At 51.1% G+C, this 57,671-nt stretch carries 46 protein-coding genes and 1 pseudogene (2 of these 47 cut by a window edge); 32 read left to right on the top strand and 15 right to left on the bottom strand.

Annotated elements, in window-relative coordinates; all coding sequences use genetic code 11:
• The 5 genes from NA624_RS19895 to lysC all read right to left on the bottom strand — a co-directional run.
• Positions 1-527, bottom strand: partial view of a DeoR/GlpR family DNA-binding transcription regulator gene (locus NA624_RS19895; RefSeq protein WP_439040284.1) — the 5' portion only. It extends 232 nt beyond the left edge of the window; only the first 527 of its 759 coding nucleotides appear in the window; the start codon lies at positions 525-527; the stop codon falls past the left edge of the window.
• Entirely contained in the window at positions 514-1,377 is an 864-nt protein-coding gene (locus tag NA624_RS19890) for a Cof-type HAD-IIB family hydrolase (protein ID WP_000924646.1), read from the bottom strand. The genes NA624_RS19895 and NA624_RS19890 overlap by 14 nt, the downstream gene beginning before the upstream one ends.
• Before the next feature lie 16 nt (positions 1,378-1,393).
• Positions 1,394-2,233, bottom strand: coding sequence for a hypothetical protein (locus NA624_RS19885; protein WP_000472332.1), 840 nt, complete (start codon positions 2,231-2,233; stop codon positions 1,394-1,396).
• 23 nt (positions 2,234-2,256) lie between these two features.
• Complete coding sequence (locus tag NA624_RS19880; RefSeq protein WP_000716847.1) at positions 2,257-3,846, bottom strand: PTS sugar transporter; 1,590 nt, start codon at positions 3,844-3,846, stop codon at positions 2,257-2,259.
• 378 nt (positions 3,847-4,224) lie between these two features.
• Positions 4,225-5,574 carry a lysine-sensitive aspartokinase 3 gene (gene lysC / locus NA624_RS19875; protein ID WP_000136392.1) on the bottom strand — a complete coding sequence of 450 codons (1,350 nt, stop codon included), beginning with the start codon at positions 5,572-5,574 and terminating at the stop codon, positions 4,225-4,227.
• Positions 5,575-5,961: 387 nt separating this feature from the next.
• Here lysC and pgi point away from each other — a divergent pair, with 387 nt between their 5' ends.
• The 6 genes from pgi (at position 5,962) to psiE (ending at position 12,391) form a co-directional block, all read left to right on the top strand.
• Positions 5,962-7,611 (top strand): glucose-6-phosphate isomerase, encoded by a 1,650-nt coding sequence (gene pgi / locus NA624_RS19870; RefSeq protein ID WP_000790034.1) that lies wholly within the window; start codon positions 5,962-5,964, stop codon positions 7,609-7,611.
• Between the two features lie 443 nt (positions 7,612-8,054).
• The gene (yjbE, locus tag NA624_RS19865) at positions 8,055-8,306 is read left to right on the top strand and encodes an exopolysaccharide production protein YjbE (protein WP_001555912.1); all 252 of its coding nucleotides are present in this window, start codon (positions 8,055-8,057) and stop codon (positions 8,304-8,306) included.
• Positions 8,307-8,369: 63 nt separating this feature from the next.
• Positions 8,370-9,008, top strand: coding sequence for a YjbF family lipoprotein (locus NA624_RS19860; protein ID WP_000824809.1), 639 nt, complete (start codon positions 8,370-8,372; stop codon positions 9,006-9,008).
• Entirely contained in the window at positions 9,005-9,742 is a 738-nt protein-coding gene (locus tag NA624_RS19855) for a capsule biosynthesis GfcC family protein (protein ID WP_000977972.1), read from the top strand. Before NA624_RS19860 ends, NA624_RS19855 begins: the two co-directional genes overlap by 4 nt.
• Complete coding sequence (locus tag NA624_RS19850) at positions 9,742-11,838, top strand: YjbH domain-containing protein (RefSeq protein WP_000750787.1); 2,097 nt, start codon at positions 9,742-9,744, stop codon at positions 11,836-11,838. The genes NA624_RS19855 and NA624_RS19850 overlap by 1 nt, the downstream gene beginning before the upstream one ends.
• A 142-nt stretch (positions 11,839-11,980) precedes the next feature.
• A complete protein-coding gene (psiE, locus tag NA624_RS19845) occupies positions 11,981-12,391 on the top strand; it encodes a phosphate-starvation-inducible protein PsiE (RefSeq protein WP_000982752.1) in 411 nt (136 codons plus the stop codon).
• Positions 12,392-12,436: 45 nt separating this feature from the next.
• On the opposite strand, the gene xylE is transcribed toward psiE, so the two are convergent.
• The 3 genes from xylE to malF form a co-directional block, all read right to left on the bottom strand.
• Entirely contained in the window at positions 12,437-13,912 is a 1,476-nt protein-coding gene (gene xylE, locus NA624_RS19840) for a D-xylose transporter XylE (protein WP_001091898.1), read from the bottom strand.
• A gap of 319 nt (positions 13,913-14,231) precedes the next feature.
• On the bottom strand, positions 14,232-15,122 hold the full coding sequence (malG, locus tag NA624_RS19835; RefSeq protein ID WP_001252081.1) for a maltose ABC transporter permease MalG: 891 nt from the start codon (positions 15,120-15,122) through the stop codon (positions 14,232-14,234).
• Between the two features lie 14 nt (positions 15,123-15,136).
• Positions 15,137-16,681, bottom strand: coding sequence for a maltose ABC transporter permease MalF (gene malF, locus NA624_RS19830; protein WP_000382578.1), 1,545 nt, complete (start codon positions 16,679-16,681; stop codon positions 15,137-15,139).
• A 42-nt stretch (positions 16,682-16,723) separates the two neighbouring features.
• Here malF and NA624_RS19825 point away from each other — a divergent pair.
• Positions 16,724-16,864, top strand: a pseudogene (locus NA624_RS19825) (hypothetical protein); the annotation flags it as partial.
• Here the strand turns inward: NA624_RS19825 and malE are convergent.
• Positions 16,813-18,003, bottom strand: a complete 1,191-nt coding sequence (gene malE, locus NA624_RS19820) for a maltose/maltodextrin ABC transporter substrate-binding protein MalE (RefSeq protein ID WP_000695415.1) — start codon at positions 18,001-18,003, stop codon at positions 16,813-16,815. The pseudogene NA624_RS19825 and the gene malE overlap by 52 nt on opposite strands.
• A gap of 361 nt (positions 18,004-18,364) precedes the next feature.
• Here malE and malK point away from each other — a divergent pair, with 361 nt between their 5' ends.
• The 5 genes from malK to ubiA all read left to right on the top strand — a co-directional run bounded on the left by malK (position 18,365) and on the right by ubiA (position 23,566).
• Positions 18,365-19,474 (top strand): maltose/maltodextrin ABC transporter ATP-binding protein MalK, encoded by a 1,110-nt coding sequence (gene malK / locus NA624_RS19815; protein ID WP_000179176.1) that lies wholly within the window; start codon positions 18,365-18,367, stop codon positions 19,472-19,474.
• 88 nt (positions 19,475-19,562) lie between these two features.
• A complete protein-coding gene (locus NA624_RS19810) occupies positions 19,563-20,921 on the top strand; it encodes a maltoporin (protein ID WP_000973678.1) in 1,359 nt (452 codons plus the stop codon).
• 163 nt (positions 20,922-21,084) lie between these two features.
• Positions 21,085-22,002 carry a maltose operon protein MalM gene (malM, locus tag NA624_RS19805; protein ID WP_000782493.1) on the top strand — a complete coding sequence of 306 codons (918 nt, stop codon included), beginning with the start codon at positions 21,085-21,087 and terminating at the stop codon, positions 22,000-22,002.
• A gap of 180 nt (positions 22,003-22,182) precedes the next feature.
• On the top strand, positions 22,183-22,680 hold the full coding sequence (gene ubiC / locus NA624_RS19800; protein ID WP_000019219.1) for a chorismate lyase: 498 nt from the start codon (positions 22,183-22,185) through the stop codon (positions 22,678-22,680).
• Positions 22,681-22,693: 13 nt separating this feature from the next.
• Positions 22,694-23,566 (top strand): 4-hydroxybenzoate octaprenyltransferase, encoded by an 873-nt coding sequence (gene ubiA / locus NA624_RS19795; RefSeq protein WP_000455249.1) that lies wholly within the window; start codon positions 22,694-22,696, stop codon positions 23,564-23,566.
• Between the two features lie 98 nt (positions 23,567-23,664).
• Here ubiA and plsB read toward each other — a convergent pair whose 3' ends face one another.
• Entirely contained in the window at positions 23,665-26,085 is a 2,421-nt protein-coding gene (plsB, locus tag NA624_RS19790; RefSeq protein ID WP_000017367.1) for a glycerol-3-phosphate 1-O-acyltransferase PlsB, read from the bottom strand.
• Positions 26,086-26,255: 170 nt separating this feature from the next.
• Between plsB and NA624_RS19785 the strand changes: the two genes are divergently transcribed.
• The 5 genes from NA624_RS19785 (at position 26,256) to NA624_RS19765 (ending at position 29,186) form a co-directional block, all read left to right on the top strand.
• On the top strand, positions 26,256-26,624 hold the full coding sequence (locus NA624_RS19785; RefSeq protein ID WP_000002900.1) for a diacylglycerol kinase: 369 nt from the start codon (positions 26,256-26,258) through the stop codon (positions 26,622-26,624).
• Positions 26,625-26,732: 108 nt separating this feature from the next.
• On the top strand, positions 26,733-27,341 hold the full coding sequence (gene lexA, locus NA624_RS19780) for a transcriptional repressor LexA (protein WP_000646079.1): 609 nt from the start codon (positions 26,733-26,735) through the stop codon (positions 27,339-27,341).
• A gap of 178 nt (positions 27,342-27,519) precedes the next feature.
• Complete coding sequence (dinF, locus tag NA624_RS19775; RefSeq protein WP_001128113.1) at positions 27,520-28,845, top strand: MATE family efflux transporter DinF; 1,326 nt, start codon at positions 27,520-27,522, stop codon at positions 28,843-28,845.
• Positions 28,842-28,955, top strand: a complete 114-nt coding sequence (locus NA624_RS19770; RefSeq protein WP_001575282.1) for a hypothetical protein — start codon at positions 28,842-28,844, stop codon at positions 28,953-28,955. The genes dinF and NA624_RS19770 overlap by 4 nt, the downstream gene beginning before the upstream one ends.
• A gap of 21 nt (positions 28,956-28,976) precedes the next feature.
• Positions 28,977-29,186, top strand: coding sequence for a CsbD family protein (locus NA624_RS19765; protein ID WP_001030592.1), 210 nt, complete (start codon positions 28,977-28,979; stop codon positions 29,184-29,186).
• A gap of 99 nt (positions 29,187-29,285) precedes the next feature.
• On the opposite strand, the gene zur is transcribed toward NA624_RS19765, so the two are convergent.
• On the bottom strand, positions 29,286-29,801 hold the full coding sequence (gene zur / locus NA624_RS19760; RefSeq protein ID WP_000416271.1) for a zinc uptake transcriptional repressor Zur: 516 nt from the start codon (positions 29,799-29,801) through the stop codon (positions 29,286-29,288).
• 246 nt (positions 29,802-30,047) lie between these two features.
• Here zur and NA624_RS19755 point away from each other — a divergent pair, with 246 nt between their 5' ends.
• The 3 genes from NA624_RS19755 to pspG all read left to right on the top strand — a co-directional run bounded on the left by NA624_RS19755 (position 30,048) and on the right by pspG (position 32,854).
• Entirely contained in the window at positions 30,048-31,358 is a 1,311-nt protein-coding gene (locus NA624_RS19755) for a conjugal transfer protein TraF (protein WP_001039337.1), read from the top strand.
• 87 nt (positions 31,359-31,445) lie between these two features.
• Complete coding sequence (dusA, locus tag NA624_RS19750) at positions 31,446-32,444, top strand: tRNA dihydrouridine(20/20a) synthase DusA (RefSeq protein WP_001182233.1); 999 nt, start codon at positions 31,446-31,448, stop codon at positions 32,442-32,444.
• Positions 32,445-32,611: 167 nt separating this feature from the next.
• Positions 32,612-32,854, top strand: a complete 243-nt coding sequence (pspG, locus tag NA624_RS19745) for an envelope stress response protein PspG (RefSeq protein WP_000891414.1) — start codon at positions 32,612-32,614, stop codon at positions 32,852-32,854.
• Positions 32,855-33,028: 174 nt separating this feature from the next.
• Here the strand turns inward: pspG and NA624_RS19740 are convergent, their stop codons facing one another.
• On the bottom strand, positions 33,029-34,012 hold the full coding sequence (locus tag NA624_RS19740) for a quinone oxidoreductase (protein WP_000235555.1): 984 nt from the start codon (positions 34,010-34,012) through the stop codon (positions 33,029-33,031).
• Between the two features lie 64 nt (positions 34,013-34,076).
• Here NA624_RS19740 and dnaB point away from each other — a divergent pair, with 64 nt between their 5' ends.
• From dnaB to NA624_RS19710, 6 genes are all read left to right on the top strand, one after another.
• The gene (gene dnaB / locus NA624_RS19735; RefSeq protein WP_000918353.1) at positions 34,077-35,492 is read left to right on the top strand and encodes a replicative DNA helicase; all 1,416 of its coding nucleotides are present in this window, start codon (positions 34,077-34,079) and stop codon (positions 35,490-35,492) included.
• Positions 35,493-35,523: 31 nt separating this feature from the next.
• Positions 35,524-36,603 (top strand): alanine racemase, encoded by a 1,080-nt coding sequence (gene alr / locus NA624_RS19730; RefSeq protein WP_001147297.1) that lies wholly within the window; start codon positions 35,524-35,526, stop codon positions 36,601-36,603.
• Positions 36,604-36,788: 185 nt separating this feature from the next.
• The gene (tyrB, locus tag NA624_RS19725; protein WP_000486920.1) at positions 36,789-37,982 is read left to right on the top strand and encodes an aromatic amino acid transaminase; all 1,194 of its coding nucleotides are present in this window, start codon (positions 36,789-36,791) and stop codon (positions 37,980-37,982) included.
• 186 nt (positions 37,983-38,168) lie between these two features.
• A complete protein-coding gene (aphA, locus tag NA624_RS19720) occupies positions 38,169-38,882 on the top strand; it encodes an acid phosphatase AphA (protein ID WP_000724436.1) in 714 nt (237 codons plus the stop codon).
• Between the two features lie 128 nt (positions 38,883-39,010).
• Positions 39,011-39,427: a secondary thiamine-phosphate synthase enzyme YjbQ gene (locus NA624_RS19715; protein WP_000270392.1), complete on the top strand. Its 417-nt coding sequence runs from the start codon at positions 39,011-39,013 to the stop codon at positions 39,425-39,427.
• A 2-nt stretch (positions 39,428-39,429) separates the two neighbouring features.
• Complete coding sequence (locus NA624_RS19710; RefSeq protein WP_000155665.1) at positions 39,430-39,786, top strand: MmcQ/YjbR family DNA-binding protein; 357 nt, start codon at positions 39,430-39,432, stop codon at positions 39,784-39,786.
• Here NA624_RS19710 and NA624_RS19705 read toward each other — a convergent pair whose 3' ends face one another.
• The 3 genes from NA624_RS19705 to uvrA all read right to left on the bottom strand — a co-directional run bounded on the left by NA624_RS19705 (position 39,787) and on the right by uvrA (position 43,524).
• Entirely contained in the window at positions 39,787-40,125 is a 339-nt protein-coding gene (locus NA624_RS19705) for a hypothetical protein (protein WP_000146586.1), read from the bottom strand.
• Positions 40,112-40,567 carry a hypothetical protein gene (locus NA624_RS19700; RefSeq protein ID WP_000432213.1) on the bottom strand — a complete coding sequence of 152 codons (456 nt, stop codon included), beginning with the start codon at positions 40,565-40,567 and terminating at the stop codon, positions 40,112-40,114. Before NA624_RS19700 ends, NA624_RS19705 begins: the two co-directional genes overlap by 14 nt.
• A gap of 131 nt (positions 40,568-40,698) precedes the next feature.
• The gene (gene uvrA, locus NA624_RS19695) at positions 40,699-43,524 is read right to left on the bottom strand and encodes an excinuclease ABC subunit UvrA (RefSeq protein ID WP_000357722.1); all 2,826 of its coding nucleotides are present in this window, start codon (positions 43,522-43,524) and stop codon (positions 40,699-40,701) included.
• A gap of 247 nt (positions 43,525-43,771) precedes the next feature.
• On the opposite strand from uvrA, the gene ssb1 reads away from it, so the two are divergent.
• The 6 genes from ssb1 to siiE form a co-directional block, all read left to right on the top strand.
• Positions 43,772-44,302 (top strand): single-stranded DNA-binding protein SSB1, encoded by a 531-nt coding sequence (gene ssb1 / locus NA624_RS19690; RefSeq protein ID WP_000168323.1) that lies wholly within the window; start codon positions 43,772-43,774, stop codon positions 44,300-44,302.
• Between the two features lie 1,039 nt (positions 44,303-45,341).
• A complete protein-coding gene (siiA, locus tag NA624_RS19685; RefSeq protein ID WP_000389240.1) occupies positions 45,342-45,974 on the top strand; it encodes an SPI-4 type I secretion system auxiliary protein SiiA in 633 nt (210 codons plus the stop codon).
• Entirely contained in the window at positions 45,971-47,359 is a 1,389-nt protein-coding gene (locus tag NA624_RS19680; protein WP_000875198.1) for a MotA/TolQ/ExbB proton channel family protein, read from the top strand. The genes siiA and NA624_RS19680 overlap by 4 nt, the downstream gene beginning before the upstream one ends.
• Positions 47,349-48,668: an SPI-4 type I secretion system protein SiiC gene (siiC, locus tag NA624_RS19675; RefSeq protein ID WP_001670706.1), complete on the top strand. Its 1,320-nt coding sequence runs from the start codon at positions 47,349-47,351 to the stop codon at positions 48,666-48,668. The genes NA624_RS19680 and siiC overlap by 11 nt, the downstream gene beginning before the upstream one ends.
• Positions 48,665-49,942, top strand: a complete 1,278-nt coding sequence (siiD, locus tag NA624_RS19670) for an SPI-4 type I secretion system protein SiiD (RefSeq protein ID WP_001081935.1) — start codon at positions 48,665-48,667, stop codon at positions 49,940-49,942. Before siiC ends, siiD begins: the two co-directional genes overlap by 4 nt.
• 16 nt (positions 49,943-49,958) lie before the next feature.
• Positions 49,959-57,671 carry the 5' portion of a non-fimbrial adhesin SiiE gene (gene siiE / locus NA624_RS19665; RefSeq protein WP_439040283.1) on the top strand. 8,973 nt of this gene lie beyond the right edge of the window, so the window shows 7,713 of its 16,686 coding nt (coding positions 1-7,713); it begins with the start codon at positions 49,959-49,961; the stop codon falls past the right edge of the window.

Below are 57,671 nucleotides of genomic sequence, written 5' to 3'. Positions count from 1 at the left end.
GAAATGCCGCCAGCGCCAATAAAACAGATATCCGCGTGAATCGCGTTAATCTGCTGACAAACCGAGACGCCGAGGTTGGCGCGAAAATGGTAATCATATTCGCCGCCTAATACATACACGCGGGCCTGCAGGTTATGCTCTTTAATTTTATCGGCAATCAGGGCTGAATTGGTAATCACGGAAAAAGCGAGAGGCGGTAATTGCTCGGCCAGAATAAGGTTAGTTGTACAGGAATCAATAAACAATGTATCCCGTTCACTGACCATTTCGGCGGCAAATTTGCCAATCGCTATTTTCTCTTCGCGATGCGCCTCTATTCTTGCGCTAAACGCATCCTCCTGGACAACTTGCTTTTTGACTGCGCCCCCATGAATCTTAGTGATTTTGCCTTCAGACTCCAGTAAGGAGAGATCGCGACGAATGGTTTCCGAGGTGACGTTGAGCATTTCCGATAATTTAATAACGGTGACTTCACCGAATTTGTTTAATTCATCAAGAATATGTTTTCGTCTTTTAATTGGATTCATTATCTTTCGCCGCCGTCAACCTTTGGCGCATGGTAACTGGATGCGTCAGGCAACGCAACCACTCCAATGCATGGACGATACCCTCCTCATCATTCGTGGCAGTCACATAGCCGGCCTGCCGCTTTACTGCATCCGGCGCGTTGCCCATTGCGATGCTGATTCCGGCGGCGGCAAACATGCTGACATCATTCTGCTGATCGCCAATCGCGACCACCTTGTCAGAAGATATATTTAAATAATGAATTAATTGTTCTATTATGCACCCTTTATTTACATCGGATCTTTGAATATCAATATAATTTTCTCCCGTGACAACCGCATAATATCCACAAGGCAGGTGATTATTCACTTCTGTACACAGAGTATCTATCTCCGAAGATGCGGCAACAAGTGTAATTTTATATATATTGCGACGATTAAAGATATTTTCTGCAGTTTCAGTTATAAGCGGTAACCCAAATAAGCGAGCCTCATATGTTGTCCAGGGCGCAATTAGTCTATCGTCACGATGGTGAATTGCTTCGGCGCTAAAAAAGTGGTGGTGATAGCGGGAAAGAGAAATATGTTGGTCAATATTCCATAGATCTGTGGCGGTCAGCGGGGCAGCATGAATAATGCGCGGCCCCGCCATCTCCAGCAGGCGTCCGCAGTTAAAACCGGCGCACCAGCTAAACAACGTATCAACCTGTTGCTGGCGTAGCAGGCGTACCATTGAGGAGACCGGTCTGGCGGAACATGCCGCCAGCAGACCACCGTCCTGGCGGAACGCAATCAGCGCCTGACGCGTGCGCGGGCTGATCGTTTTCTGCGAGGTGAGTAATGTTCCATCCAGATCGGTGATCAACAACATCTCTCGTTCCCTGATATCAATGAACAATAAACGGCGTAACGGCTTCTTTGGCGGCGTTGCACACCATGTTGTCGATAGCAGTACCGACCACCAGAATATTGACCCCGGTATCTTTAAACGCTTTCGCGTTGGCGAGGTTAATCCCGCCTTCCGCCAGCGTCGGAACATCCACCGCGCCGACCAACGCCCGCAGGCGATCTTTAATCATCTGCGGGATATCGCCTGCCGCTACGCCTTCATAGCTCATGCCTGTCATCAGACCAATCATATCCACGCCGATATCCTGCATTCGCTTCGCCACGCTGGCGACCTCTTCCGGCGTGCGTGCAGGAATACCGAAAGTATGCAGATCGTCAGGATGGCCAATGTAGGCATCGACAGTCAGACCATACTGATGGGCGAGATTAACGATGTCCTGCAGATCGTCCCAGTCGGATTTATGCGTATGTAAACCGTCGGCCCCAGCGCGGGCAATCTCCAGAATTTCCGTTTCGCTGAGCGGCACCGGTAAGGTTTCGGTAAAACCGCCGGCGATACCAACGGTGATAAAAATATCGTCCGGGACCACATTACGCACACCGTGTACGGCCTCAGCCATCTGGCTATTGGTGATTTCGTGACGAATCTGCTCCGCCGCGTGCATGTTGCTCACGCCTTTGTGTCCACGCGCCAGCGCCAACGCAGGGTGGTTCGGCTCCAGTAGCTTAACGCCAGCCTCACACACGGCTTTCGCCAGGCGCGCATCGTCGCCGGTTATTCCTGTGCTGAGGATGGTTTGCCCGCCGTGAAGTGTGATGGCTTCTTTCACTTTCTGTAACGCTTTGGCGCGTTTTTTATTCATATCGCCTTTAAACATGGTGTACCTCTGGTGTTGGTGCATTAATTAACGGCTGTCGTTGTTGATTCGCTCTGTACGACAGGTTTGAAACGGTTAGCAATAATGGTGGTAAGGCAGGTCATCGCCATTGTGGCAATCATTACGATGGCCATCTGGAGCGCATTGCTGGATAAGAACGGTGAGGCGAAAGCCGGAACATAGGCCACGCCTTTGACGTTAAAAAAGCCCAGCATCATGCCGCCCATTCCGGCCCAAAAAATGGCGGAGCCAAAAACAATTTTGTTGGCGAACATGAAGGGATAGGCGGATTCAACAAAGGTGCCAAAGCCCAGGTTAATGAGCAGGCCCGGCGTAGCAACGGCAGCTTCGCTTTTTTCACGCGGGGCGATCACATTGGCAAGGTTAATACCTGCGGCCACCATCACCAGACCGACCATATCGACCGCGCCGAGGAAGCTGACGCCGGATTTTTCCATCTCCAGCAGCACCAACGGCAGGATCACCGCGTGATAGACGCCGCCGAGAATGGCAGGCCAGATAACCAGACCAGCCAGCAGCCCGGCAAGAATTGGGCTGAATGCCAGCGTGCTTTCGATAGCCAGTTTGATGTAATTACCCGCAGATAGCGCCAGCGGACTCAGCAGATAGTGCATGATTAACCCAGCGGCAAGGCCCGATATCCCACCGGCGACGATGTTGACGGTAGTCATTGGGAAGCGCCAGTTCAGGCACAGCTCGAACAGCCAACGGACGAAAATCCCCGCCATTACACCGCCGATAATGCCGCCGATAAGACCGCCCTCTACGGAAAGCACGCCAGCGACGACTCCGGCCACAATTGAAACTTCATCCAGTTCGGAAATCTGTTTTGCCGCCAGTACCGCGACTAACACCGGCAGACCTTTTAGTAATATTTCAAAGATATCGTTAAGTTTTTCCAGTCCTGGTATGTGGCTCAGGGCGAGTACAATCGCCATGGCGATAAAGCCTGGTAGCGCAGGGATCATGATGCTACGAATGTTAAAACGTTTGAGCAGGCTTTTTCCGGAACCGCTCTGCGAGGGCGAAGCGCTACCCAACTGTGGTTTGTACTTGATACCCCAATGTTTACACAGTGACGCCACGAAGGAGACGGCGCGGGTACGGCTGGTGGTGCCGGTTGTTCCGGAGGTCGCGACCACATTCGCCCCCTTTGCCGCCACCAGCGCCATGGAGGTTCCCCCGGTGCCGACAATCGGTGTTTTCATCTCAACGGCGGCGGCAAAAACGGCCTGGTTCGCCTTTACCGGATCGGCGCTCATTACCACGATCCCATCGATCTCACCGCAGCGGATCATCTCAGCGATTTGGCGATCGCTTTCTACTACCGAGGTGTTTACCTCCGAAAGTTTGCCCTGAAATATGCGCTGTGGTTTTTGTTGGTTTTCTGTGGTTAATGCATAAACCGATGCCGGGGTATCCGGTTTGGCGACGTCCATCGAGGCTTCTGCCGCGATAAACTGTACGGCGGCCACATTCACGCCCGCAGCCTCACACTGCTGATAAATCTCCTGGAGTAACTTCTCTGGCTCGGCGCCACCCAGGTTGTAGAGGTTGCCTCCACTGCTTCCAATAATCGCAATTTTTTTCATAGCGGCCTCAAATAGGGTAAGGGGGTTATCTGTGTTGTAGTGCAATCATAATTCCAACTAAAACAAAATAAAGCAACAATGAAAAAGTGGCCTTATACCAAACGATCTCAATTTTTAAAGGTAACGCATTAAAATATAATGATTAATTTATGTTTTTGCTTTGTGTTGTTTTGTGTGGTTTTGTGACGAAGTTCAAAATGAGGAGGGCATAAATAGGGGAAAGCTGCCCATGTTGATGGGACGAGTAGGGTGTTGCGGATTCCTGAGCAGTATTCCGCCGGCAGCGCCTGGCGCGGGAACCGCCGGATGACGTGCTTGCGTCGCCATCCGGCAGCGTATTGCGCTGATAGCGCTCACCTGCTGTCGTGCCAGGGCGATTTATTCAAATAAGTTCTGATGCAGCTTTTGCACCACTTTCTCGGCATCGTCTCCCGGCACGAGGAAGCACAGATTGTGGCTGGAGGCGCCGTAACAAATCATGCGAATGTTGAACGGTTCCAGGACGCCAAACACTTCTTTACCAACACCGCAGGCTTTTGACAGGTTGTTGCCAATCAGCGCGACCAGCGCCAGCCCTTCTTCGACTTCTACCCGACACAGTGCGGAAAGCTCCATCAATAAGGATTGGGTCAGTAACGTATCGCCCGTGGAGGTGGAGCCGGTAGTATCCAGCGTCAGCGCGACGCTCACCTCCGAAGTGGTAATCAGATCTACCGAAATATTATGCCGCGCCAGAATGCCGAACACCTCTGCCAGGAAACCTCGCGAGTGCAGCATATTCAGGCTGTGCAGCGTCAATAGCGTTTGATTGCGGCGCAGCGCCAGCGCACGGAACAGCGGCGGGTTTTGGGTTTTATTGCACACCAGCGTACCGCCCGCTTGCGGATCTTTACTGGATCCAACGAAGACCGGGATATCGCTACGCACGGCCGGGAGTAAGGTGGCTGGATGCAGTACTTTTGCGCCGAAGGTTGCCATCTCCGCCGCTTCTTCAAAGTCGATTTCATCAATTCGCTGCGCGACGGGCACCACGCGCGGGTCGGTGGTGTAAATACCGGGCACATCTGTCCAGATATCAACCCGCGCGGCGTGGAGCGCTTCAGCCAGCAACGCTGCCGTATAGTCGCTGCCGCCGCGGCCTAACGTCGTGGTGCGGCCTTTGCTTTCACTGCCGATAAAGCCCTGAGTAATGACCAAAGTTTCGTTCAGGCGCGGGAGCAACTGCTGCGCGGCCAGTTCCGCAAGCGCTGCGACGTCCGGTTCCGCACGACCAAAGCGATCGCTGGTACGCATCACTTTGCGCACGTCGAACCAGTGGGCCTGTACGTCGCGTTCACGCAGGATCTCAACAAATAGCAGGGTAGACATCAGCTCGCCGTGGCTGACCAGTTCATCGGTCAGGGCTGCCGATGTCGCCAGCGATGCCGCCTCCGCCAGAATAGTGATGTTTTCCAGCAGGCGTTCAATCTCTTCGCGAATGACATTGGGATGACGCAGACGATCAAGGATATCGAACTGGATTTTACGGATGGCGTCGAGCGTAGCGAAACGTTCGCCGGGCTCCATCCCTTCGGCCAGCGCCACCAGCAGATTAGTGATGCCGGCAGACGCGGAAAGCACGACTAAACGAACATTGGCGTCGGAAAGTACGATATCCGCGCTACGGTTCATGGCGTCAAAATCAGCGACGCTGGTACCGCCAAATTTGGAAACAACGATCTCTGTCATATCAACCTCGTGTCAGGAAATGAAAAACGCGACCATGGCACAAGGGCAGAACAGAAACCGGTGCAGGCGCAAATGCAAGTAACGTATTTATAAATAAAAGTTGTGGCCTGGACTGTCAACGTTGGGATTATGCGGATTTTTTATGCTGAGTTTAGGCTCAGTAACAGCGCTTATAACCCCGATACCCGTTTGTAGTATGTTGGCTTATCTATGCGCCCGGCGACTCACCCACTTGCTGCCTTTCTGCACCTCGAATTATTTAGGGTATATACTTTTTATCCTCATTCGACAGTGCCTGGGGCAACGGCACTAAAACAATCACACTTTTCTGTGACTGGCGTTACAATCGATCCCAGTCACAATTCTCAAATCAGAAGAGTATTGCTAATGAAAAACATCAATCCAACGCAGACTTCTGCCTGGCAGGCGCTCCAGAAACACTACGATGAAATGAAAGACGTTACGATCGCTGAGCTTTTCGCGAACGATAGCGACCGTTTCGCTAAATTTTCCGCGACGTTTGACGATCTGATGCTGGTGGACTTCTCCAAAAACCGCATCACCGAAGAGACGCTGGCAAAATTACAGGATCTGGCGAAAGAGACCGATCTGGCCGGCGCGATTAAATCCATGTTCTCCGGCGAGAAGATCAACCGCACCGAAGACCGCGCCGTGCTGCACGTGGCGCTGCGTAACCGTAGCAATACGCCGATCATCGTGGACGGCAAAGATGTGATGCCGGAAGTGAACGCCGTGCTTGAGAAAATGAAAACTTTCTCGCAAGCGATTATCTCCGGTCAGTGGAAAGGCTACACCGGTAAGGCCATCACCGACGTGGTGAACATCGGTATCGGCGGTTCCGACCTCGGCCCGTTCATGGTGACGGAAGCGCTGCGTCCGTATAAAAATCATCTGACTATGCACTTCGTCTCTAACGTTGATGGTACCCACATCGCTGAAGTGCTGAAAAAAGTGAACCCGGAAACCACGCTGTTCCTGGTGGCGTCGAAAACCTTCACCACGCAGGAAACCATGACCAACGCCCACAGCGCGCGCGACTGGTTCCTGAAAAGTGCAGGCGATGAAAAACACGTGGCGAAACACTTTGCTGCGCTCTCCACCAACGTCAAAGCGGTCGGCGAATTTGGTATCGACACGGCCAATATGTTCGAGTTCTGGGACTGGGTCGGCGGTCGTTACTCGCTGTGGTCTGCCATCGGGCTGTCCATTATTCTGTCCGTCGGTTTCGACAACTTTGTCGAGCTGCTTTCCGGCGCGCACGCGATGGACAAGCATTTCTCCACCACTCCGGCGGAGAAAAACCTACCCATTCTGCTGGCGTTGATTGGCATCTGGTACAACAATTTCTTCGGCGCGGAAACCGAAGCCATTCTGCCGTACGACCAGTATATGCACCGTTTCGCCGCCTACTTCCAGCAGGGCAACATGGAATCCAACGGTAAATACGTTGACCGTAACGGCAACGCCGTGGATTACCAGACAGGCCCAATTATCTGGGGCGAACCAGGCACCAACGGTCAGCACGCGTTTTATCAATTGATTCACCAGGGTACTAAAATGGTGCCGTGTGATTTTATCGCCCCGGCTATCACCCATAACCCGCTATCCGATCATCATCAGAAGCTGCTGTCTAACTTCTTCGCGCAGACCGAAGCGCTGGCGTTTGGTAAATCCCGCGAGGTGGTTGAGCAGGAATATCGCGATCAGGGTAAAGATCCGGCGCAGCTTGAACACGTTGTGCCATTCAAAGTGTTTGAAGGCAACCGCCCGACCAACTCTATCCTGCTGCGCGAAATTACGCCATTCAGCCTGGGCGCGCTGATTGCGCTGTATGAGCATAAAATCTTTACGCAGGGCGCCATCCTGAACATCTTTACTTTCGACCAGTGGGGCGTTGAGTTGGGTAAACAGTTGGCTAACCGTATTCTGCCGGAGCTGGGCGATGATAAAGCTATTTCGTCCCATGATAGCTCTACCAACGGTCTGATTAACCGTTATAAAGCCTGGCGCGCCTGATGGCGCTGCGCTTATCCGGTCTACGTAATGCATAGCGTCTGTAGGCCGGATAAGGCGTTTCGCCGCCATCCGGCAAAAAGAGAATAAGATAATAAAAAAGCCGATATTCACATCGGCTTTTTTTATAAGATAATTCCGCTTGTCCGTCTTTATCCCCACAATTTTATATTGAGCTTAATCCTAAAATAAGCAATAACCAGAAAATCACTCTGCGTTACTTTCAGATTATACGGATGCCGATGTCTTTTATTTTAATTTTAACTTATTGATTTTATTTGTTTGTTAATTAAACAATGTAGGCGTTACTTCTTTAAAGTTTAATTATCCTAAAACCTCGCTGTTATTTCTCCCGGACATAATCCGCCTGCTTTGGTTGTGTATACTCGGTAGCGCCCGAAATTCTTTTGGGTAAATCTCCATTCATTCAATGAAGGGAAATTATGATGAAAAAAGTACTGTATGGCATTTTTGCCATAACCGCGCTTGCGGCGACATCTGTCTCTGCAGCCCCCGTTCAGGTGGGTGAAGCGGCAGGGTCGGCAGCGACGTCGGTATCGGCGGGAAGGTCCTCCGCTACCAGCGTTAGCACCGTAAGTTCGGCGGTGGGCGTCGCGTTAGCGGCAACCGGCGGCGGCGATGGTTCCAATACCGGAACCACGACCACCACGACCACCACGACCACCAGTACCCAGTAGTATCGGTACGTTTAACCATAACCACACTCCGGTGTGGTTATTTTGCCCCTCTGGAGAAGCGTCGTGAAGCGACTCGCACTTATCCTGATTTGCCTGCTATTACAGGCGTGTTCGGCCACCACTAAAGGCCTGGGCGATTCACTGTGGGACAGTTTGTTCGGTACGCCAGGCGTACAGCTAACGGATGACGATATTCAAAACATGCCTTATGCCAGCCAGTACATGCAGCTTAACGGCGGTCCTCAACTGTTTGTGGTGCTCGCTTTCTCGGAAAACGGGCAGCAGAAATGGGTGACGCAGGATGGCGCGACGATCGTGACGCAGCATGGCCGTCTGGTCAAAACGCTGCTCAGCGGCGACAACCTGATCGATGTGAATAATCTGGCGGCCGACCCGCTGGCGAAACCAGGACAGATTATCGATGGCGCGACCTGGACTCGCACCCTGGGCTGGACCGAACATCGCCAGGTGCGTTACGCCACCGCCCGTTCCGTTTTTACATGGCGAGGGACCGATAGCGTTAGCGTCGGCAGTGAAGAGACCGCCGTGCGGGTGCTGGATGAAGAAGTGACGACCGATCAAACGCGTTGGCGTAATCGCTACTGGGTTGATAGCGAAGGCCAAATTCGCCAGACGGAACAGTATCTGGGTGCGAATTACTTTCCGGTGAAAACCACGCTGATTAAGGCGGCAAAATCATGATGAAAAGGACGATAAGCGCGCTGGCGCTGGCCTTTGTCGCGTCATCCGCCTTTGCCAGCGGCACTGTTACCGTTTTTACCCAAGGTAATAGCGAGCCTAAAACGCTGACAGACGCTGAGCGTCTGCTCGATTTAGTCGGACAGCCGCGCCTGGCAACGAGCTGGTGGCCTGCGGCGGTGATAGGCGAAGAACAGGCGACCGTGACGGCGCGTCAGCAGCAGCAGGAACTTCTCGGGCGACTGGCGGCGCTCAGCGCTGAGGAAGACGGCGATGCGGCGGCGGCGATAAACACACTGCGCCGACAGATTCAGGCGCTGAAGGTGACGGGCAGACAATTCGTGAATCTTGATCCTGACGTGGTGCGGGTGAGCGAACGAGGTAACCCGCCGCTGCAAGGTCACTACACGCTCTGGGTCGGGCCGCAACCCACGCAGGTGACGCTCTTTGGCTTGATTAGCCAGCCGGGCAGCCAGCCGTTCGTCCCTGGGCGGGACGTCGCCAGTTATCTCGAGGGTCAGCGCTTACTCAGCGGCGCGGATCGTAGCTATGCCTGGGTGGTTTACCCTGATGGACGCAGCCAAAAAGCGCCGGTGGCTTACTGGAATAAACGTCATATCGAGCCAATGCCCGGCAGCATTATTTTTGTCGGTTTTGCCGATTCCCTTTGGCGCGGCACGCCGGAGGCGATAAATGCCGACATTCTTCATACCCTGACGCAGCGGATACCGGAATAATGAAAAAAACACATCTGCTCAGCGTGCTGGCGCTGGGTATTAGCGCGGCCTGCCATGCCGAAACATATCCAGCCCCTATTGGGCCTTCACAATCTGACTTTGGCGGCGTGGGCCTGCTGCAAACGCCGACAGCGCGTATGGCGCGTGAAGGGGAGATGAGCCTGAACTATCGTGATAACGATCAGTACCGCTACTACTCGGCTTCGGTTCAGCTTTTCCCGTGGCTGGAAACCACGTTGCGCTATACCGATGTCCGTACGAAAAAGTACAGCAGCGTGGAATCATTCTCCGGCGACCAGACTTACAAAGATAAAGCGTTTGATGTGAAACTGCGGTTGTGGGAAGAGAGTTACTGGATGCCGCAGGTGGCGGTTGGCGCGCGCGATATCGGCGGGACGGGGCTGTTTGATGCGGAATATATTGTAGCGAGTAAGGCCTGGGGGCCGTTTGATTTTTCATTAGGTCTCGGCTGGGGCTATCTTGGCACCAGCGGCAATGTGTCTAATCCTTTCTGTTCGTATAGTGATAAATTCTGTTCACGTGATAACAGTTATAAAGAGGCAGGTTCCGTCGACGGTAGCGATATGTTTCACGGCCCGGCCTCGCTGTTTGGCGGCGTGGAATACCAGACCCCGTGGCAACCGCTACGCCTGAAGCTGGAGTATGAAGGCAATAACTATCAGCAGGATTTTGCGGGTAAACTGGAACAGAAGAGCAAGTTTAACGTCGGCGCCATTTACCGCGTCACCGATTGGGCCGACGTTAACCTCAGCTACGAGCGCGGCAACACCTTTATGTTTGGTGTTACGCTGCGCACCAATTTCAACGATTTACGTCCCGCGTATCATGACAATTCACGCCCGCAATACCGACCACAGCCGCAGGATGCCATCCTGCAACATTCGGTAGTGGCTAATCAATTAACGTTATTGAAATATAATGCTGGTCTGGCGGACCCGAAAATCCAGGTCAAAGGCGATACGCTGTACGTTACCGGTGAACAGGTGAAGTACCGCGACTCCCGTGAAGGGATCGTGCGCGCTAACCGGATCGTCATGAACGATCTGCCGGAGGGGATCCGCACGATCCGCGTGACGGAAAACCGCCTTAATCTGCCGCAGGTCACCACTGAAACCGATGTCGCCAGCCTGAAACGCCATCTGGAAGGCGAACCGCTGGGACATGAAACCCCGCTGGCGCAAAAACGCGTAGAGCCGATCGTGCCAGAGAGTACTGAACAGGGCTGGTATATCGACAAGTCGCGCATTGATTTTCATCTTGATCCCGTGCTGAATCAGTCGGTAGGCGGCCCGGAAAACTTCTATATGTATCAGTTGGGCGTAATGGGAACTGCGGATCTGTGGGTCACGGATCATCTGCTCACCACGGGCAGCGTGTTTGCCAATATCGCCAACAACTACGACAAATTTAACTACACCAATCCGCCGAAGGATTCGCATCTGCCGCGGGTGCGTACGCATGTCCGTGAGTATGTGCAGAATGATGTTTATGTGAATAACCTACAGGCCAACTACTTCCAGTATTTTGGCAATGGTTTCTATGGGCAGGTCTACGGTGGTTATCTGGAGACCATGTTTGGCGGTGCCGGGGCGGAAGTCCTGTATCGCCCGATAGACAGCAATTGGGCGTTTGGTCTGGATGCCAACTACGTGAAACAGCGTGACTGGCGTAGCGCGCAGGATATGATGAAGTTTACCGATTACAGCGTGAAGACCGGACATTTGACCGCATACTGGACGCCGTCGTTCGCCCAGGATGTGCTGGTGAAAGCCAGCGTTGGTCAGTATCTGGCGGGCGATAAAGGCGGTACGCTGGAGATCGCCAAACGCTTCGATAGCGGCGTCGTTGTCGGCGGTTACGCGACGATTACCGATGCGTCGCCGGATGAATATGGGGAAGGGGATTTTACCAAAGGCGTATATGTTTCCGTGCCGCTGGATCTCTTCTCGTCCGGCCCAACCCGAAGTCGTGCGGCAATTGGCTGGACGCCGCTGACGCGTGACGGTGGTCAACAGCTTGGGCGTAAGTTTGGCCTGTATGATATGACCAGTGACAGGAGCGTAAATTTCCGTTAATACTCAGGCCGGATAAGGCGTTCAAAGCGCTATCCGGCAAATTATCTTATTGAACAAAATATAAACATAAATAAAAAATATAGATGCTCGTCACATTTGTGCGTTATACAGAAACCTCGCCGCAGAGAAAGAGGGGGCTGTTATGATGCCATTATCGCGCTCACGTCTTGAGTTTATCGCCACGATTTTACAAAACGTACTAAATTTGGGGCTGCTTACCCTCGGTCTGATCCTGGTCGTTTTTCTCGGTAAAGAGACGGTGCATCTGGCGGATGCATTATTCGTGCCTGAGCAAGCCAGCAAATATGAACTGGTGGAAGGGCTGGTGATCTACTTTCTTTATTTCGAATTTATTGCGCTGATTGTGAAGTACTTTAAGTCTGGCCTTCACTTTCCGCTGCGCTATTTCGTGTACATTGGGATCACGGCGATTGTGCGCCTGATCATTGTCGATCATAAAACGCCAATGGATGTATTACTCTATTCGGCGGCGATCCTCCTGTTGGTTATCACGTTGTGGTTATGTAATTCGAACCGACTACGGCGAGAATAGGCGTCGCCACACCGTAACGGACGTACGGCGTGGCGATAAATCAGCTTATTGTATGGCGGCTTTCGGCGTTTTCTCTTCTGCTGGCGTCCATAACTTCTCAAGTTCTTCCAGCGTTTTGCCTTTGGTTTCCGGCACGAACTTCCACATAAACAGCGCCGCCAGAATACCCATACAACCGTAAATCCAGTAGGAGAAACCGTTGTGGAAATGGGAAACCAGCCACGAATTTTTGTCCATCATCGGGAAGGTCCAGGAGACGAAGTAGTTCGCCAGCCACTGCGCGGCGACGGCAATGGCGAGCGCTTTGCCACGAATCGCGTTCGGGAAGATTTCTGCCAGCAGCACCCAACAAACCGGTCCCCAGGACATGGCAAATGCGGCGACGTAAAACAGCATCGACAGCAGCGCTATCAGCCCGGAAGCCTGGGTGTAAAACGCGGTGCCAAGGCTGAACATCCCAAGAGCCATACCCAATGCGCCAATAATTTGCAGCGGTTTGCGACCAAATTTATCTACCGTCATGATGGCCAGCACGGTGAAGCTCAGGTTGATTACGCCGACAATAATGGTCTGCAAGAGCGCTACGTCGGTGCTGGCCCCTAACGTTTTAAACACTTCCGGCGCGTAGTAGAGCACGACGTTAATGCCGACAAACTGCTGGAAGACGGACAGCATCACGCCAATGACTATCACGCCCACGCCAAACATCAACAGGCGTCCGCCGGTTTTACGACCATGCTCCAGAGACTGGTTGATCTCCTGCATGGCCTGGGTAGTGAGGCTGCTACCCATAATTTTGCGCAGAATGCCCTCCGCCTGTTCGTGTTTGCCACGTGCCATCAGCCAGCGCGGGCTTTCCGGTACGGTATACAGCAGCAGTAAAAACAGCAGGGCGGGAATACTTTCTGAAGCAAACATATATCGCCAGCCATCGGTATTCAGCCAGTTAGCGTCACCAGAGCGGGCAATGAAATAGTTAACGCAATACACCAACAGTTGACCAAAAATAATGGCGAACTGGTTAAAGGAAACCAGTTTCCCACGAATATGCGCTGGAGCCAGTTCAGCAATATACATCGGTGAGAGCATTGAGGCTAAACCAACGCCAATACCACCAATGATGCGATAAATAACAAATTCGGGGACATATCCGGCCAAATAAACAGGTACGGCATTATCTGGGTTAATCGTGGTAAATCCTAATTCTGGCCATGCGGAGCCAATACCGGAAATAAAGAACAGCAGAGCGGCGATTTTCAGCGAGTCCCGACGACCAAAGCGGTTACTGCAATAACCGCCCAGCGCACCGCCGATGATGCAGCCAATCAACGCACTGGCGACACAGAAGCCCAATAGCGAGTTGGCGGCGGATTCACTTAAATGTTGCGGAGCGACAAACACGGTATTTAAGGATTCTACCGTTCCGGATATGACGGCAGTGTCATAGCCGAATAATAACCCTCCTAATGTTGCGACTAAGGTAATGGAAAAAATATAGCGGGAATTATAGTGGGTGTTCATTCAGACCTGCCTTAGAGGATACAGCTCTTTTGATCAGTGTCGTGATGGTGAATTTAACAGGCAGGGAAGACAATTATCATTTTTTACATTGCAATTATGTTTTGTCTTTTCTGTGATCTTAATTCTGTTTAATTTGTCTGTTTTCAGGCGGTAAATATAATTGCAGTGATGGGGGCCACGAAAGGAAATAATCGTAACAGCAATGCAAAATAACATAAAAAAAGCGCTCCGAAGAGCGCCAAAATACGACCATAAGTGGGGATAACATAAGTTGAGGGCAGTGGCATTGCCCGTTGCCGGGCAGGTACTTCGATAAGACTTAACCTTTCACACCCCCTGCCGTCAGGCCGTTGACCAGCCAACGCTGCGCCAACAGGAACACCAGGGTGATAGGAATAGCGGAAAGGACGGCGGCGGCGGCAAAGTCGCCCCACAAATAGTTTTGCGGGTTGAGATATTGCTGCATACCCACGGCCAGCGTATAGCTGTCCACATCGCGCAGTAACAACGAGGCGACCGGAACTTCGGTAATCGCCGCGATGAACGACAGAATAAACACCACCGCCAGAATCGGTACGGAAAGCGGCAGCAGCACCAGGCGAAATGCCTGCCACGGGGTTGCGCCATCCAGCGCGGCGGCCTCTTCCAGCGAGCTGTCGATAGTTTCGAAGTAGCCTTTAATCGTCCAGACATGCAGCGCAATGCCGCCAAGATAGGCGAAGATCACGCCGCCATGCGTATTCAGACCGATAAATGGAATGTATTGTCCCAGGCGGTCAAATAACGCATACAGCGCCACCAGAGACAAAACCGCCGGAAACATCTGGAAAATCAGCATCCCCTTGAGCAGTGTTGCTTTACCTGGAAAACGCATTCGTGCGAAAGCGTAGGCGCAGGTGGTGGAGAGCGCCACGATGCCGATGGCGGTAATACCGGCGATTTTCACCGAGTTCCACAGCCACAGCAGGACCGGGAAGGGAGGCGGCGTTACCCGACCATCCGCATGTTCCACGCTGAAACCCAGCGCCAGCCGCCAGTGTTCCCAGGAGATTTTATCCGGGATCAGGCTTCCGGTGGCGAAGTTCCCCTCACGTAGCGAGATAGCGATGACCATCAGCAGCGGGAACATGATCGCCGCGATGAAAATCAGCAGCCCCAGGTGCGTGATGAAGAGACGTAATTTTTGAGATTTGGGTTGGACCATAGCCATTGTTATTATCTCCCTTAATCAAACTTCATACGCGTGGCTTTCAGGTTCACGATGGCCAGCGCGCCTACCAGCAGGAAGATCAGCGTGGCAATGGCCGCCGCCAGACCGAAGTCCTGACCGCCGCCGCCTTCAAAGGCGATACGGTAGGTGTAGCTGACGAGCAGATCGGTATAACCGGCAGGCGTGGTGGTGCCGAGACGGTCTGGCCCGCCGTTGGTCAATAACTGAATCAGGACAAAGTTATTAAAGTTAAAAGCGAAGCTGGCGATCATCAGCGGCGTTAGCGGCTTAATCAGCAGCGGTAAGGTGATCTTAAAGAAATTCTGAAATGGACCGGCGCCGTCCATTGCGGAGGCTTCGTACAGGTCATCCGGAATCGCTTTCAGCAGTCCCATGCACAGGATCATCATGTAGGGATAGCCCAGCCAGGTATTCACGATAATCACCATTGCCCGCGCGGTGTTGGGGTCGCTGAACCAGGCAGGTTTAATGCCAAACAGCGCGCTCAGCATCATATTGATTTCGCCAAAGCTTTGGTTGAATAACCCTTTGAAAATCAAAATTGAAATAAACGACGGTACGGCGTAGGGCAGAATCAGCAGGACGCGGTAGATAGCTTTACCTTTCAGCGCTTCCCACTGTACGAGGCAGGCCAATACCATTCCAACCGCCACGGTTAACACCACAGTGAGAACCGAAAAGACCACGGTCCAGACGAAGATAGCGAAAAAAGGCTTCTGGATCCCTTCGTCGGTAAAGACGCGCGTAAAGTTTTTCGCGCCGATAGTAACGGTATAACCAGGACTGAGTTTTTCATCACCCCAGCTTCCGTCGGCGTTGATCGACTGATAATAACCGCTATCGTTGTTTGGCCGGTATTTTACGCCGCTCTGGTTATTGGTCAGCAGGCCGTCATCAGCCAGTGTGTACAGCGGACGGGTACCGGAAAACTGACGCAGCGAGCTCATAATCACTTTACTTTCATCCGGCAGGACGGCGGTTATCTGGTTCAGTGCCAGACGGTTCTGGGTGATTATCCGCAGATTGGCGCGTTCGCCGCCCGGCAGGGCATCGGTCTCTTTCAGCTGTAATTTCTGTTCGCCGCCGAAGGAAAATGCGTCAGACAGGTAATGTTTGCCCGTTTCTCCGTCGGTGAGGGCCAGTTGCCACTCGTCGCCGGTCGGGTAAAGACCGAAGTTATAGGTTTTTCCCGCCTGATAAGAACGGTCCATCAGCACTTGCTGGGCGCGTTCAAAGGTGAGCTGGTTGGTGGTGCTGTAGTTAGTAAAGGCGATGGCGATGGTGCACACCAGCGGGAATAGCACAAACAGCCCCATGCCGGCTAGGCCAGGGTAAACGTAGCGCCAGGCATAGGTTTTACGATTTGCGAAAATATACAGGCCAGCAGAGCTTAAAATCAGCGTCATGATGGCGAACAGATACTCCCCTTGTACGTACATTAAAACTACAAGGTAACCCACCAGCAGGCCCAGCAGACCAATTACTGACCATTTAAGCTGGTCGCTTTGCCACCAGTGTTTCTTTTTAATGACATCCATGGGGGTTTTCCTCTACAGCGTTGAAACTTCCTGGCCGGAGATGTGCCTGATGGCGCTGCGCTTATCAGGCCTACGGTGTGTTGTAGGCCGGATAAGGCATTTATGCCGCCATCCGGCACAGGCTCGCGGCATTACTTGGTGATACGGCTTTGTGCATCTTTCAGCGCGGCATCCACGGTTTGACGGCCGCTGGCGGCGTTGATCACAGCCGTACGTACCGCATACCAGAAGGCGGACATCTGCGGAATATTCGGCATGATCTCGCCTTTCTGGGCGTTATCCATGGTGGCGGCGATACGGGGGTCTTTCGCTAACTGCTCCTGGAAAGATTTCAGCGCCACGGCGCCCAGCGGTTTATCTTTGTTCACCGCTTCCAGACCCTGATCGGTCAGCAGGTAGTTTTCGAGGAACTCTTTCGCCAGCTCTTTATTCGGGCTGGCAGCGTTAATCCCCGCGCTCAGCACGCCGACGAACGGTTTCGAGGGTTTGCCTTTGAAGGTCGGCAGCAGGGTGACACCGTAGTTGACTTTGCTCTTGTCGATGTTCGACCATGCCCACGGGCCGTTGATGGTCATTGCCGTTTCGCCTTTATTGAAGGCCGCTTCGGCGATGGAGTAATCGGTATCGGCGCTCATATTTTTGTTCTTGATCATATCGATCAGGAAAGTCAGGCCCGCTTTCGCGCCGGCGTTGTCGACGCCAACGTCTTTCACGTCATACTTGCCGTTTTCAAATTTGAACGCGTAACCGCCGTCAGCGGCGATCAACGGCCAGGTGAAATACGGTTCTTGCAGGTTGAACATTATCGCCGACTTCCCTTTCGCTTTTAGTTCTTTATCCAGCGCCGGGATCTCTTCCCAGGTTTTCGGCGGGTTCGGGACGAGGTCTTTGTTATAAATCAGGGAGAGGGCTTCAACGGCGATGGGGTAGGCGATCAGCTTGCCGTTATAACGTACCGCATCCCAGGTGAACGGATAGAGTTTGTCCTGAAACGCTTTATCCGGAGTGACCTCCGCCAGCAGACCAGACTGCGCGTAGCCGCCAAAACGGTCGTGCGCCCAGAAGATAATGTCAGGACCGTCGCCGGTGGCAGCCACCTGCGGGAATTTCTCTTCCAGCTTATCGGGGTGCTCAACGGTCACTTTAATGCCGGTGTCTTGCTCAAATTTTTTACCGACCTCGGCCAGACCGTTATAGCCCTTGTCGCCGTTGATCCAGATAACCAGTTTACCTTCTTCAATTTTGGCGAGAGCCGGGGCGGAAATCATCATCGTCGTAAGTGCGGATAATGCGAGGATGCCTACGCCAGTTTTAATCTTCATATCTCCCATCCTTTTTGGTGATGTACACAGAGGTGGTTTAACGGTCTCTAGTTTCTTTATACGACAACCTCTTTCCATCCTCCCCGCCCCTACGCCCCACCCCGGCTTTATGTGATCTGTGTTACATAAATGTGAGTAATGCGTGCTGGCGCACATAAAAACACGCCGATTTTTGCGGGCGGCATCACGAAATTCCTTTTCTGCCCGCGCCCGTGGTCTCAGGCGCTGTGCCCTCATCCTCCCGCCTCCTCCCCCATAAAAAAGCCGGGGGGTGGAGGATTTACCCCAGTCAGGGATCGCGCATAGTCAGGCCATCATGAATGTTGCTGTCAATGACAGGTTGTAACGAAGGGAGAAGGGCATGGCGAGCGTACAGCTACGAAATGTAACGAAAGCCTGGGGTGACGTGGTGGTATCGAAAGATATTAACCTCGATATCCATGACGGGGAGTTCGTGGTGTTTGTCGGACCGTCAGGCTGTGGTAAATCGACCTTGCTGCGTATGATCGCCGGGCTTGAAACCATTACCAGTGGCGACCTGTTTATCGGGGAAACCCGTATGAATGATATTCCGCCTGCCGAGCGCGGCGTGGGCATGGTATTCCAGTCTTATGCGCTCTATCCCCATCTCTCCGTTGCAGAAAACATGTCTTTCGGCCTCAAGCTGGCGGGCGCCAAAAAAGAGGTTATGAATCAACGCGTCAACCAGGTGGCGGAAGTGCTGCAACTGGCACATCTGCTGGAACGTAAGCCAAAAGCGCTTTCCGGCGGTCAGCGTCAGCGCGTAGCGATTGGCCGCACGCTGGTAGCGGAGCCGCGTGTGTTTTTGCTGGATGAACCGCTCTCTAACCTGGATGCCGCACTACGCGTGCAGATGCGCATTGAAATTTCTCGCCTGCATAAACGTCTGGGCCGCACGATGATTTACGTCACCCACGATCAGGTCGAGGCGATGACGCTGGCCGACAAAATCGTGGTGCTGGACGCCGGTCGCGTCGCGCAGGTCGGTAAGCCGCTGGAGCTGTACCACTATCCGGCGGACCGCTTTGTCGCGGGCTTCATCGGCTCGCCGAAGATGAACTTCCTGCCGGTGAAAGTGACCGCCACCGCGATTGAACAAGTCCAGGTCGAACTGCCGAATCGCCAGCAAATCTGGCTGCCGGTCGAAAGTCGCGGCGTGCAGGTCGGCGCCAATATGTCTTTAGGCATTCGGCCGGAACACCTGCTGCCGAGCGATATCGCCGATGTCACCCTGGAAGGTGAAGTCCAGGTGGTCGAGCAGTTAGGGCACGAAACACAAATTCATATCCAGATCCCCGCCATCCGTCAAAACCTGGTTTATCGCCAGAATGACGTGGTGCTGGTAGAAGAGGGCGCCACATTCGCTATCGGCCTGCCGCCAGAGCGCTGTCATCTGTTCCGCGAGGATGGCAGCGCATGTCGTCGTCTGCATCAAGAGCCGGGTGTTTAAGGCCTCCATAAAAAAACGAAACGCAAAACCATTCGCAGTTTTAGAAGGTGGCAGCGTTTAAAGAAAAGCAATGATCTCAGGAGATAGAATGATGATTACTCTGCGCAAACTCCCTCTGGCGGTTGCTGTCGCAGCGGGCGTAATGTCCGCTCAGGCAATGGCTGTCGATTTCCACGGTTACGCCCGTTCCGGTATTGGCTGGACGGGAAGCGGCGGCGAACAACAATGTTTCCAGGTGACCGGTGCACAAAGTAAATACCGTCTCGGTAACGAATGTGAAACCTATGCGGAACTGAAACTGGGCCAGGAAGTGTGGAAAGAGGGCGATAAGAGCTTCTATTTCGACACCAACGTCGCCTATTCGGTTAACCAGCAGAACGACTGGGAATCGACCGATCCCGCCTTCCGCGAAGCGAACGTGCAGGGTAAAAACCTGATTGAATGGCTGCCGGGCTCTACCATCTGGGCCGGTAAGCGCTTCTATCAGCGTCATGACGTACACATGATCGACTTCTACTACTGGGATATTTCAGGTCCTGGCGCGGGTATCGAAAATATCGATCTGGGCTTCGGTAAGCTTTCACTGGCGGCGACCCGCTCTACTGAAGCGGGCGGCTCTTACACCTTCAGCAGCCAGAATATTTATGATGAAGTGAAAGATACCGCTAACGACGTCTTTGACGTACGTCTGGCTGGTCTGCAAACGAACCCGGACGGCGTACTGGAGCTGGGCGTTGATTACGGTCGCGCCAATACGACCGATGGTTATAAGCTGGCTGATGGGGCATCGAAAGACGGCTGGATGTTCACCGCCGAACACACGCAAAGCATGTTGAAAGGCTATAACAAGTTTGTCGTGCAATATGCCACCGATGCCATGACCACGCAGGGTAAAGGCCAGGCGCGTGGTTCCGACGGTTCTTCATCTTTCACTGAAGAATTGCCTGATGGAACCAAAATTAATTATGCCAATAAGGTCATCAATAATAATGGCGATATGTGGCGTATTTTGGATCATGGCGCCATCTCGCTTGGTGATAAATGGGATTTGATGTACGTCGGTATGTACCAGAATATCGATTGGGATAATAACCTGGGTACTGAGTGGTGGACCGTGGGCGTACGTCCAATGTACAAGTGGACGCCAATCATGAGTACCCTGCTGGAAGTCGGCTACGACAACGTGAAATCTCAGCAGACCGGCGATCGTAACAATCAATATAAAATCACCCTGGCGCAACAGTGGCAGGCGGGCGACAGCATCTGGTCGCGTCCGGCTATCCGTATTTTCGCCACCTACGCGAAATGGGATGAGAAATGGGGCTATATCAAAGACGGCGATAACATTTCCCGTTATGCCGCAGCGACTAACTCCGGCATTTCCACCAATAGCCGTGGCGATAGCGATGAGTGGACCTTCGGCGCCCAGATGGAAATCTGGTGGTAATACGATGGTCGTCTGACGTAACGAGGGGCGCAAGCCCCTCTGAAACATCAGGTCTGATGATGCTTGTAAGCCGAATAAGGCGCCAGCCGCCATTCGGCGATATGTTTGGGTTGGCGCGCTATTGCCTGGCTACCGCTGAACCCGCCTTATTGAGGTGAGAATAATGAAAATGAAGAAAAGTCTCGTTGCCCTCTGTTTAACCGCAGGGCTGTTCGCCAGCGTGCCGGGTATCAGCCTGGCGGAAGTGAACTATGTACCGCAAAATACCAGCGCCGCGCCTGCTATTCCTGCTGCTGCGCTACAGCAATTAACCTGGACGCCTGTAGATCAGTCAAAAACGCAGTCTACCCAACTGGCGACTGGCGGCCAGCGCCTTGACGTCGCCGGCATTACCGGCCCGGTCGCCGCTTATAGTGTTCCGGCGAATATCGGCGAGCTGACATTAACTCTGACCAGCGAGGTCAATAAGCAAGCCAGCGTTTTTGCGCCAAACGTGTTGATTCTTGACCAAAATATGACGCCTTCGGCGTTCTTCCCCAGCAGTTACTTTACTTATCAGCAGCCGGGCGTCATGAGCGCAGACCGGCTGGAAGGCGTGATGCGCCTGACGCCTGCGTTGGGGCAGCAGAAACTCTATGTTCTGGTGTTTACGACCGAAAAAGATCTTCAGCAAACCACTACACTGCTTGATCCGGCAAAAGCCTATGCCAAAGGCGTCGGTAACTCTATCCCGGATATTCCCGATCCAGTTGCTCGCCATACCACTGACGGCGTGGTGAAACTGAAGGTGAAAACCAACAGCAGCTCCAGCGTATTGGTCGGGCCGTTGTTTGGCTCGTCCGGTGCCGGGCCGGTAACGGTAGGCAATACCGCCGCGCCGATCGCTGCGCCAGCGCCAGTCGCGCCGAAGAAAAGCGAACCGATGTTGAACGATACGGAAAGCTACTTTAATAAAGCGATTAAGGATGCCGTAGCGAAAGGTGACGTCGATAAAGCGCTGAAACTGCTTGATGAGGCCGAACGTCTGGGATCGACATCTGCCCGTTCCACCTTTATCAGCAGTGTAAAAGGCAAGGGGTAATTGTTTCCCCACAGTGCTGATTTTGCAGCAACTGGTGCGTCTCCTGGCGCACCTTTTTTTATCATTTCATGCGAATTGTTATTTTTTTGTTGCGCAACAGATCACTTAATTGTGATTGCGCCCCCCGTAATGTCTTTTCTGAGATACAATGACTTTAGGTTATAAATCGGAGAGTAAGGCATGTCACACCCTGCGTTAACGCAACTGCGTGCGCTGCGCTATTTTGATGCGATTCCTGCGCTTGAACCCCATTTGCTGGACTGGCTGTTGCTGGAAGATTCTATGACTAAACGTTTTGAGCAGCAGGGAAAGCGGGTAAGCGTGACGCTGATTCGGGAAGCGTTTGTCGGCCAAAGTGAGGTCGAGGAAGCATCAGGTTTACTGCCATCCGAATCCCGCTACTGGTTACGTGAGATACTGCTTTGCGCTGACGGCGAGCCCTGGCTTGCCGGACGTACCGTGGTACCGGAATCCACGCTATGCGGACCTGAACAGGTCTTACAACATCTGGGTAAAACCCCGCTTGGACGTTATCTATTTACATCATCGACACTGACCCGCGATTTTATTGAAATTGGACGCGATGCAACGCTGTGGGGGCGCCGCTCTCGACTGCGGTTGAGCGGAAAGCCACTGTTGCTTACCGAGCTTTTTTTACCTGCATCGCCGCTGTACTGAGAGGAAGATAAAGATGGAGTGGAGTCTGACGCAGAGTAAGCTGCTGGCGTTTCACCGTTTGATGCGTACAGATAAGCCTATTGGCGCGTTGCTGCTGCTCTGGCCGACGCTTTGGGCGCTATGGGTGGCGACACCGGGTATGCCTCAGCTGTGGATTTTGGCGGTTTTTGTCGCTGGCGTGTGGTTAATGCGCGCGGCGGGCTGCGTGGTAAATGATTATGCCGATCGTAAATTTGACGGACATGTAAAACGTACGGTCAACCGGCCTTTACCCAGCGGCGCCGTGACAGAGAAAGAAGCGCGCAACCTGTTTGTGGTACTGGTGCTGCTGGCGTTTCTGTTGGTGCTGACGCTGAACGCGATGACGATTCTGCTTTCCGTGGCGGCGTTGGCGTTGGCCTGGGTTTATCCCTTTATGAAACGCTACACCCACCTGCCGCAGGTCGTGCTGGGGGCCGCTTTCGGCTGGTCAATCCCCATGGCGTTCGCCGCGGTGAGCGAATCCCTGCCGTTGAGCTGCTGGCTGATGTTCCTCGCCAATATTCTCTGGGCGGTGGCTTACGATACGCAATATGCGATGGTCGACAGAGATGATGATATCAAGATAGGCATTAAATCGACGGCGATCCTGTTTGGTCGTTATGACACATTGATTATCGGGATTCTGCAGCTTGGCGTCATGGCGTTAATGGCGCTGATCGGTTGGTTGAATGGTCTGGGATGGGGATATTACTGGGCTGTGCTGGTGGCGGGCGCGCTGTTTGTCTACCAGCAAAAACTGATTGCGAACCGTGAACGTGAAGCCTGCTTTAAAGCCTTTATGAACAATAATTACGTTGGCCTGGTGCTATTTTTAGGGCTGGCGATGAGTTACTGGCACTTCTGATGTCATGCCGGGCGGACCCGGCCTACAAAGCCAAAATTTTCAATACGTCATATCAGTTGCCCGATAAGCTTACGCCATCGGGCATTTCAGGCACTGGCTTACTCGCTCTGCGTCGCGCTTTCAATCGTCAGACGGACATCAGAGGTAATCAGATCGGCAAGCATCTGATATATCTTCATCGTTTCTGCCGGTTCGGCATCGCCCGTATCACTGATATAACCCTCATCCCGTAGCGTCAACACGAGTGAACTGAACACCGCTTTGTCGAAAAACTCCGGCGCGTTAATACCGTGTAGGACAGACAGACGTTGCGCCACGGTACGGCTTTCTTTCTCCAGCGTACTGCGGTTGATGGACGGATTGGCGCTCAACAGCCAGAACGTAATGGCATAACGCTGTAGCGTTTCTCGCGCGCCTGCCGCCAGCAGTTGCAGCGTACGGGAATGCGTCGGGTTGATATGCAGTTCATCATCCTGCAGGGTAATTAGCCCCTGACGCTGCATTTCACTGGCCAGCGCGTCGATGACCGAGGCTAACTCCTCGCGCTCCCAGCGCAGGAACAGCTCCGCTTTTAACATCGGATAGAGCGCTTCAACATGCTGCTGCAACGCATCACGCGAAATGCGACGATGCTGGGTGATAATCGCCGCCATCAGCGAAGGCATAATCAACATATGCGCGATATTGTTACGATAGTAGGTCATCAACACCGCCTGCTCGCGCGGCAGGATGATGATATCGCCAATGGTGTCTTTCTCGACCTCAAACTTATTCATCTGCAGCGCGTGAGCGATGAGCTCGCCAGCGCTGGCGGCAGGAACGGTTGAGTCTGTGGAATAAGGGACATTGCGCATCAGATCGAGATAGCAATCAAGCTGCTCGGTGAGCTGCTCGCGGGTGAGCGAGCGCTGACGCGACGCTAACAGCGCGGTACAACACAGGTTCATCGCGTTTGCCGCGCCAGCGTTGTTAATACGCACCATCAGATCGGCGGCAATACTATTTACCGTCGGCGTCAGCCAGGCTGGGCGTATGGCCTCTATAGGGTCGATAGATTCGCGCCACTCCGGCACATGCTGGTTCAGGTACGTCATGAGCGGCATCGGTTCGCCAAAGTTAACGTAGCCCTGACCCAGATTGCGCAGCTTGCTCAAGCCCTTCAGCATTTGCGGCAGGCTCTCTTTCTCTTTTGTCGCGCCGCGCAGCTCTTTCGCATAGGTGCCCACTTCCATGACGTGCTCATAGCCGATGTAAATAGGCACTAACGTAATTGGACGGGTACCGCCGCGCAGCATCGCCTGGATAGTCATCGACAGGGTGCCGGTTTTCGGGTCTAACAAACGTCCGGTACGCGAACGTCCTCCTTCGACAAAATACTCTACGGAGTAGCCGCGGCTGAACAGCTCGCCCAGGTATTCGCGAAAGACGGTGGAATAGAGTTTATTCCCCTTAAAGGTGCGACGAATAAAGAACGCGCCCAGACGACGGAAAATCGGGCCAGCGGGCCAGAAATTAAGGTTAATACCGGCGGCAATGTGCGGCGGAACCAGTCCCTGATGGTACAGCACATAAGAAAGGAGCAAGTAGTCCATATGGCTGCGATGACAGGGCACATAGACGATTTCATGCCCGTCGTGCGCCAGTTGGCGTACGCGCTCGGCGTTATGCACGTTAATCCCCTGGTACAGTCGGTTCCAGGTAAACCCCAAAATCCTGTCGGTCAAACGAATCATCTCGTAAGAGAAGTTCGCCGCGATCTCTTCCATCAGCGCAATGGCGTTTTGCTGCGCTTTTTCATGAGAGATTTTCTTACTACGCGCTTCGTCTTCTACCGCGCGGGCGATCGCTTTCGAGGCCAGCAGTTTGTTAAACAGATCCTGACGGGCGGGCAGGCGTGGGCCAACCGCCGCCAGGCGCTGGCGAGCAAAGTGCATACGCGCCACGCGAGCCAGCTTCTGCGCGATGATTTTATCGGTGCCGTGTTCATCAGCCATGCGACGCAATGAGACGGACGGCGAGAATCGGACAAAGCTATCGCGGCCCAGCCAGGAGATGGCAAAGAATTTCTGTACGCCGTTCAGCATGCGTAAAGGCGGGTTCTCTTCTCCCTTTTCACGACCCGGCGCGCGGCCAAACATCACGGAAACGGGCACCATCTGCACGTCCAAAGCCGGATTACTCCGATGCAGATCGAGATAATCGTGAAAAAGTTTCACCGACTCTTCTTTTGGCGTGTAATAGGTAAAGACACGCGGTCCGCCGTGAATAAATACATAGCGTGGCAGCAGCGCGCCGTCGATCTCCAGCGGCTCCAGCGGATCCGGGAGATCGTGCGCCAGACATTGCGCCCGCAGCGTCAGTAAGTCCGCTTTTGAGTTGTATGGCAAGACATACATAATGGGGCGAGAAGTATCGAGCCCCAATTCCTGGGCGGGTTCCGCCGGAATAGACTTGCTTTTTACCAGTATGCTTAATGGTAAATTCAGTAATTTGTAGTAAATTCGTGGCCAGCCGGACATAAACGATGTAAAGCCTCTGGTTAATAATGCAAATGCGGTGCAAGGATATCAGAAAGTTTAGCGAATTTCTGTTGTATCCCGTCATACTTCGCGCTGCGTTACGGCAGTCCGAATCGTGCAGGGCAACCGTATAATGTCATTGACGTTAATAATGTAAAAAGGTTCTTTTGATGGCCAATAATACCACTGGATTCACCAGAATTATCAAAGCGGCAGGATATTCCTGGAAAGGATTTCGCGCCGCATGGACTCACGAAGCGGCGTTTCGCCAGGAAAGTATCGCGGTATTGCTGGGCGTCATCATCGCCTGCTGGCTGGATGTGGATGCGATTACCCGTGTGTTATTGATAGGTTCCGTTTTACTTATCATGATTGTTGAAATCCTCAACAGCGCTATTGAAGCGGTCGTGGACCGCATCGGTTCTGAATACCATGAGCTTTCCGGCCGTGCGAAAGATATGGGATCGGCTGCGGTGCTACTGTCTATTTTCGTTGCCCTGATGACCTGGGGCATCCTGTTATGGTCACATTTTCGATAAAGGTTCCAAATTTTATAAATCTCTTGTTTTTTGCGCCGTTTGTGGTTCCAAAATCACCTTTAACTGTATATACTCACAGCATGACTGTATATACACCCAGGGGGCGGAATGAAAGCGTTAACGGCCAGGCAACAAGAGGTGTTTGATCTCATCCGGGATCACATCAGCCAGACAGGTATGCCACCGACGCGTGCGGAAATCGCGCAGCGTTTGGGGTTCCGTTCCCCAAACGCTGCGGAAGAACACCTTAAAGCGCTGGCGCGCAAAGGGGTGCTTGAAATCGTTTCCGGCGCATCGCGAGGTATCCGTCTGTTACAGGAAGAAGAGGACGGATTACCGCTTGTCGGGCGTGTCGCGGCGGGTGAACCGCTTCTGGCGCAGCAGCATATTGAAGGCCATTACCAGGTCGATCCTTCACTGTTCAAACCCAGCGCCGATTTCCTGCTGCGCGTGAGCGGTATGTCGATGAAAGACATCGGTATTATGGATGGGGATTTGCTGGCGGTACATAAAACGCAGGACGTCCGTAATGGCCAGGTGGTTGTCGCTCGCATTGACGATGAAGTGACAGTAAAACGCCTGAAAAAGCAGGGCAATAAAGTGGAGTTGCTGCCGGAAAACAGTGAGTTTACACCGATAGTGGTGGATCTGCGCGAACAAAGCTTTACGATTGAAGGGCTGGCGGTAGGCGTCATTCGCAACGGGGAATGGTTGTAATCTCTTTTTAATCTCCTTGTAAGCCGTCATCCGGCAATCGTGCAGCCTGATGGCGCTGCGCTTATCAGGCCTACGGGAATGCAGTTCCTGAGATGATTAATTTGTAGGCCGGATAAGGCGTTACGTCGCCATCCGGCAATGCGCTCGTTTCGTTTAACTCCTTGTCAGGCTTTTCTCCATGCCGCTTTTTACCTCCTCTGATAAAGCTCTCTGGCGTCTCGCGCTGCCGATGATTTTTTCTAACATCACCGTCCCCTTACTGGGGCTGGTCGATACGGCGGTGATTGGTCATCTGGACAGCCCGGTTTTCCTGGGCGGCGTGGCGGTGGGCGCGACTGCCACCAGCTTTCTTTTCATGCTGTTGCTATTTCTACGTATGAGCACCACCGGCCTAACGGCGCAGGCATTTGGCGCCAAAAATCCGCAGGCGTTAGCCCGGGCGCTCATTCAACCGTTATTGCTGGCACTGGGCGCAGGCGTGATGATTGTGCTATTTCGCACGCCGCTTATCGAGCTGGCTTTACATATTGTCGGCGGGAACGACGCTGTCCTGGTGCAGGCGAGACGCTTCCTTGAAATTCGTTGGCTAAGCGCTCCCGCGTCACTGGCGAATCTGGTACTGCTCGGTTGGCTGTTAGGCGTTCAGTATGCGCGGGCGCCGGTTATCTTGTTGGTCGTGGGCAATATCCTCAACATCGCGCTCGACCTGTGGCTGGTGATGGGGCTTCATATGAACGTGCAGGGTGCCGCCCTGGCGACGGTCATCGCAGAATATGCCACATTACTGATCGGCCTCATGATGGTACGTAAAGTTCTCCATCTCCGCGGTGTGTCGCTGGATATGCTAAAACAGGCCTGGCGCGGCAACGTGCGCCGCCTTTTGGCGCTCAATCGCGATATCATGCTGCGCTCATTGCTCCTTCAGCTTTGTTTTGGTGCAATCACGGTGTCAGGCGCGCGGCTGGGCAGCGATATTATCGCGGTAAATGCAGTCCTGATGACCTTACTCACCTTTACGGCCTATGCGCTGGACGGTTTTGCTTATGCGGTGGAGGCGCACTCCGGTCAGGCTTACGGCGCGCGTGACGGTAGCAAGCTACTGGACGTCTGGCGAGCGGCGTGTCGTCAGTCAGGAATTGTGGCCTTGTTGTTTTCCACAGTCTATGCCCTGGCAGGCGAACATATTGTCGCGTTACTGACCTCATTGCCGCAAATACAGCTACTGGCGGATCGGTATCTTATCTGGCAGGTGGTATTACCGCTGGTGGGCGTATGGTGCTATCTGCTCGACGGTATGTTTATTGGCGCGACGCGCGCCGCCGAAATGCGCAATAGCATGGCAGTCGCCGCGGGAGGATTTGCGCTGACGCTCTTCGCCCTGCCGGTATTAGGAAATCATGGTTTATGGCTGGCATTAACCGTGTTCCTGGCGCTTCGCGGTCTGTCGTTGAGCCTTATCTGGCGTCGTCACTGGCGCGAGGGTACATGGTTTGCCAGATCGTGACGGTTAAAAATTCTGAATATAAAACCGAAGGCCGAATTCCTGCCTACAATTATTATCACGTCCAGCAGAAATTGCAGTGCATTTGGGCGAATAACACCTGCTATTCCTAACCGAATGATGAGGACAAGATGATGAATAAAGACGAAGCCGGCGGTAACTGGAAACAGTTTAAAGGTAAAATGAAAGAACAATGGGGCAAACTGACCGATGACGATATGACCGTTATCGAAGGTAAACGCGACCAATTGGTAGGTAAAATCCAGGAGCGTTACGGTTACCAGAAAGATCAGGCGGAAAAAGAGGTTGTTGACTGGGAAACCCGTAACAACTATCGCTGGTAATATGTTTTCCCCTACCAGGAGTACATGGATGTGCTTCCCACTGTTTGCTTATGAATGCGGGCGTGCCCCTCTCTACTGCCGCCCGTTTTTCCGTTCAGGCTAACGCGGTTTTTTCTTCACCAGCACCGAGTGATCGTGACCACAGTCGCCCGGATGGCGACACGCTTCCACTTCTACGCACGCAGGGCACAGACCGTGCGCCTCAATAACGTTATGTCGTAGCGCAAAGCCCATTTTAGCCGCCAGCGTATGCATGATGTCTTCCACGCCCTCGGCACACTCTTCCTTCACCACGCCGCAACGATCGCAGATAAACATGGCCGAGCTGTGCGTTGGCTGGTCGAACAGGTGGCAAACCACGTAACTATTGGTGGATTCCACTTTATGGACAAAACCCTGTTCAAGCAAAAAATCTAGCGCGCGGTAGATGGTGGGCGGTTTGGCCTGTGGTTCCGTTTCGCGCAGCAAATCGAGCAAATCGTATGCGCTGATTGCACCCTGCTGCAGACTCATCAGGCGCAGCACTTCGAGGCGCTGAGGCGTCAGGCGCACGTTGCGCTGCGCGCAGAGTTTTTCAGCTTGCGCCAGTAACTCTTGCGTTGTGGTCTTTTCCATGTAGCACCTCGAATGGCATGAAAGTCTAATCCGCTACTTTACCACGAGCTGCTTAAAACTCTGAAATTACCCCGCGACAATATATCGCCTGCTAAGCTTTTCCGCGCCAGTATTCTCATCTATACATAATGAGGGTCGATATTATAACAACAGGATTTAACATCACTATTTCACAGCAATGGTTCGCCTCTGTCCGGTAAAGCGTGGCGGAGGGATTACTTCACCTGATAATAAGATGGGCTAACTGTGAACAAAAACGTCAAACTTTCACTGATTGCTATCGCGGTCTCGCTTTTTATGGCAAAGCAGGCGAGCGCCGCCAATACCTGGACGGAAGCGCGTAATGACGCAATGGGCGGGACGGGCGTCGCGTCCGCGAATTATGGCAGCGGAGTACTATTAAATCCGGCGTTACTGGCAAAAGCCAAACCGGAAGACAATATCACTGTTGTCCTTCCTGCGGTCGGCGTCCAGATTACGGATAAAGACAATCTCCAGGATGAAATTGACGATATCAGCGATAAAGTGGATTACTACGATGAGGTCGTCGATAACCTTACGCTGGGGCAAATTCTGCTCAATCCGCGAGGCGTGCTGAATCAATTTCAGGGCGCCGCGCGCGACCTGGCCGATGAGCTGGAATATCTCAACGGAAAAACCGCCCGCGCCAATGCCGGCGCCGGGTTGGCGGTAAGTATTCCAGGGCAAACGCTTTCCGTGGCGTTTATCGCCAAAGGTTATGCGCATGGGCGCGTGAGTTCGTCCATTGATCAGAACGATATTCAGTATCTGCGCGATATCCAGCATGATGAACGTGTCGCGCTTCGTGAAGCAGGACGCGCTGCTTTGCTGGGGTCTGACGAAATTACAAAGCATTTAAACTCTACCGCGTCGGGGCGGGTAGCGATTGTATCTGACTACGGTATTGCGCTGGCGAAGCAGTTTGTGGTGGGCGAGGTGCCTGTTTCCATTGGCGTTACGCCAAAACTGCAAAAAACCTGGCTCTATAACTACACCACCTCAATTTATAACTACGACAGTAGCGACTGGAATAGCAGCCGTTATCGCAATGACGATACGGGTTTTAACATTGATGCGGGGCTTGCTGCCGATATCGGTGAAAACTGGACGCTGGGGCTGAGCGGGCAAAATCTGGTATCTCGCGATATCGATACGAAAGATATTTACATCACTAATGGTATGACGGGAGAAACCACCAACTACAAAGATACATACCAAATCCGCCCCCTGGTTACCGCGGGCGTCGCATGGCATAACGATTTGCTGACCGTAAGCGCCGATGGCGATCTGACGGAAACGAAAGGATTTAAGAGCGAAGACAATTCACAGTACGTGGGTGTCGGCGCTGAAGTTCGACCGTTGTCATGGCTGGCGGTGCGCGCAGGGTATCGTGCGGATGTGAAAAATAACGATAGCAATGTGGTTACCGGCGGTCTTGGCTTTGCGCCCTTTAACCGCGTGCATCTCGACTTAATGGGACTGTACGGCGAAGATGAAACCTGGGGGGCTGGCGCGCAGCTTACGATGACATTCTGAGGCGTTTTCACCGGAGGCGCTACGCCTCCGGTTTAGCGTTATGCTATAGTGACGCCCCTTTTTTAACCGGATGCTTATTTATTCGCCATGCAGCCTGAAACCCAGTCCTCCGCTTTACCTGCTTATCGCTTCTCCATCGCGCCTATGCTCGACTGGACGGACAGACATTGCCGCTATTTCCTGCGTTTGCTGTCTCGCCAGACGCTGCTCTACACCGAAATGGTGACCACGGGCGCGATTATTCACGGTAAGGGTGACTATCTGGCTTACAGCGAAGAAGAGCATCCGGTCGCTCTACAGCTTGGTGGAAGCGATCCGGCTCAGCTTGCGCATTGTGCAAAGCTGGCGGAAGCGCGTGGCTACGATGAAATTAACCTCAACGTAGGGTGCCCCTCCGATCGCGTGCAAAACGGTATGTTTGGCGCCTGTTTGATGGGTAATGCGCAACTGGTCGCCGATTGTGTTAAAGCCATGCGTGATGTCGTCTCGATTCCGGTGACGGTAAAAACCCGCATTGGTATTGACGATCAGGACAGTTATGCGTTTCTGTGTGATTTCATTAATACGGTTTCCGGTCAGGGCGAATGCGAGATGTTTATTATCCATGCGCGCAAAGCCTGGCTTTCTGGCTTAAGCCCGAAAGAAAATCGTGAGATCCCGCCGCTGGATTACCCGCGCGTCTATCAGCTAAAGCGGGATTTTCCGCACCTGACCATGTCCATTAACGGCGGCATCAAATCTCTGGAAGAGGCGAAGGAGCACCTGCGCCATATGGATGGCGTCATGGTTGGCCGCGAAGCTTATCAGAATCCGGGTATACTGGCAGCGGTGGATCGGGAGATCTTTGGCGCCGATACCACCGATGCCGACCCGGTTGCGGTGGTTCGCGCGATGTATCCCTATATTGAGCGTGAATTGAGCCAGGGAGCGTATCTGGGGCATATCACTCGCCATATGCTGGGGTTGTTCCAGGGCATCCCCGGCGCGCGGCAGTGGCGTCGCTATCTGAGCGAAAACGCCCATAAAGCTGGCGCGGATGTTGCTGTACTGGAGCAGGCGCTAAAACTGGTGGCAGACAAGCGTTAAAAGTTCGCCAAAAATTAGTCAATCTCACCACGCTCTGTGCAGTTTTGCAGGGCATTTTCTTTATATATCAAAAATATAAATATTGGCATGATTTTTGTAATAGCTTACCTGACCAGACCCGGTAAGCGCCATGCCGCCGGGCAATGCCATCTTTATGGGGAACGACTATGCTGGAACTACTTTTTGTGCTTGGCTTTTTTCTGATGTTAATGGTGACGGGCGTCTCCTTGCTGGGTATTCTGGCCGCGCTGGTTGTAGCGACTGCCGTCATGTTCCTGGGCGGAATGTTCGCCCTGATGATCAAGCTGTTACCGTGGCTACTGCTGGCGGTGGCTGTGGTGTGGGTGATCAAAGCAGTAAAAACGCCAAAAATCCCACAGTATCAGCGCAATAACCGTCGGTTTTACTAAGGTATTGAGCGGTTCGTCACAACCTGGAACTTTGCCCTCACAGGCAAATAGGAATCGATTATTAAATCTGTCATGATTGCGCAGGTAACGAATTCATCGCGCTGTACCCTACATACAGCCGAACAAAAAAAGAAAGGGCTTCCCGGGTGGAAGCCCAATTTCTTTGCAGAGCTATTACGGAATCAGCAGGCTTGAGCCCTGTGTGGCCCGGCTTTCCAGCACCTCATGCGCGCGACGGGCATCTTTTAACGCATAGCGTTGATTTTCAGCCACATCGACTTTAATCACGCCGCTGGCGATCAATGAGAACAATTCATTGCTGGCTTCGGTCAGTTCTTCACGCGTCGTAATATACCCCTGTAGTGAAGGTCGCGTGGCATACAGGGAACCTTTCTGATTCAGAATACCTAAATTCACGCCGGTGACGGGGCCGGACGCATTGCCGAAACTGACCATCAGTCCCCGACGTTGCAGGCAGTCCAGTGAGGCTTCCCAGGTATCTTTCCCCACGGAGTCATAGACCACGCGGACTTTTTTGCCGCCGGTGATCTCTTTTACCCGTTCTACAATGCTCTCCTCACGGTAATTAATTACCTGCCAGGCGCCGGCGTCCAGCGCCCGCTGCGCTTTTTGCGCGCTACCGACGGTACCGATAAGCTTCGCGCCCAGCGCTTTCGCCCATTGGCAGGCGATCAGACCGACGCCGCCCGCAGCGGCATGAAACAGGAAGGGTTCGTCGGGTTTCACTTCATAGGTTTTGCGCAACAGGTAAAAAACGGTCAATCCCTTGAGAAAAGAGGCTGCCGCCTGTTCGAAGGAAATGGCGTCAGGTAAAATCGCGGCTTTATCTGCGGGGACGTTATGGACAGAACTGTAAGCGCCGAGCGTTGACTGCGCGTAGACGACGCGATCGCCGACGCGAATGTGCTCCACGCCGTTGCCGACTTTACTGACCACACCCGCAGCTTCGGTTCCCAGGCCCGCAGGCAACGACGGGGGCGGATAGAGTCCGCTACGGATATAGGTGTCGATGAAGTTGATACCAATGGCTTTGTTCTCAACCTGGATTTCGTGTTCCGCCGGTTCCGTTGGCGTAAACTCCACGGTCTGAAGCACTTCCGGACCACCATGCTTGTGAAATTCAATACGCGTTGCCATGCTTCCTCCAAAAGAAATGTGGTAATCTTTCGACCCAATCACTATCTCGGTAACTCCATTCACTATGGCAGGAAATAAACCCTTCAACAAACCACAGACTGATGCCCGCGACCGCGATCCGCAGGTTGCCGGGATAAAAGTGCCGCCGCACTCGATTGAAGCGGAACAGTCGGTGTTGGGCGGTTTAATGCTGGATAACGAGCGCTGGGACGATGTGGCCGAGCGCGTGGTGGCGGAAGATTTCTATACCCGTCCGCATCGCCATATCTTTACGGAGATGGGGCGCTTGCAGGAAAGCGGCAGTCCTATCGACCTGATTACGCTCGCGGAATCGCTGGAGCGGCAGGGCCAACTGGACAGCGTCGGCGGTTTCGCCTATCTGGCGGAGTTGTCTAAAAACACGCCAAGCGCGGCGAATATCAGTGCTTATGCGGACATTGTGCGCGAACGCGCCGTGGTCCGCGATATGATCGCGGTGGCGCATGAAATTGCGGACGCTGGTTACGATCCACAGGGGCGTAATAGCGACGAACTGCTGGATCTGGCGGAGTCGCGCGTCTTCCAGATCGCGGAAAACCGGGCCAACAAAGACGAAGGTCCGAAAAGCATCGACCAGATTCTCGACGCTACCGTGGCGCGTATTGAGCAGTTGTTCCAGCAACCGCACGATGGCGTTACAGGCGTGGATACCGGCTATCAGGATCTCAATAAAAAGACGGCAGGGTTACAGCGTTCGGATTTGATTATCGTCGCGGCACGTCCCTCCATGGGTAAAACCACTTTTGCGATGAACCTCTGCGAAAATGCGGCGATGTTGCAGGATAAGCCAGTACTGATCTTTAGTCTGGAGATGCCCGGCGAACAGATCATGATGCGTATGCTGGCCTCGCTGTCCCGCGTCGATCAGACACGTATTCGTACCGGTCAACTCGATGATGAAGACTGGGCGCGAATCTCCGGCACGATGGGCATTCTGCTGGAGAAACGCAATATGTATATTGACGACTCCTCAGGTCTTACGCCGACAGAAGTCCGTTCGCGCGCGCGGCGTATTTTCCGCGAACATGGCGGGTTAAGTCTGATTATGATCGACTACCTGCAATTGATGCGTGTGCCGTCGCTTTCTGATAACCGTACTCTGGAAATCGCCGAAATTTCCCGCTCGTTGAAAGCGCTGGCGAAGGAACTCCAGGTGCCAGTCGTGGCGCTATCGCAGCTTAACCGCTCCCTGGAACAACGCGCGGATAAACGTCCGGTGAACTCCGACCTGCGTGAATCCGGCTCTATTGAACAGGATGCCGACTTAATTATGTTTATCTACCGTGATGAGGTTTATCACGAGAACAGCGACTTAAAAGGCATTGCTGAAATTATTATTGGTAAGCAACGTAACGGTCCTATCGGTACGGTTCGTCTGACGTTCAATGGTCAGTGGTCGCGCTTCGATAACTATGCGGGACCGCAATACGATGATGAGTAACTCTCCGTCATTCTGTTAACAAGGAATTCAAATGCAAGCGGCAACAGTCGTCATTAACCGCCGCGCTCTGCGACACAACCTGCAACGTCTGCGTGAACTGGCGCCTGCCAGTAAGCTGGTTGCGGTGGTGAAAGCGAACGCTTATGGACACGGTCTTCTGGAGACCGCGCGAACGCTCCCTGATGCTGACGCTTTTGGCGTGGCGCGTCTTGAAGAGGCTCTACGTCTGCGAGCGGGCGGGATCACGCAGCCTATCCTGCTGCTGGAGGGTTTTTTCGACGCCGCCGATCTGCCGACCATTTCCGCGCAATGTCTGCATACCGCCGTACATAATCAGGAGCAGCTTGCCGCCCTGGAGGCGGTGGAGCTGGCGGAGCCAGTAACGGTCTGGATGAAACTGGATACCGGTATGCATCGTCTCGGCGTGCGTCCCGAAGAGGCGGAGGCGTTCTACCAGCGTCTGACGCACTGTAAAAATGTACGCCAGCCGGTGAATATCGTCAGCCATTTTGCCCGTGCGGATGAGCCGGAATGCGGCGCTACCGAACATCAGCTCGACATTTTTAATGCCTTCTGTCAGGGTAAACCCGGTCAGCGCTCTATTGCCGCGTCTGGCGGTATTCTGCTGTGGCCGCAGTCTCACTTTGACTGGGCGCGTCCGGGCATCATTTTGTATGGCGTATCGCCGCTGGAACACAAACCCTGGGGGCCGGATTTTGGTTTTCAGCCGGTGATGTCTTTAACCTCCAGTTTGATCGCGGTGCGTGACCACAAAGCGGGCGAACCGGTGGGCTACGGCGGGACATGGGTGAGTGAGCGCGACACGCGCCTGGGCGTGGTGGCTATGGGTTATGGCGATGGCTACCCACGAGCGGCGCCTTCCGGTACGCCAGTGCTGGTCAATGGTCGTGAAGTCCCGATTGTCGGGCGGGTGGCGATGGATATGATTTGCGTGGATTTGGGGCCAAACGCGCAGGATAACGCGGGCGATCCGGTGGTCTTATGGGGCGAAGGTCTGCCGGTTGAACGTATCGCTGAAATGACAAAAGTAAGTGCTTACGAACTTATCACGCGCCTGACTTCAAGGGTGGCGATGAAGTATATTGATTAAATACGCGGCAGGCCGGGTGGCGCTTGCGCTTATCCGGCTTGTCTCGCGCATTGGCTGTAGGCCGGATAAGACGTTCACGCCGCCATCCGGCAATATGCGCATCCACCACAACATCCTCTCGATCTTCTCGTCCTTCCGGTTTATTGTGTTATTTCCTGCCCTCTGTAAACCTGGAGAACCATCGCGTGTTTCAAAAAGTTGACGCCTATGCCGGCGATCCGATTCTTTCACTGATGGAGCGTTTTAAAGACGACTCCCGTCACGACAAAGTAAATCTGAGCATTGGCCTGTATTACAACGAAGACGGGATTATCCCACAGCTCAAAACGGTGGCCGAAGCCGAAGCCCGGCTTAACGCGCAGCCGCATGGCGCTTCGCTGTACCTGCCGATGGAAGGACTCAATACTTATCGCCATACTATCGCGCCTTTGCTCTTTGGCGCCGATCACCCGGTTCTTCAGCAACAGCGCGTGGCTACTATCCAGACATTAGGCGGTTCCGGCGCGCTGAAAGTGGGCGCGGATTTCCTGAAGCGTTATTTCCCCGACGCAGGCGTATGGGTGAGCGACCCCACCTGGGAAAACCATATTGCGATATTTGCCGGGGCAGGATTCGAAGTGAGTACTTACCCCTGGTATGACGACGCGACTAACGGCATCCGTTTTAACGATCTGCTGACCACGCTGAATACGTTACCTGCGCGCAGTATCGTGCTGCTGCACCCCTGTTGTCACAACCCGACCGGGGCGGATTTAACGCCTTCGCAATGGGATGCGGTGATTGAGATAGTGAAAGCGCGCGATCTGATTCCGTTCCTTGATATTGCCTATCAGGGGTTTGGCGCAGGCATGGACGAGGATGCTTACGCTATTCGCGCCATTGCCAGCGCCGGGTTACCTGCGTTAGTCAGTAATTCTTTTTCGAAGATTTTCTCGCTGTACGGCGAGCGCGTCGGCGGCCTGTCCGTGGTGTGTGAAGATGCCGAAATCGCCGCGCGGGTTCTGGGACAGCTAAAAGCGACGGTGCGCCGAATTTACTCCAGTCCGCCGTGTTTCGGCGCTCAGGTGGTCGCTACGGTCCTGGGCGATGAGGCGTTAAAAGCGAGCTGGCTGGCGGAAGTCGACGCGATGCGTAACCGCATTATATCGATGCGCCAGACGCTGGTGAAGGAGCTGAAGGCGGAGATGCCTGACCGCAACTTTGATTACTTGTTACAGCAGCGCGGTATGTTCAGCTATACCGGGTTAAGCGAGGAGCAGGTCGAGCGGTTGCGCGATGAGTTTGGCGTTTACCTGATTGCCAGTGGCCGCATGTGTGTCGCCGGGCTTAATGCTTCAAATGTACACCGCGTGGCGAAGGCATTTGCCGCTGTCATGTAATATTCAGGCCGGACGGCGATAACATTGCCCTCCGGTCTGACAATAGCTGTTGTGATCATCCTCTTTTTTCGTAACAAAACCGCAGATAATCCTTCCTTTTGACCGTTACTGGCGTTATGGTCAGATAGTTTTTTGAGCAAAGACTCATCTTAATAACTATAATATTCTGAATTTTAAGGGAAAAGCATGAAAAAAATAACCCTGGCGCTGAGTGCCGTCTGTTTGTTGTTTACGCTAAACCATTCCGCGAATGCGTTAGTATCTTCCCCTTCGACGCTCAATCCGGGCACTAACGTTGCAAAACTCGCGGAACAAGCGCCTGTCCATTGGGTCTCTGTCGCCCAGATTGAAAACAGCCTCACCGGACGCCCGCCGATGGCGGTCGGCTTTGATATTGACGACACCGTGTTATTTTCCAGCCCCGGATTCTGGCGCGGAAAGAAAACCTACTCCCCGGACAGCGACGATTATCTGAAAAATCCGGCCTTTTGGGAAAAAATGAACAACGGCTGGGATGAGTTCAGTATTCCAAAAGAAGTGGCCCGACAGCTCATTGATATGCATGTTCGTCGTGGCGACAGTATTTACTTTGTCACTGGTCGTAGTCAGACGAAAACGGAAACCGTGTCGAAAACGCTGGCGGATAACTTCCATATTCCGGCGGCGAATATGAATCCGGTGATTTTCGCCGGCGATAAACCGGGACAAAATACGAAAGTTCAGTGGCTGCAGGAGAAGAACATGCGTATCTTCTACGGCGATTCGGATAACGATATTACTGCGGCTCGTGATTGTGGTATCCGCGGTATTCGCATCCTGCGCGCGGCTAACTCCACCTACAAACCGCTGCCGCAGGCAGGAGCGTTTGGCGAGGAAGTCATTGTCAACTCGGAGTACTAAAAATCAGGAGAGCGACAGGCTCTCCTTTTTTGCATGATTTTTGCACAAACTTGCCCCGCTGGCTTTTACCTTTTCCAGACTTGCTGCACACTATTCAGGAGACGTTTGTTTTTAGGAAGGAGCAGCCTATGTGGTATCAGCGCACCATTACACTGAGCGAGAAGCCGCGCGGGTTTCATCTGATAACAGATGAAATTATCGATAAATTGTCTGGCTTACCGCCTGTCGAAACGGGTTTGCTGCATCTGTTGTTACTACATACCTCGGCCTCGCTGACGTTAAACGAAAACTGCGATCCCACCGTGCGCGCTGATATGGAGCGCCATTTCCTGAAAACCGTTCCCGATAATGCGGCGTATGAACATGATTACGAAGGCGCAGATGACATGCCTTCGCATATTAAGTCGTCAGTATTGGGCGTCTCGTTGCTGCTGCCTGTACGCCAGGGGCGTTTACAGTTAGGAACATGGCAAGGTATCTGGTTGGGAGAGCACCGTATTCACGGCGGTCCACGTAAAATCATCGCGACACTACAAGGGGAATGATAATGACCATTTCGGAATTACTGCAATACTGCATGGCAAAACCTGGCGCAGAGCAGAGCGTCCACAGCGACTGGAAAGCGACGCAAATTAAAGTGGAAGATGTACTTTTCGCGATGGTAAAAGAAGTTGAAGGACGCCCGGCAGCCTCTCTCAAAACCAGCCCGGAACTGGCAGAGTTGTTACGTCAGCAGCACAGCGATGTACGACCGAGTCGGCACCTTAATAAAGCGCACTGGAGCACGGTCTATCTGGACGGATCGCTGCCGGATTCACAACTCTATTATCTGGTCGATGCCTCTTATCAACAGGCGGTAAATGCGCTGCCGGAAGATAAACGCAAGCAGTTGCCGCAGTCCTGATTATAGCGCGCCGACCAACAACGCCAGGGCGATATCAATGAGGCGGATGACCGTAGACCGGATACGGCTGTCGAGGGCGATTTGCGCATTATTGGCGCGTAGCCTGGCGAGGTCCCGCTGTCCTTCCAGCAGAATAATCATATCGTCGTCGTCCAGCCAGCCGCGAGCATGTTCCTGAAGCGCGCGGGCGATAAACGCAGCGGACTCGCGTATACCGTCGTCGCTGTCTTCTCTTGCCTGCTTATACGCCTGGATAAACTCGGCAATCGCCGAGGAGGCTACAGGATGTTCGGCCCGGGCGGTGGTCATCAGGTTATGTATTTCGTTAATAGACGCCATTTTCTTCTCCCTGAGTACAGCGGGCGCCCCAATGCAGACACTCACCCTGTATGGCTAATTTCCAGACCTGATTATTTTGCTGTTGGTATCTCTCAGCCTGGATGTAAGTAAGTGGTTGCTTACGTTGCATAACCCGCGCATAAAGACGCAAATAGTGATTTTTCAGCAGCGCCAGATTATCGAGTCGGTGTTTATCCCCACCTTGACGGGCGACCCGCTCAGCCTGAAAAAATGTCTGGCGGATATCGCGGTCATCCTTGAGCAGTGTCTCTTTTTGCCACGGTATTCGCGCCGCGTCCTGCAGGAAGCGGGTTGAGCGCGCTTGTAATAGCGTCAGTTGTTGAAAAGCCACGGCGCTAAAGCGGTCAGGCAGTGTACAGGCGGATAAAAACAGGCACAGCAGTAGTGTGATTGCGTAGGGCAACTTCATGGTGTTTTCCATAACAGACCGTTTGCGCTATCACATGTCAGAGCGAGGCGGCACGCAAATCACAAATGCTCAACACGGATACAATGAGGTGGGATGAGGAAAAATGATGCCGCTTCCCGGCGAATCGGAAAGCGGCGTGAAGGTTATTTGAGCATAGGTTTAAGGAAGCGGGCGGTATGCGACGCCTCGCACTCCGCCACGGTTTCCGGCGTACCGGAGACGAGAATTTCGCCGCCGCCGCTGCCGCCTTCCGGGCCGAGGTCGACAATCCAGTCCGCCGTTTTAATGACGTCCAGGTTGTGTTCGATCACCACGATGGTATTGCCCTGATCGCGCAACTGATGCAGAACGTCAAGCAACTGCTGAATATCAGCAAAGTGCAGGCCGGTGGTCGGCTCGTCGAGAATATACAGCGTCTGCCCGGTGCCGCGCTTCGACAGTTCGCGCGCCAGCTTCACGCGCTGGGCCTCGCCGCCGGAAAGCGTCGTCGCCGACTGACCAAGACGGATATAGGTCAGCCCCACGTCCATCAGCGTCTGCAGCTTACGCGCCAGCGCCGGAACCGCATCAAAGAACTCACGCGCTTCTTCAATGGTCATATCCAGCACTTCGTGGATGGTCTTGCCTTTGTACTTAATCTCCAGCGTTTCCCGGTTATAGCGCTTGCCTTTGCACTGGTCGCACGGCACGTAAATATCCGGCAGAAAGTGCATTTCGACTTTAATGACGCCATCGCCCTGGCACGCTTCGCAGCGACCGCCGCGCACGTTGAAGCTGAATCGCCCTGGCGTATAGCCGCGCGCGCGAGACTCCGGCACGCCAGCAAAAAGCTCGCGAACCGGGGTAAAGACGCCCGTATAGGTCGCCGGGTTGGAACGCGGGGTGCGCCCGATCGGGCTCTGGTCGATATCGATCACTTTATCGAAATGTTCCAGCCCCTGAATATCCCGATACGGCGCCGGTTCGGCGATAGTCGCCCCGTTTAACTGACGCTGGGCGATGGGGAACAGAGTATCGTTAATCAGCGTTGATTTACCGGAACCCGAGACGCCGGTGATACAGGTAAACAGCCCTACCGGTAGCGTAAGGGTCACATCTTTCAGGTTATTGCCGCGCGCGCCGGTGAGTTTGAGCACTTTTTCTGGATTTGCCGGCACGCGTTGTTTCGGCACTTCAATTTTGCGTTTACCGCTCATGTACTGGCCGGTCAGCGATTCCGGTACCGCCATAATGGCTTCCAGCGGGCCTTCCGCCACCACCTCGCCGCCGTGAACGCCCGCGCCGGGGCCAATATCAATCACATGGTCGGCGGCACGGATGGCGTCTTCATCGTGTTCCACCACAATCACGGTATTGCCAAGATTGCGCAGATGAATCAGCGTACCCAGCAGCCGTTCGTTATCGCGCTGGTGCAGACCGATGGACGGTTCATCCAGCACATACATCACGCCGACTAACCCGGCGCCTATCTGGCTCGCCAGACGAATACGCTGGGCTTCGCCGCCGGAAAGCGTTTCTGCCGAGCGGGAGAGCGTGAGATAGTTCAGGCCGACGTTCACCAGAAACTTGAGGCGATCGCCGATCTCTTTTAGCACTTTTTCGGCGATTTTCGCCCGTTGCCCGGAAAGCTTGAGATTAGTGAAAAAATCCATCGCATGGCCAATGCTCATATCGGAAATAGCAGGCAGCGGCGTATTTTCCACAAATACATGGCGCGCTTCGCGATTCAGTCGCGTTCCTTCACAGCTGGCGCAGGGGCGATTACTGATGAATTTCGCTAGCTCTTCGCGCACCGCGCTGGATTCCGTTTCTTTATAACGGCGCTCCATATTATGCAGCACGCCTTCGAACGGATGGCGGCGCACGGAGGTATCGCCGCGATCGTTCATATATTTAAATTCGATGTTCTCTTTGCCGGAACCGTACAGCACGACTTTGTGTACGTTGGCGCTGAGGCTTGCCCACGGCGCATCCACGTCGAACTTATAGTGTTCCGCCAGCGACTTGAGCATTTGAAAGTAGTAAAAATTGCGACGATCCCAACCACGAATCGCGCCGCCTGCCAGCGACAGGTCGGGATTCTGGATCACGCGGTCCGGATCGAAATATTGCTGAACGCCGAGGCCGTCACAGGTCGGGCAGGCGCCTGCCGGGTTGTTGAACGAGAACAGACGCGGTTCCAGCTCGCGCATACTGTAGCCGCAAATCGGACAGGCAAAATTGGCGGAGAACAGAAGCTCCTCCGCTTTCTCATCGTCCATATCGGCAACAACCGCCGTGCCGCCGGATAATTCCAGCGCCGTTTCGAACGACTCCGCCAGGCGTTGGGAAAGATCGTTGCGAACTTTGAAGCGATCGATCACCACCTCAATAGTATGTTTCTTTTGCAGCTCCAGCTTCGGCGGATCGGAGAGATCGCAGACTTCGCCGTCAATACGGGCGCGAATGTAACCCTGGCTTGCCAGATTTTCCAGCGTTTTGGTGTGTTCGCCTTTACGCTCTTTAATAATCGGCGCCAGCAGCATCAGACGTTTGCCTTCCGGCTGTGACAGCACGTTATCGACCATCTGGCTAACGGTTTGCGCCGCCAGCGGCACGTCATGATCCGGACAACGCGGCTCGCCCACGCGGGCAAACAGCAGGCGCAGGTAGTCGTGGATCTCGGTAATAGTACCCACCGTAGAGCGCGGGTTGTGCGATGTCGATTTCTGTTCAATTGAGATCGCGGGCGATAGCCCCTCAATATGGTCGACATCCGGTTTTTCCATGAGCGACAAAAACTGCCGCGCGTAAGCGGAGAGCGATTCAACGTAACGACGCTGCCCTTCGGCATACAGAGTGTCGAAAGCCAGTGAGGATTTGCCTGAACCCGAAAGCCCGGTCACGACAATCAGTTTGTCGCGGGGGATGACGAGGTTAATATTTTTGAGATTATGGGTGCGGGCGCCCCGAACTTCGATCTTATCCATTCACCTTTCCCGGTAGAGACTCGGATGCCTGGTTTGTTTGAAGGACAAACGGCAGAAACGGCTAATTATGACACAATTTAACCTGTTTGAATATACAGTATTGGAATGCATCTTCAGCTAAAGTATGCAACAATATGAGGTTCGCGCGAGTGACCTGGAACCTGCATCGCAGCTATTAAAATGCTACGTGGAAATGGTACACTCACGCGTTTACACTATTTATGAAACGTATTCAGGAGACTCAATTATGGCCAGCAGAGGCGTAAACAAGGTGATTCTCGTTGGTAATCTGGGCCAGGACCCGGAAGTACGCTATATGCCGAGTGGCGGCGCTGTCGCCAACTTAACGCTGGCTACTTCTGAATCCTGGCGCGATAAGCAGACCGGCGAAATGAAAGAGCAGACTGAATGGCACCGGGTGGTGATGTTCGGCAAACTGGCGGAAGTGGCCGGCGAATATCTGCGTAAAGGTTCTCAGGTGTATATCGAAGGTCAATTGCGTACCCGCAAGTGGACCGATCAGAGTGGCCAGGAACGCTATACGACTGAAATTAACGTTCCGCAGATCGGTGGCGTGATGCAGATGCTGGGTGGTCGCCAGGGCGGCGGCGCACCGGCAGGCGGTCAGCAGCAGGGGGGTTGGGGTCAACCGCAACAACCTCAGCAGCCGCAGGGCGGCAACCAGTTCAGCGGCGGCGCGCAGTCGCGTTCACAGCAATCCGCGCCAGCGCCGTCTAACGAACCGCCAATGGATTTTGACGACGACATTCCGTTCTGATTTTTGGTAAAAAACTCAAAGCGTTATTTGCATTTTCGCTATAGTTCTCGTCTGCTGAAATGCCTGGTGTAAACCAGGCATTTTCTTACCTGGTATTATTGTCTTTGTCTCCCTTTCAAAAAAGAGAAGCGCATATCTTACGGAAAAATGTCGCTTATCGCCTCTGGCCGACTCGCCTCGGCACATCATTATCCAGCCGAAGTTCATAAATGTACTGCAATAACCCGGATTGTCTTAAATATGAAAGAGAAATCTCATCTGCAAAATATATAATTTATAGCCATTTTTTGACAACAAAAAGATATTATAAAATAACGTTAGAGAATGGTCGGTATTATCAATAGTTAATTAAATGTTTGCTTTAGCTTGTGATGAGATCAAATATGATATGTTCATCTTGCTTTATTTTTAATTGCTGAAGATAAACTTGTTACTTATAGCTGGCTTTATATAAAAAATGGTTTTATTTATGTATTTTTTTACGCAATTCTGATTTTTTACTCCCCGCTTATTATATTTTTAATGATTTAAGTTATATTGAAGTCCCTATGACCCTATGTTTTAATTGTGAAAATTCATTTTATCTTCTGGAGGCAAATTTATTAAATACGTATGATTATAACGCGTATTAAAAAGAAATATGTCCTTAAAATGATTTAGAGTTTCAATGATTAGCTAACAAATCTATTTATCGGCGAGTGGTTTTAATTTGCTGATGACTATTTTTTATTTATGAGCTGAGAGCTTATGCGATACCTATTATTGGGGAAGATATAGTTAGTGCAATAATTGATGTCTACCTAATTAAAAAATAAAGAGTGTTTTTAATTAAAGCACTCATCTTTGTTGTGGGCGCACAAAAATGGCGTCATTGTTTTTATTTTTCTGATTACGAGATGTAGGAAAACTGAAATCTATAAAGCGTATTGGTAGCAGGAAGCCAAGGGCGGTAGCGTTCACTTTCTGAATAAGTTGAGCATCCTTTATCCTTTCTAATCCACAAAAACATTTTATTCACAATGTAATATCAGGAGACAACATGGAAGACGAAAGTAATCCGTGGCCTAGTTTTGTTGATACATTCTCTACGGTATTGTGCATTTTTATATTTCTTATGTTGGTGTTTGCACTTAATAATATGATTATTATGTATGACAACTCAATTAAAGTTTATAAAGCAAATATAGAGAATAAGACTAAATCTACCGCTCAAAATAGCGGAGCCAATGACAATTCAAATCCTAATGAAATAGTTAATAAGGAAGTGAATACTCAAGATGTGTCGGACGGAATGACTACAATGTCAGGTAAGGAGGTTGGAGTATACGATATCGCCGATGGTCAGAAAATTGATATAACATCTACAAAAAATGAGCTTGTTATTACGTATCATGGCAGGCTGAGAAGCTTTTCAGAAGAGGACACTCATAAAATAAAGGCTTGGTTAGAAGACAAAATCAATAGTAATTTATTGATAGAAATGGTTATTCCTCAGGCAGACATCTCTTTCTCTGACTCTTTACGACTGGGATATGAACGGGGAATTATTTTAATGAAAGAGATTAAGAAGATATATCCTGATGTAGTTATTGACATGAGTGTTAACTCCGCAGCATCAAGTACAACGAGTAAAGCTATTATCACGACTATTAATAAAAAGGTGTCCGAGTGAAATATATAAATCATTACCGCTATTTGTTTGTCTGTTTTTTCCTTGCCATACTCCCTTTTTCCGCTTTATCTTTTCCCGGTATAAGAGAGTATGTTTTTGATAACTTTATGGTTTCTGCAATTTACAATGGAGTCATTATTGCCATTTATATTACAGGCTCTTTGTGTGCATTATTCACTATTTTTAAAAATATTTCAGCAAAAGACATATTAATAGCTCAGGACGCCAGCAGAAAAAATAGTATTCTTTCTAACCTCAATCAGATTTTGTTTTCCGGAGAACCCAAACAGTGTGATTTCAATTTGCTGATGGAATTAGATGACAATGTGTCTACCGCCCGTAACCAACGATTGTCATTTATTATGAGTTGTAGCAATGTGTCGACGCTTGTTGGCCTGTTGGGGACGTTTGCGGGTCTGTCTATTACGATTGGTTCAATCGGGAATTTATTGAGCTCGCCATCAGATGTTGGCGGTGATAATGCAAGTAATACACTCAATATGATCGTGACAATGGTAGCGTCGCTTTCTGAACCATTGAAAGGGATGAATACCGCATTTGTATCTTCTATCTATGGTGTTGTTTGCGCCATACTCCTGACCTCACAAAGTGTTTTTGTTCGCAGCTCCTATTCCCTTGTTTCTACGGAAATCAAAAAATTAAAAATCATAAGCAACAGATCCAATAATAAACAACGAAGCCTGCGGGTTGAATCAGAGACGCTTGTAGAATTTAAAGAGTTGTTTAAAGCGTTTTTTGATAACTACCTGACAGTTGAAAACTTACGGACGCAGGATGAAGAAAAGAAACGAGTGATGCTATCAGATAGCTTTGTCACTTTGCAAAACCGACTATTGGATAACTCAGCAAAACTGGAACAACTTTCTACGCTGATTGATGGTTATCTGGTAAGCAGTAACGAAAATCTCAAAAAATTATCTGACGGTGTAATAACAATTACCTCTCGTTTATCTGAAGGTAATATCCTGCTTGCTGATAATAATGCACGACTGGAGGCAATGAGTACAATACAAAATATTATAGACAAAAAGAATGATTCAATAATGGCATCAGTTGATAAATGTTATCAGGAATCTCTTTCACATGGTAAGACCATAAACGATATTGCCGCTGGCAGTGCCGATATTTCTCATACTCTCGATGGGCTGAGAAAAGAAATGGATGAGGATATGAACAATGTTCATTTAGCGCTATCCGATCTATCGGCTACTGATAAAAAGATTATTGCCAATACTAAAGAGATTAGTGCTGAAATGGTTAGCTACCGTGATACCTATATGCCATTAATGGAAAAAATAACATCTATGCACCAGGAAATAGTAAAGCAACGTTTGTTAAACAAGGAGGAAAAAAATGAAGATTAAGATGTTTTTTCTGACGACTGCTTTTATTACACAAAGCACATACGCCAGCGAGCTTCCGGTCATTCCTCTAAGAGATTTAGTTAATGCCGCATTAACACATCAGCCCTCTGTTGCTGTTTCATATTATGAGACTGAAAAGAAAAACAGCGACTTAGATCTTTCACGGGCAGCACTTTATCCTACCCTGGATCTAACATCTGGCCTTAATAATAACAGAAAGGAGTCGTCAGGTACCGAGAGAAACGTTGAAAATAAGGTGTCCTTATCATACCGAATAACGGATTTTGGAGTGAGGGGGGCTAATATCAGGAAATCTGAATATGAAAGAGATAATAGTAAGACTGACTATGAAAAAACAAAGAATATAGTGTCTCAGGAGGTTGTGACAACCTATTACAACATCAGTAAATATCGTGAAATGATTGATGGCGTAAATCTGGAGAAAGAGTTTTATAAAAAGATGCTGGAAACTTTTTCGCTGCTGGTATCTTCCGGTGTAGCTATGCAATCTGATATGCGTAAAGTACAAGTATCTATCGATGCATTAAATACCAGAAGCATTATGTATCAGTCGATGTTGGATGATGAAATGTATAAAATGCAGAATATGACTGGTCTGAATTTGTCACCAGATCAGATTCAAAGCGATGAAAAATTCAACCTCTTCAAAAAATATATCTTTGTCGAAAGCCCTGAAAAACTTATGGACATGGTGATGAAATACAACGATGACTATAAGATGCTTGTCAATACCCGAAAAGCCGCGACCGAAGATATTAATGCCGCAAAATCATCCTATTTTCCGACTGTAGATCTCGTGTCCAGCTATGTACAGAATAACCCGAGCGGTAGTGCCAAAAAAAGTGATTATGAAGATGAATTTAAAACGGGTATCAATGTCAGTTTCAACATTTTTAATGGGTTCAGAAATTCAGCCCAGGAAAGAAAAATGGTGGCAAGTTACTCGCAGGCTAAGCTGCAAATTGACGATTTTTTGATTAAAACGCGTTATAACATTGATTCACAACTTTCAAGATACGCTGCTGCAAAAGAGACTTACTCAGTGGCGGAACGTTCACATACAAACGCGTTACAGCTTACTGAATTATATGAGCAGGAGTTTCAGTTAGGGCAAAAAAGTTTGCTTGATTTAATTTCAAGCCGTAATGAAGCATTTCAGGCATATGTAAGCATGATCGACAGCAAATATAGCCTGTATATTTTAAAGTTACAGCAACTCTCATTGATTTTTCATTTAATGGATTATTTAAAAGGAAATACTGAAAGTGAGTTAAATGTAATGAAATGAATAGAAGACAAAGCGATCATCTCATGATGATAATTATTTCTTTGACGATCTTAATTATTATCCTTACCTACTTTATAGAAATTAATTCAGTGGTTCATGGTCAGGGCGTTATCACTACTAAAGATAATGCTCAGTTAATATCTCTTTCTAAAGGAGGGACGATACAAGATATTTATGTGGCCGAGGGTGATACTGTAAAAAAAGGAGAACTCCTTGCAAAGGTCGTTAACCTTGATCTGCAAAAAGAATATCAAAGGTATAGAACTCAAAAAGGGTATCTGGATAAAGATGTTAACGAAATATCTTTCATTCTTGATAAAGAAAATGAGAGTGGGTTGATTACCCTGGATGGTACCCGTTCTTTAAGCAATAAAGAGGTAAAAGCGAATATTGAATTAGTGCATAGTCAGATAAGAGCTAAAGAGTTAAAAAAAACCTCTCTTGATTCTGAGATTAGCGGATTACAAGAGAAGCTGAGTTCGAAAGAAAAAGAACTTGCATTGCTTGCCGAAGAAATAAATATTCTTTCTCCACTGGTAAAAAAAGGAATTAGCCCATATACCAATTTTCTTAACAAGAAACAGGCGTATATAAAAGTTAAGTCTGAAATTAATGATATTGAAAGTAGCATCACTTTAAAAAAAGATGATATTGAGCTGGTTGTTAATGATATTGAGGCGCTTAATAATGAATTGCGCTTATCTTTATCTAAAATAATATCTAAAAATCTTCAGGAACTTGAGGTTGTTAACTCTACATTAAAAGTAATAGAGAAGCAGATAAATGAGGAGGATATCTATTCACCGGTTGACGGTGTAATTTATAAAATCAATAAAAGTGCCACTACTCATGGTGGTGTGATTCAGGCGGCGGACTTACTTTTTGAAATAAAACCAAAAGTAAGGACTATGCTGGCCGATGTGAAAATATTACCCAAATACCGTGACCAAATATATGTAGATGAAGCCGTTAAACTGGATGTGCAGTCAATTATCCAACCAAAGATAAAATCGTATAATGCGACTATCGATAATATTAGCCCTGATTCCTATGAGGAAAATACCGGAGGAACAATTCAGCGTTATTATAAAGTAATTATTGCATTCGATGTTAATGAAGATGATTTACGGTGGTTAAAACCAGGTATGACTGTTGACGCTAGTGTAATTACCGGAAAACACAGCATTATGGAATACCTGTTATCTCCCTTGATGAAAGGCGTGGACAAAGCCTTTTCAGAACCAGTTAATACTAAACGATTAGATACACCTTGAGAGTGGATATAATATTATGGGAAATAAAAGCATACAAAAGTTTTTTGCCGATCAAAATTCTGTAATTGATTTATCTTCTTTGGGTAATGCCAAAGGCGCAAAAGTTTCTCTTTCCGGGCCAGACATGAACATTACGACGCCGCATGGGTCAGTGATCATTGTCAATGGCGCTCTTTATTCAAGTATCAAAGGCAATAACCTCGCTGTTAAATTTAAAGATAAGACTATTACCGGCGCTAAAATTCTGGGCAGCGTAGATTTAAAAGATATTCAACTAGAGAGAATTGACAGCTCATTGGTTGATTCTGCTCAGGTAGAAAAGAAAGGTAATGGCAAACGACGAAATAAGAAGGAAGAAGAGGAATTAAAAAAGCAGCTTGACGAGGCTGAAAACGCAAAGAAAGAAGCTGATAAGGCGAAGGAAGAAGCTGAGAAAGCTAAGGAGGCTGCAGAAAAAGCGCTCAATGAAGCGTTTGAAGTACAGAACTCGTCAAAGCAAATTGAAGAAATGCTGCAGAACTTTTTGGCTGACAATGTAGCAAAAGACAATCTGGCTCAGCAAAGCGATGCTTCCCAGCAAAATACACAGGCTAAAGCAACGCAGGCTTCTAAACAGAACGATGCTGAAAAAGTTCTTCCTCAACCTATTAATAAAAATACCAGCACTGGCAAAAGTAATAGCAGTAAAAATGAGGAAAATAAGCTCGATGCCGAGTCTGTTAAAGAGCCGCTTAAAGTCACATTAGCGCTTGCGGCCGAGAGTAACAGCGGTAGCAAAGATGATAGTATAACTAATTTTACCAAACCTCAGTTTGTAGGTAGCACTGCTCCCAATGCCACGGTCATTATTAAAATTAATGGTATTGCTGTCGGTCAGGCTGTAGCGGATAGTTTGGGTAACTTCACCTTCACTGCGCCTGAAACATTGACTGATGGAACATACAATCTGGAGGCAGAGGCCAAGACTGCTGATGGGAGCGGTAGCGCCAAACTTGTCATTACTATCGATTCCGTTACCGATAAGCCAACATTTGAACTTTCGCCTGAAAGTAGTGTGTCTGGTCATAAGGGCTTAACGCCGACCTTGACGCCTTCAATTGTTGGTACGGCGGAAGAGAATGCCAAGGTTGACATTTATGTAGATAATAAACTGGTTGCCAGCGTTGATGTCGATAAAGATGGAAAATGGAGTTATGAATTTAAAGATAATGAATTATCTGAGGGCGAAAATAGTATAAAAGTCGTTGCCGTAGATAAAGCAGGTAATAAAAACGAAACGACGGATAGTATCATAACCGACACCATTGCTCCGGAAAAGCCGACGATTGAGCTGGATGATAGTAGTGATTCCGGCATTAAAAATGACAGCATTACAAATAGCACCCTGCCAACATTTATTGGTGTGGCGGAACCCGGTTCTACAGTCTCTATTTATCTTGGACTTAAACATCTTGGTGAGGTCATTGTTGCTAAAGATGGGACATGGAGCTATACGCTTACTACGCCGCTCAAGGATGGCGAATACAATATAACAGCAACAGCTACTGATATTGCCGGGCATACCTCAGCGACGGCAAATCTGCCTTTTACTATTGATACACGTATCAGCTATTTCAGCGCTGAGATTGAAACTACTGATGATAGCGGTATTGTTGGAGATAACGTTACTAACAATACTCGCCCAACCTTTACAGGTAAAACTGAGCCAAATGCTATTATCAGTGTCATAAATAGTGAGACTGGCGAAGAGGTTATTTTTAAAGCGAATGACAAGGGCGAATGGACGTTCAATTTCACTTCCGACTCAGTGGAAGGGGTTAACAATCTTACGTTCACTGTTGAAGATGTCGCTGGCAACAAAAAGGATTTTTCCTTTAGTTACGTTATCGATACTGTTGCCCCTGTACCTCCGACAGTTTCTTTGGAGGATTTTGTTGTTTTACCGAATGGTATAATTTTATCAGGGAATGATTTACCGGCTTTAGTCGGTACGGCAGAGCCAAAGTCTACCATCTTATTGATGCGAGATGGTAAATTATATGACAGCATTGAGGTTGACTCAAACGGGACCTGGAATTATCAGTTTAGTAATAAATTTCTTCAGGGTGCCTATGATATTGAAATCATTTCTCAGGATGCCGCCGGTAATAAATCCTCTACTGTTAAATATTCTTTTACTATTCAAACTGAAGTTGTACCTCCAAAAGCGGAACTCGATGCCAGTGATGATTCCGGTGCAAAAGGCGACTGGATTACCAATAAACATAATGCTCTGACGTTACTGGGAACAGCGGATAGGTTTGCTACCGTAAATATCCTTATTGATGGTAAAACGATAGGCGTGACGACTGCGGATGCAGACGGTAACTGGAATTTTGATATTTCCCGAAATCTGTCTGACAATGTTTATAAGATTACGGTTGAATCCATCGATCCTTTAGGAAGAACGTCATCTGTAGATTATCAGCTTACCATTGATAGCTTTACGCCGATCCCTACTGTTATGTTGCATGATAGCGCTGATTCTGGCGTTAAAGGCGATATGATTACTAAAATTAATACGCCGTTGTTTACCGGGATGGCTGAAGCTAATGCTAAGGTTTCCATCTATGTTGACGGTGTGTTAAGTGGCGAGGCTATTGCTGGCGATGATGGTGTATGGAATTTTCAATTTACCACAGCGTTATCCGATGGCTCGCATGACGTAACGGTAAAGGTAGAAGATATTGCCGGTAATACTGCCTCCTCATCAGCGTATAATTTCCAAATCGTAACGCAAACACAAAAACCAACAATAGAGTTGGTCAACGATACGGGGGTTGATAATACAGACCATATTATTAATGAAAAGAATCCTGCACTGACAGGAACCGCTGCACCCTATTCAACGGTTAAACTCTATATTGATGGTGCACTGATCGCTGAGGTCAGAACAAATAAAGATGGCAGATGGGAGTATACTCTGAAAGCCGATCAAGGTTTGGTTGATGGCGATCATAGAATAACCGCTTCAGTTGAAGATATCGCTGGCAACATTGCCCATTCGGATCCTTTCTTAATTAGCGTCGATACTGCTATTTCAATACCGATAGTTTCATTGAGCCCGGATTCAGATTCGGGAATTTCAGATGATAATTTAACGAATATCGTTAAACCTACCTTGCACCTAAAAGATATTGATCCGGACATTATCAGTGTTCAGGTATGGGATGCCGCGTCTGATACGCAGATCGGTGTTGCCACGCAACAACCTGATGGTTCATGGGCCTATACCTTTACTTCAGATTTAACGGAAGGCTTGCATCAGGTTTATGTCAAGGTTGAGGACATTGCGGGTAATAAAGCGAACAGCGCGGTATTCGATTTTACTATCGATACCACAGTATCAACGCCGGTGATTTCCCTGCTTTCTAAGGATGATACGGGGGTTACAGGCGATAACCTGACCAACATCAATAAGCCAGGTTTTGCTATTTCCGGTGTTGATGCCGATGCGCATCGGGTCGTCGTACAGGTGATGCACAATGGCGTGAGCGAAGAGATCGAACTTTCTCACCTCAATGGTAGTTGGTTATTTACACCAGGGAATACGTGGGCGGATGGCAGCTACACGTTAACGGTGAAAGTAGAAGATAAGGCAGGAAATACCAACTACTCAGCACCGCTGACGGTCGTTATCGATACCCAAATCGCCATTGATGGGGTGGAACTGGTCAACGATAGCGGCGTGAAAGGCGATAATATGACCAACGACGACCGTCCCCACTTTCGTGTGACGGTACCTACGGATGTCAATGAAGTCCGTCTGAGCATTGACGGTGGTAATTCGTGGGTTCAGGCAACTCCGGGCGTGGCAGGAAGCTGGGAGTATATCTGGCCGACAGACCTGGCAGATGGTCAATACACGCTAACGGTGGAAGCGACTGATAAAGCAGGCAATACAGTGACGAAGACCATCGATTTCGCGGTGGATACCACGCTGTCAGTGCCGGTCATCGTACTGAATAGCGCGGACGATACCGGTGTCCAGGGCGATAACATGACGAATAGCACCCAGCCGACATTTGCCCTGCAGCATATTGATGATGATGCCGTTCGCGTTACGGTCAGCGTGGAGCATGGCGGCGTCACCACCACATTTGACGCCACGAAAGGTGTAGGCGGATGGACCTTTACGCCGCCGACATCATGGGGGGCGGGCGATTATACCCTGAGTGTGTCAGTCGAAGATAAAGCGGGGAACACCAGCCATTCGGCATCGCTGACGGTGACGGTGGACACGCAAATCGCCATTAATAACATTGAACTGGTCAATGACAGCGGTATTCCCGACGATAATCTGACTAATAACGTGCGTCCGCACTTCCAGGTGACGGTACCGACGGATGTCAACGTGGTGCGCCTGAGCATTGACGGCGGCAAGACGTGGTTCAACGCTACCCAGAACGCGACGCCGGGCGTCTGGGATTATATCTGGCCGGATGATGTGGCCGACGGAGGCTATACCCTGACGGTAGAAGCGACCGATGAGGCGGGAAATAAGACAACACAGACGCTCGATTTCACCATCGATACCACTCTGTCTGTGCCGACCCTCTCGCTGGACAGCGCAGATGACAGCGGCATCGCGGGCGATAATATCACCAATGTTAAAACGCCGGGCTTTACCCTCAACAATATTGATACCGATGTCAGCCGGGTGATAGTGGAGGTAATGCACAATGGCATTAAACAGGAGGTGCCACTGGTTCAGACCGGCGGACAGTGGCGCTTTGCGCCGACCAGCGACTGGGCGGACGGCGACTATATCCTGACGGTGAAGGTAGAAGATAGGGCCGGAAATGTGAAGCAGTCCGCGCCGTTGACGGTGACAGTGGACACGCATATCGCCATTGACCGTATTGAACTGGTTAACGACAGCGGTATCCCCGGCGATAATCTGACCAATGAAGCGCGCCCGCACTTTCAGGTGACAGTACCGGCGGATGTTAACGGTGTAAGACTGAGTATTGATGGCGGCAAAACGTGGTTTGACGCCACGCAGAGCGCGACGTCGGGCGTCTGGGATTATACCTGGCTGACGAATGTGGCTAACGGCCCTCACACCCTGATGGTGGAAGCGTCCGACAAGGCGGGAAACAAAACGACGCAGAAACTGGACTTCATCATCGATACCATGCTGTCAGAACCGACGATTACCCTGGACAGTGCGGATGACAGCGCCGCTGGCGATAACATCACCAACGTTAAGATGCCAGGCTTTACCCTCGGTAATATCGACGCCGACGTGACCAAAGTGGTGGTGACGGTGGCGCATGATGGTAAGAACCAACAGATAGAGTTGATTAAGAACGGCGGTGTGTGGCGCTTTACGCCGGGCGCAGCCTGGACCGATGGCGACTATACGCTGACGGTAAAGGTAGAAGATAAGGCGGGTAATACAAATTATTCTGCGCCGCTGACGGTGACTATCGATACGCAAACGTCTATTGATCGCATTGAACTTCTTAATGACACGGGTATTGTCGGGGATAACCTGACCAATGAAGCACGTCCACAGTTTCATATTACGGTACCGACGGACGTGAACTCTGTGCAACTGAGTCTTGATGGCGGCATCAACTGGGTTAACGCAACGCTGACGCCCGACGGCGTTTGGGAGTATATATGGCCGACAGATCTGGTCGAAAATACGTATACCCTGACAGTGAAAGCAACCGATGTTGCAGGCAACACGGCGACGGAAACGCTCAATTTTATCATTGATACCACATTGTCGACACCGACCATCACGCTGGATAGCGCAGATGATAGCGGCACCGCCAACGATAATAAGACTAACGTTAAAACACCGGGTTTTATTATCGGCGGTATTGATTCTGACGTGACTCAGGTCGTCGTGCAGGTGATGCGCGATGGTCACAGCGAGGAGGTGGAGCTGACGCAGACTAACGGGCAGTGGCGTTTTGTACCCGGCAGCGCGTGGACTGATGGCGACTATACGCTGACGGTAACGGTGAAAGATGAGGCGGGTAATATTCGCCACTCAGCGCCGTTGACGGTTACCATCGATACGCAAATCGCCATTGACCATATTGAACTGGTCAATGACAGCGGTATTCCCGACGATAATCTGACTAATAACGTGCGTCCGCACTTCCAGGTGACGGTACCGACGGATGTCAACGTGGTGCGTCTGAGCATTGACGGCGGCAAGACGTGGTTCAACGCTACCCAGAGCGCGACGCCGGGCGTCTGGGATTATACCTGGCTGGCTGATGTAGGAGAGGGGAAGCATACCCTGACAGTGGAGGCGACCGACAAGGCGGGAAACAAAACGACGCAGCAACTGGACTTCATCATCGATACCCTACTGTCAGAACCGACTATCGTGCTGGACAACACGGACGACAGCGGAACAAAAGGCGATAACCTGACCAACGTAAATAAGCCGACGTTTTTACTGGGCAATATTGACGCAGACGCGCGGTATGTCACGGTTGAGGTGCAGCATGGCGGCACGAAAGAAGTGCTGACGGCCACCAAAGACGCGACCGGCAACTGGAGCGTGACACCGACCGGCACATGGGCAGATGGCGACTATACGCTGACGGTGAGGGTGGAAGATGAGGCGGGGAACGAAAAACACTCAGCGTCGCTGACGGTCACTGTTGATACCCAAATCACCATTGATGCTATTGAACTGGTTAATGATAACGGTATTCCCGGCGACAATATGACTAACGACGCCCATCCGCAGTTCCGCGTGACGGTACCGGGGGACGTTAACGAAGTCAGTCTGAGCATTGACGGTGGCGTGACCTGGGTTAAGGCGACACAGAGCGCGACGCCGGGCGTCTGGAATTATACCTGGCCGGGCACCGTGCCGGATGGCGACTATACGCTGAATGTGAAAGCGACTGACAATGCGGGTAATACGGTGACGGAGACACTCCACTTCACTATTGATACCACGCTGTCGACGCCGGTCATCGTACTGGATAGCGCGGACGACACCGGCATCCAGGGCGATAACATGACCAATCGCACCCAGCCGACATTTAACCTGCAACATATTGATGATGATGCCGTTCGCGTTACGGTCAGCGTGGAGCATGGCGGCGTCACCACCACATTTGACGCCACGAAAGGTGTAGGCGGATGGACCTTTACGCCGCCGACATCATGGGGGGCGGGCGATTATACCCTGAGTGTGTCAGTCGAAGATAAAGCGGGGAACACCAGCCATTCGGCATCGCTGACGGTGACGGTGGACACGCAAATCGCCATTAATAACATTGAACTGGTCAATGACAGCGGTATTCCCGACGATAATCTGACTAATAACGTGCGTCCGCAGTTCCAGGTGACGGTACCGACGGATGTTAACGAGGTGCGCCTGAGCATTGACGGCGGCAAGACATGGTTCAACGCTACCCAGAGCGCGACGCCGGGCGTCTGGGATTATACCTGGCTGGCTGATGTGGGAGAGGGGAAGCATACCCTGACAGTGGAGGCGACCGACAAGGCGGGAAACCAGACGACGCAGAAACTGGACTTCATCATCGATACCCTACTGTCAGAACCGACTATCGTGCTGGACAACACGGACGATAGCGGAATAAAAGGCGATAACCTGACCAACGCGAATAAGCCGACGTTTTTACTGGGCAATATTGACGCAGACGCGCGGTATGTCACGGTTGAGGTGCAGCATGGCGGCACGAAA

Source organism: Salmonella sp. NW38 (genome assembly GCF_051807745.1).
Lineage (GTDB): Bacteria > Pseudomonadota > Gammaproteobacteria > Enterobacterales > Enterobacteriaceae > Salmonella > Salmonella enterica.
Note: the sequence above shows the minus strand (reverse complement) of the source record. Positions and strands in the feature narration are given on the sequence as shown.

Coding starts and splice junctions, on each gene's coding strand:
- alr (WP_001147297.1), top strand. CDS start 35,524: ATGCAAGCGGCAACAGTCGTCATTAACCGCCGCGCTCTGCGACACAAC.
- psiE (WP_000982752.1), top strand. CDS start 11,981: ATGATGCCATTATCGCGCTCACGTCTTGAGTTTATCGCCACGATTTTA.
- NA624_RS19810 (WP_000973678.1), top strand. CDS start 19,563: ATGATGATTACTCTGCGCAAACTCCCTCTGGCGGTTGCTGTCGCAGCG.
- NA624_RS19890 (WP_000924646.1), bottom strand. CDS start 1,377: ATGTTGTTGATCACCGATCTGGATGGAACATTACTCACCTCGCAGAAA.
- ubiC (WP_000019219.1), top strand. CDS start 22,183: ATGTCACACCCTGCGTTAACGCAACTGCGTGCGCTGCGCTATTTTGAT.
- pgi (WP_000790034.1), top strand. CDS start 5,962: ATGAAAAACATCAATCCAACGCAGACTTCTGCCTGGCAGGCGCTCCAG.
- malE (WP_000695415.1), bottom strand. CDS start 18,003: ATGAAGATTAAAACTGGCGTAGGCATCCTCGCATTATCCGCACTTACG.
- siiA (WP_000389240.1), top strand. CDS start 45,342: ATGGAAGACGAAAGTAATCCGTGGCCTAGTTTTGTTGATACATTCTCT.
- malF (WP_000382578.1), bottom strand. CDS start 16,681: ATGGATGTCATTAAAAAGAAACACTGGTGGCAAAGCGACCAGCTTAAA.
- yjbE (WP_001555912.1), top strand. CDS start 8,055: ATGAAAAAAGTACTGTATGGCATTTTTGCCATAACCGCGCTTGCGGCG.
- NA624_RS19885 (WP_000472332.1), bottom strand. CDS start 2,233: ATGTTTAAAGGCGATATGAATAAAAAACGCGCCAAAGCGTTACAGAAA.
- NA624_RS19715 (WP_000270392.1), top strand. CDS start 39,011: ATGTGGTATCAGCGCACCATTACACTGAGCGAGAAGCCGCGCGGGTTT.
- lexA (WP_000646079.1), top strand. CDS start 26,733: ATGAAAGCGTTAACGGCCAGGCAACAAGAGGTGTTTGATCTCATCCGG.
- zur (WP_000416271.1), bottom strand. CDS start 29,801: ATGGAAAAGACCACAACGCAAGAGTTACTGGCGCAAGCTGAAAAACTC.
- NA624_RS19705 (WP_000146586.1), bottom strand. CDS start 40,125: ATGGCGTCTATTAACGAAATACATAACCTGATGACCACCGCCCGGGCC.
- aphA (WP_000724436.1), top strand. CDS start 38,169: ATGAAAAAAATAACCCTGGCGCTGAGTGCCGTCTGTTTGTTGTTTACG.
- xylE (WP_001091898.1), bottom strand. CDS start 13,912: ATGAACACCCACTATAATTCCCGCTATATTTTTTCCATTACCTTAGTC.
- uvrA (WP_000357722.1), bottom strand. CDS start 43,524: ATGGATAAGATCGAAGTTCGGGGCGCCCGCACCCATAATCTCAAAAAT.
- dusA (WP_001182233.1), top strand. CDS start 31,446: ATGCAGCCTGAAACCCAGTCCTCCGCTTTACCTGCTTATCGCTTCTCC.
- NA624_RS19765 (WP_001030592.1), top strand. CDS start 28,977: ATGAATAAAGACGAAGCCGGCGGTAACTGGAAACAGTTTAAAGGTAAA.
- siiD (WP_001081935.1), top strand. CDS start 48,665: ATGAATAGAAGACAAAGCGATCATCTCATGATGATAATTATTTCTTTG.
- NA624_RS19710 (WP_000155665.1), top strand. CDS start 39,430: ATGACCATTTCGGAATTACTGCAATACTGCATGGCAAAACCTGGCGCA.
- malG (WP_001252081.1), bottom strand. CDS start 15,122: ATGGCTATGGTCCAACCCAAATCTCAAAAATTACGTCTCTTCATCACG.
- NA624_RS19785 (WP_000002900.1), top strand. CDS start 26,256: ATGGCCAATAATACCACTGGATTCACCAGAATTATCAAAGCGGCAGGA.
- siiC (WP_001670706.1), top strand. CDS start 47,349: ATGAAGATTAAGATGTTTTTTCTGACGACTGCTTTTATTACACAAAGC.
- NA624_RS19880 (WP_000716847.1), bottom strand. CDS start 3,846: ATGAAAAAAATTGCGATTATTGGAAGCAGTGGAGGCAACCTCTACAAC.
- dnaB (WP_000918353.1), top strand. CDS start 34,077: ATGGCAGGAAATAAACCCTTCAACAAACCACAGACTGATGCCCGCGAC.
- NA624_RS19850 (WP_000750787.1), top strand. CDS start 9,742: ATGAAAAAAACACATCTGCTCAGCGTGCTGGCGCTGGGTATTAGCGCG.
- NA624_RS19855 (WP_000977972.1), top strand. CDS start 9,005: ATGATGAAAAGGACGATAAGCGCGCTGGCGCTGGCCTTTGTCGCGTCA.
- malM (WP_000782493.1), top strand. CDS start 21,085: ATGAAAATGAAGAAAAGTCTCGTTGCCCTCTGTTTAACCGCAGGGCTG.
- malK (WP_000179176.1), top strand. CDS start 18,365: ATGGCGAGCGTACAGCTACGAAATGTAACGAAAGCCTGGGGTGACGTG.
- NA624_RS19740 (WP_000235555.1), bottom strand. CDS start 34,012: ATGGCAACGCGTATTGAATTTCACAAGCATGGTGGTCCGGAAGTGCTT.
- NA624_RS19700 (WP_000432213.1), bottom strand. CDS start 40,567: ATGGAAAACACCATGAAGTTGCCCTACGCAATCACACTACTGCTGTGC.
- ubiA (WP_000455249.1), top strand. CDS start 22,694: ATGGAGTGGAGTCTGACGCAGAGTAAGCTGCTGGCGTTTCACCGTTTG.
- dinF (WP_001128113.1), top strand. CDS start 27,520: ATGCCGCTTTTTACCTCCTCTGATAAAGCTCTCTGGCGTCTCGCGCTG.
- lysC (WP_000136392.1), bottom strand. CDS start 5,574: ATGACAGAGATCGTTGTTTCCAAATTTGGCGGTACCAGCGTCGCTGAT.
- pspG (WP_000891414.1), top strand. CDS start 32,612: ATGCTGGAACTACTTTTTGTGCTTGGCTTTTTTCTGATGTTAATGGTG.
- ssb1 (WP_000168323.1), top strand. CDS start 43,772: ATGGCCAGCAGAGGCGTAAACAAGGTGATTCTCGTTGGTAATCTGGGC.
- plsB (WP_000017367.1), bottom strand. CDS start 26,085: ATGTCCGGCTGGCCACGAATTTACTACAAATTACTGAATTTACCATTA.